The sequence below is a fragment of the Burkholderia sp. KBS0801 genome, assembly GCF_005937855.2.
GTDB classification, from domain to species: domain Bacteria; phylum Pseudomonadota; class Gammaproteobacteria; order Burkholderiales; family Burkholderiaceae; genus Burkholderia; species Burkholderia ambifaria.
Map to the genome: position 1 here is coordinate 1,017,546 of NZ_CP042177.1, position 54,049 is coordinate 1,071,594.

Genomic DNA, 54,049 nt, shown 5'->3' on the forward strand with positions numbered 1-54,049 from the left:
CAGCGGCTGGGAAACCTATGCGCCGCGCCGCGTCGAACCTGCGATGCCGGGCTGATCCCCGCGTGCGGCGCCGACGCGCTGCGGTTGCCGCCGGGTCCGGCCCGGCGGCCAAGTTAGTCAATTACCGGGACGTACCGGAACATCTATGAAAATCACCATCATCGGCACCGGCTATGTCGGTCTTGTCACGGGCTCCTGTCTCGCCGAGATCGGCCACGACGTCTTTTGCCTGGATGTCGATCCGCGCAAGATCGACATCCTGAACAACGGCGGGATGCCGATTCACGAGCCGGGCCTGCTGGACATCATTGCGCGCAACCGCGCGGCAGGACGTCTGCGCTTCTCGACCGACATCGCGGCCAGCGTCGCGCACGGCGAGATCCAGTTCATCGCGGTCGGCACGCCGCCCGACGAGGACGGCTCGGCCGACCTGCAATACGTGCTCGAGGCGGCGCGCAACATCGGCCGTCACATGACGGGATTCAAGGTGATCGTCGACAAGTCGACGGTGCCGGTCGGCACCGCGCAGCGCGTGCGTGCGGTGGTCGACGAGGCGCTCGGCGCCCGCGGGCTCGCGGGCAGCGTCGCGCACCGGTTCTCGGTCGTATCCAATCCTGAATTCCTGAAGGAAGGCGCGGCAGTCGAGGACTTCATGCGCCCGGACCGCATCATCATCGGCGTCGACGACGACGAGACGGGCACGGTGGCGCGCGAGAAGATGAAGAAGCTGTATGCGCCGTTCAACCGCAACCACGAGCGCACGATCTACATGGACGTGCGTTCGGCGGAGTTCGCCAAGTATGCGGCGAATGCGATGCTCGCCACGCGCATCTCGTTCATGAACGAGATGTCGAATCTCGCCGACAAAGTCGGCGCCGACATCGAAGCCGTGCGCCGCGGAATCGGCTCCGATCCGCGCATCGGCTATCACTTCCTGTACGCGGGCGTCGGTTACGGCGGCTCGTGCTTCCCGAAGGACGTGCAGGCGCTGATCCGCACCGCGGGCGAAAACGGTCAGCCGCTGCGTATCCTGGAGGCTGTCGAAGCCGCCAACTCCGCGCAGAAGGATGTGCTGATCGGCAAGATCGAACAGCGCTTCGGCGCGGACCTGACCGGTCGCGAATTCGCGGTCTGGGGCCTCGCGTTCAAGCCGAATACCGACGACATGCGCGAGGCGCCGAGCCGCCGGCTGATCGCCGCACTGCTCGAGCGTGGCGCGACCGTGCGCGCGTACGATCCGGTCGCGATCGACGAAGCGCGCCGTGTGTTCGCGCTCGATCTTGGCGAGGCTGCCGACGCGCTTGCGCGCCTCCATTTCGTCGATACCCAGGACGCAGCCGTGATCGCCGCGGATGCGCTCGTGATCGTCACCGAGTGGAAGGAATTCAGGAGCCCGGATTTCACGCGCCTGAAGGCCGAGCTGAAGGCGCCGGTGATCTTCGACGGGCGCAACCTGTACGAGCCGGACGCGATGGCCGAACTCGGCATCGACTACCATGCGATCGGGCGTCCGCATGTCGCTCCCCAGTCTTCCTCCCGTGGATGAACGCACGATGACTACCCTTCGAGAAGTGGTGCCGGTACCGCGTGCGCAGCTCGCGGGTTCGCGCGTGCTCGTCGTCGGGGACGTGATGCTCGACCGCTACTGGTTCGGCAACGTCGACCGCATTTCGCCGGAAGCGCCGGTGCCCGTCGTGCATGTGCAGCGTCAGGAGGAGCGCCTCGGCGGCGCGGCCAACGTCGCGCGCAACGCCGTGACGCTTGGCGGTCAGGCCGGGCTCCTGTGCGTGGTCGGCTGCGATGAACCGGGCGAGCGGATTGTCGAGTTGCTCGACAGCAGCGGCGTGACGCCTCATCTCGAGCGCGATGCGTCGCTGCCGACGACGATCAAGCTGCGCGTGCTCGCGCGTCAGCAGCAATTGTTGCGGGTCGACTTCGAGGCGATGCCGAAGCACGAGGTGTTGCTCGCGGGGCTCGCGCGTTTCGATGTACTGCTGCCGCAGCACGACGTCGTGCTGATGTCGGATTACGCGAAAGGCGGCCTGACGCACGTGACGACGATGATCGACAAGGCCCGCGCGGCCGGCAAGCCGGTGCTCGTCGATCCGAAGGGCGGCGACTGGGCGCGCTATCGCGGCGCATCGCTGATCACGCCGAACCGCGCCGAGCTGCGCGAAGTCGTCGGTCAGTGGCAATCGGAAGACGACCTGCGCGCGCGCGTCGCCAGGCTGCGTGCGGATCTCGATCTCGACGCGCTGCTGCTCACGCGTTCGGAGGAGGGGATGACGCTTTTTTCCGCAACGGGCGAACTGCATGCCCCGGCGCTTGCGCGCGAGGTGTATGACGTGTCCGGCGCGGGCGATACCGTGATCGCGACGGTCGCGACGATGCTCGGCGCCGGCGTGCCGCTCGTCGATGCCGTCGTGCTCGCGAACCGTGCGGCAGGCATCGTGGTCGGCAAGCTCGGTACGGCCACGGTAGACTACGACGAACTGTTTCACTGAGCGCATTCGGCGGCGCGCCGCACGGATGTCTCGCAATTTTTCAGGCAGAACGATCATGACCGTCATCGTCACCGGCGCAGCCGGTTTTATCGGCGCGAACATCGTCAAGGCGCTCAACGAGCGCGGCGAGTCGCGCATCATCGCGGTCGACAATCTGACGCGCGCGGACAAGTTCCGCAACCTCGTCGATTGCGAGATCGACGACTATCTCGACAAGACGGAATTCGTCGAGCGCTTCACGCGCGGCGATTTCGGCAAGGTACGCGCGGTGTTCCACGAAGGCGCCTGTTCGGACACGATGGAAACCGACGGTCGCTACATGATGGACAACAACTTCCGCTACAGCCGCGCGGTGCTCGATGCGTGCCTCGCGCAGGGCGCGCAGTTCCTGTATGCGTCGTCGGCCGCGATCTACGGCGGCTCGACGCGGTTCGTCGAGGAGCGCGAGGTCGAGGCGCCGCTGAACGTCTACGGCTATTCGAAGTTCCTGTTCGACCAGGTGATCCGCCGCGTGCTGCCGAGCGCGAAGAGCCAGATCGCCGGGTTCCGCTACTTCAACGTGTACGGCCCGCGCGAGACGCACAAGGGCCGCATGGCATCGGTCGCGTTCCACAACTTCAACCAGTTCCGCGCGGAAGGCAAGGTCAAGCTGTTCGGCGAGTACAACGGTTATGCGCCGGGCGAGCAGACGCGCGACTTCGTGTCGGTCGAGGACGTCGCGAAAGTGAACCTGTTCTTCTTCGATCATCCGGAGAAGTCGGGCATCTTCAACCTCGGCACCGGCCGTGCGCAACCGTTCAACGACATCGCATCGACGGTCGTGAACACGTTGCGCGCGCTCGACAACCTGCCGCCGCTGACGCTCGCGCAGCAGGTCGAGCAAGGGCTGATCGAATACGTGGCGTTCCCCGACGCGCTGCGCGGCAAGTACCAGTGCTTCACGCAGGCCGACCAGACGAAGCTGCGTGGTGCCGGCTACGATGCGCCGTTCCTGACCGTGCAGGAAGGCGTCGACCGCTACGTGCGTTGGCTGTCCGGCCAGGTTTAAACGCACGCGCTGCGTCGCTAGACTGGGTCTCACGGTCGGCAGCCGCCGATCGTTTTCATCGGAGATCCAGCACATGATCAAAAAATGGTTTGCCGCGGCCGCGATGCTCGGCGCGATCGCGTCGGCATGGGCGGCCGTTGACGTCAACACCGCGAATGAAGATGCACTCGTCGGCATCAAGGGCATCGGTCCCGCGCGGGCAAAGGCGATTCTCGACGAGCGCGGCGCACACGGCCCGTTCAGGAATGCAGAAGATCTCGCGTCGCGCGTGAAAGGTATGGGCGGCCATACGGTCGAGCGCCTTCAGCAGGAAGGATTGACGATCGGCGCGGCCGCAGCGGTCGCGACGGCCCCGGCCGCGGGCAAGCCCGCCGCGGCGAAACCTGCCGCGGCGCCGGCCCGCACCGCGCAGAAGTAACGCACACCAGACGAAAGGCTCCTTCAGTCGCCGTCTTGCGACGGCTTCCCGCGGCATGCCGCGGGTTTTTTGCGTCATGCCGCATGCGGCAGACCTATTCCATCGTCGCGATGGGGTTGCCGGCGCGCGCCCCCGCGCTGGTTTACAATCGATTGATTGATCGGCCTCGCACTCACGGTATCTCCATGGCTTACAAAACTATCGAAGACACGATCGGCAACACGCCGCTCGTGCAACTGGTCCGCCTGCCGGACGACGAGATTCGCGCACGCAACAACGTGGTGCTCGCCAAACTGGAAGGCAACAATCCGGCGGGGTCCGTGAAGGATCGCCCGGCGCTGTCGATGATCAGCAAGGCCGAGGCGCGCGGTCGCATCAAGCCGGGCGATACGCTGATCGAGGCGACGAGCGGCAACACGGGCATCGCGCTCGCGATGGCCGCGGCGATCCGTGGCTACAAGATGGTGCTGGTCATGCCGGAGGACCTGTCGGTCGAGCGTCGCCAGAGCATGGCCGCTTACGGCGCCGAAATCATCCTGACGCCGGTGAAGGGCGGGATGGAACTGGCGCGCGACCTCGCGGAGCAGATGCAGCGCGAAGGCAAGGGCGTGATCCTCGATCAGTTCGGGAACCCCGACAATCCCATCGCGCACTACGAAGGAACGGGCCCGGAGATCTGGCGCGACACCGAAGGGCGCATCACGCACTTCGTGTCGGCGATGGGCACGACGGGCACGATCATGGGCACGTCGCGCTATCTGAAGGAACAGAATCCGGCGATCGAGATCGTCGGCGCGCAGCCGGAAGAAGGGTCGCGCATTCCGGGCATTCGCAAATGGCCGGAAGCCTACATGCCGACGATCTTCGATCGCAGCCGCGTCGATCGCGTCGAGAGCGTGAGCCAGGCCGCGTCGGAGACGATGGCGCGCCGGCTCGCGGCCGTCGAAGGCATCTTTGCCGGCATTTCGTCGGGCGGCGCGTGCGAAGTCGCGATGCGCATCGCCCGCCAGGTCGAGAATGCGACGATCGTGTTCATCGTCTGCGACCGCGGCGACCGCTATCTGTCGACCGGCGTGTTTCCCGCCTGAGTCTGATCGGCGTCCGCTGCGTCGAACGATAAAAAAACGCCGCATGAGCGGCGTTTTTTCTTTGCGCGGGCCGTGCTTACTGCGCCGGCGCCTCCGTATCTGCGGCCGGCAGCGGCAGCGCGCCGTTCGCTTCCATCTGCGCCTTCACGGCTTCGCCGAGCTGGTACACGGTGAGCGCGTAGAAGAAGCTGCGGTTGTAGCGCGTCAGCACGTAGAAATTCTTCAGGCCGAGCATGTATTCGGTCGCGCGTCCCGGCGACGGCAGGTCGACCACGGTGACCGGCGTGCCGCCTTCGGTGGTGATATTGACCGTCGGCTCGTTGAGGGTCAGGCCGGCACGCAGCAGTTGCGACAGCGCCCAGTGCGGCTCGGGCTGACCGTCCGCGGCTGCCTGCGCGATGCCGAGGCTGCCCGTGTCGGGCGTGATGCGCCAGACCACCGGGCGATCGGTCTCCCAGCCATGCTGCTTCAGGTAGTTCGCGACGCTGCCGATCGCATCGGCAGGACTGCTGCGCAGATCGACGTGGCCGCCGTCGTAGTCGACCGCATACTGGCGGATGCTGCTCGGCAGGAACTGCGGGATGCCGATCGCGCCCGTGTACGAGCCGAGCACGGTGGTCGGGTCGAGCTGGTTGTCGCGAGTCCAGACCAGGAAGTCCTCGAGGTTCTTGCGGAACGTTGCCTGGCGGCTGTCGCGATTCGGCGTGTCCGGATAGTCGAACGTGAGCGTGGTCAGCGTATCGAGCACGCGGAAGTTGCCCATGTAGCGGCCGTAGATCGTTTCGACACCGATGATGCCGACGATCACTTCGGGCGGCACGCCGAATTCCCGGGACGCGCGCTGCAGCGTCGCCTGGTTCGCCTTCCAGAATTTCACGCCCGCGTTGATGCGGATCGGCTCGATGAAGCGCGAACGATAGACGCTCCAGTTCTTCACCGAAGGCGTCGGCGCCGGCTTCACGAGCTTCACGGCGGTGGCCGAGTAGCTGATGCGCGAGAACAGCGCATGCAGGCTCGCGGAATCGAAGCCGTTGCGGCTCACCATCTCGTCGATGAACGCATCGACCTTCGCGTTGTTTGCGTAACGCTGCGGAACGATTTCCTCTTCGAAGGTCTGGCCTTGCGACGGCTGCTGCTGCGATTGCTCCTGCGATTGCTCCTGCGCGACGCGCGTGCCGGAGGACTTCGCAGGCTGCGTCTGCGCGACGGCGGGTGCGGCGGCCAGCGTAGCGGCGACGGCAGCGGCCACGAGCGGAACGCGAACGCGCGACAGTGCGGAGAGAAGGGCGGCAGGCTTGCTGGAATTCATGTCGAAGCGGGCTGACAGGGCGATGGGGTTCGGCGCAGTATACCCGACGCACCCTGCGTGCCGGGGCGATGCAGCGCACCGTTGTGGTAAGTTAGCGGCGAATTCGCGGCAGACGATGGACATCATTGATGGAGACTCGTGGCGCACCTTGCGTCGCGGATGACAGCTTATGGCAACCGCCTTCTATACGCACCCCGATTGCATGCTGCACGAGATGGGGGAATGGCATCCGGAATGCCCGGCCCGATTGTCGGCGATCCAGGATCAGCTGATCGCGAGCCGCATCGACGACCTGATCGTGCACGAAACCGCCCCGTTCGCGAGCGAGGTGGCGCTGGGCCGCGTGCATACGCAGGCCCATATCGACTACATCCGCAGCATGACGCCCGTCGACGGCTACGTCGAGATCGATCCCGACACGCTGATGAACCGCGACACGTGGCGCGCCGCGCTGCGCGCGGCTGGCGCCGCGATCGCGGCGACCGACGCGGTGATCGAAGGCCGCTACGCGAATGCGTTCTGCAGCGTGCGGCCGCCCGGCCATCACGCGGAACCCGCGCGTGCGATGGGCTTCTGCTTCTTCAATAACGTGGCGATCGCCGCGCGGCATGCGCTCGACGTCCACGGTATCGAGCGCGTCGCGATCATCGATTTCGACGTGCACCACGGCAACGGCACTGAAGCCGCGTTCGCGAACGACGAGCGCGTGCTGATGTGCAGCTTCTTCCAGCATCCGCTGTACCCGTTCTCGGGTACCGATCACCAGGCGCCGAACATGGTCAACCTGCCGATGCCGGCACGCAGCAACGGGATGGCGATCCGCGAAGCGGTCGACATGTTCTGGCTGCCGCGTCTCGACGCGTTCAAGCCGCAGATGCTGTTCGTGTCGGCCGGTTTCGATGCGCATCGCGAGGACGACATCGGCAACCTCGGTCTCGTCGAGGCCGATTTCGAATGGCTGACCGCGCAGGTCGTCGACGTCGCGCGCCGGCATGCGCAGGGCCGCATCGTGAGCTGTCTCGAGGGCGGCTACAACCTGTCCGCGCTCGGCCGCAGCGTCGTCGCGCACCTGCGCGTGCTGGCCGGCATTTGACCGGCAGCGGCGCAGCGCGCTTTCAGCGCGCCGGCACGCGCGCGTGAATCCACGCGATCAGCGCATCGATCACGCGATCGCGCTCGAGATCGTTCATCGTCTCGTGGAACCCGCCTTCGTATAGCGTCAGCGTGCGATCGGGCGAGCCGACGTGGGCGCCGAATGCGCGGCTTCCGTCGGGCTCGGTCAGCTTGTCCTCGGTGCCGTGATAGACGAGCACCGGCACGCGCAGCGCACCGCGGCCGCGCTCGATGCGCGCCATCGCGTCGAGGATTTCGGCACCGGTGCGCGCCGGCACCGCGCCATGGTGCACGAGCGGATCGGCACGATTGGCCGCGACGACGGCCGGATCGCGCGACAGCAGCGCCGCATCGATCCTGATTGCGGGGAAGCTCGGCCATGCGCGGCTGATGAAGCGGCTCATCGCGAGCATCCAGCGCGGCACGTCGCGCCCCGGCGCGAGCGCCGGGCTTGACAGCACGAGACCGGCCAGCGCGTGGCCGCGGGCGGGCACGCGTTCGATCGCATACAGCGCCGCGACGGCGCCGCCCATGCTGTGTCCCATCAGGAAGAGCGGCGTATCGCCGCAGGCGGCTTCGGCAACGAGTGCATCCGCATCGTTCAGGTAACCGTCGAAACGCTCGACCCACGCACGTTTGCCGGGCGACTGGCCGTGCCCGCGCAGATCGATCGCCAGCACCTCGATGCCGGCCGCGTTCAGTCTGGCCGCCAGCGCCGCGTAACGGCCCGCGTGCTCGGCGAGGCCGTGCACCAGCGCGAGCGTCGCGCGGGGCGGCACCGTGCCGTCGCCGGCCGGCCAGCGGTACGACGCCAGTTCGAGTCCGTCCGCGGTGCGCAGCCGGCCCATGCGCGGAGCGGGCGGCGACGCCGGCTCCGGTGCTGCGGTGACGGGTGCGGCGGCCGGCGTGGTGGTGGCGTTCATCTGGCGGGTCCCCTGATCGTTGGCATCGGTGTTCCGGATCATAGTCGCCGCATTCCGGAGGCGGCCCAGCAGCGCCCCTCTAATTTCGTCTGGTTATGAAAAGATCGAAATCGATTATTAAGGGGAATGAGGCGTTTGCGGTAAAATCGCCGGCTATTCCAGATGCATCGGCGGCCGACTGGCGGGCCTCGCCAGCCGGCCGCCGTTCTGTTTACATGATCGAATTACGCAATCTGTCTCAGCGTTTCCCCGGGCCGACCGGCTGGGTCGACGCGTTGCACAACGTCAATCTGACGATCCCGCAGGGCGAGGTGTTCGGCATCATCGGCCGAAGCGGCGCCGGCAAGAGCACGCTCGTGCGCACCATCAACCTGCTCACGCGACCGACCGAAGGCAACGTCGTCGTCGGCGGACGCGATCTCACGCTGCTGCCGGCGGGCGCGCTGCGCGAAGCGCGCCGCGAAATCGGCATGATCTTCCAGCACTTCAACCTGCTGTCGTCACGCACGGTGTTCGACAACGTCGCGCTGCCGCTCGAGCTGGCCGGTGCAGGCCGCGCCGACATCGAGGCGGCCGTGCTGCCGCTGCTCGACCTCGTCGGGCTGTCCGCGCAGAAGGACCGCTATCCGGCCCAGATCAGCGGCGGCCAGAAGCAGCGCGTCGGCATCGCCCGCGCGCTCGCGAGCAAGCCGCAGGTGCTGCTGTCGGACGAAGCGACGTCGGCGCTCGACCCCGAGACCACGCGCTCGATCCTCGATCTGCTCAAGCGCATCAACCGCGAACTCGGCCTGACGATCGTGCTGATCACCCACCAGATGGAAGTGATCAAGCAGGTGTGCGATCGCGTGGCGGTGCTCGACGCCGGCCGCGTGGTCGAAGAGGGCCGCGTGATCGACGTGTTCCTGCAGCCGCATCACGAAGTGACGCGCGCGCTGATCGGCGACGTGATCGCGCAGGAGCTGCCGCCGGCGCTGAAGGCACGGGTGGCCGAGCGACTGAAGACGGGCAGCGGGCATTTGCTGCGGCTGGCGTTCACCGGCTCGGGTGTCGACCAGCCGATCCTGTCGGAGACGATCCGCCGGTACGAACTCGATTTCAACATCCTGCACGGCCAGATCGACGAGATCCAGGGTCAGGCGTTCGGGTCGCTCGCGGTGCTCGCGGGCGGCGAACCGGGCAAGGTCGGGCAGGCGCTCGCGTTCCTGCGCGAGCAAGGTGTGGTGGTAGAGGAGCTTTCGTATGTTGAGTGAGATGTTCGATATGTTCGTGCAGTCGTTCTGGGAGACGCTGATCATGGTCGGCATCTCGGGAGCGGTCGGCGCGCTCGTCGGGCTGCCGCTCGGCGTGCTGCTGTACCTGACCGACCGTCAGGGCGTGCTGCAGAACCTCGGCTTGAATCGCGTGCTCGGCGGCATCGTGAACGCGGTGCGCTCGACGCCGTTCATCATCCTGCTCGTCGCGGTCATTCCGCTCACGCGGCTCGTCACGGGGTCGTCGATCGGCACGGCTGCGGCGGTCGTGCCGCTGACGCTCGCGGCCGCGCCGTTCGTCGCGCGGCTGGTCGAGACCGCGCTGCGCGAAGTCGACCGCGGGCTGATCGAGGCCGCGCAATCGATGGGCGCGACGACGTCGCAGATCGTGTTCAAGGTGCTGCTGCCCGAATCGCTGCCGGGCATCGTCGCGGGCCTGACGATCACGTTCGTGTCGCTCGTCGGCTATTCGGCGATGGCCGGTGCGATCGGCGGCGGCGGGCTCGGCGATCTGGGGATCCGCTACGGCTACCAGCGCTATCTGCCGGAAGTGATGTGGACGGTCGTCGCGATCCTGATCGTGTTCGTGCAGATCGTGCAATCGTTCGGCGACTGGCTCGTGCGCCGGCTGAGCCACAAGTAAAACGACATTCATCCATTTGGGGGAGACGATGCAACGACGTTTCATGCTGAAGTTCGCGGCCGCACTCGGCGCGGCCGCGCTGTTCGCGAGCGCACATGCGCAGGCCGAAACCATCAAGGTGGGCGTGACGGGCGGCCCGCACGCGCAGATCATGGACGTGGTGAAGAAGGTCGCGGCCAAGAGCGGCCTCGACATCCGCGTCGTCGAATTCTCCGACTACGTGCAGCCGAACGCGGCGCTCGCGTCGGGCGATCTGGACGCGAACAGCTACCAGCACGATCCGTATCTGCAGGCGCAGGTGAAGGATCGCGGCTACAGGCTGATCAAGGTCGCCGAGACTGTCACGTTCCCGATGGGCATCTATTCGAAGCGCGTGAAGTCGCTGGCCGAGCTCAAGCCCGGCGCGCGCATCGCGGTGCCGAACGACCCTACCAACGGCGGCCGCGCGCTGCTGTTGCTGCAGAAGCAGGGACTCCTGAAGCTGCGCGCGGACGCGGGCCTCAAGGCGACGCCGCTCGACATCGTCGACAACCCGCGCAAGCTGAAGATCGTCGAGCTCGATGCGGCGCAGATTCCGCGCTCGCTGGCCGACGTCGACGCGGCCGCGATCAACACCAACTACGCGATGGAAGCGGGGTTGAAAGCGAAGCAGGACGCGATCGCGATCGAGGGCCCGAACGGCCCGTACGCGAACGTGCTCGCGATCCGTGACGCCGACCGGAGCAAGCCGTGGGTCGCGAAGCTGGTCGCGGCCTACCATTCGACGGAAGTGAAGCAGTTCATCGAACAGAAGTTCGGCGGGGCGGTCATCGCCGCCTGGTAACACGATGTACAGGGCGCGCCCGGCGACGATTAGAGTCGATGATCGAAAACCCGGGCTTTGCGTCCGGGTTTTTTCTCTTTTAAAATAGAACGACCGTTCGCTATTACCGGCGCGCCGAAGAGGAACGTTATCCTCGATAGCCGCGATGGATGGGTCCGCTGGGCCGCGCAGTCACGAGGCCTCGCTATAGAATGGCCTCTGGTCGTATTCGTAACTTTGGAGCGTGTGCATGAAAATCCTGGTGCCAGTGAAAAGAGTGGTCGATTACAACGTGAAGGTCCGCGTGAAGTCGGACAACACGGGCGTCGACATCGCGAACGTGAAGATGTCGATGAACCCGTTCGACGAAATCGCGGTGGAAGAAGCGGTGCGCCTGAAGGAAGCGGGCGTCGCGACCGAAGTGATCGCGGTGTCGGTCGGTGTCGCGCAAGCGCAGGAAACGCTGCGCACGGCGCTGGCGATCGGCGCGGATCGCGCGATCCTGGTGGAATCGAACGACAGCGTCGAGCCGCTGGCCGTCGCGAAGATCCTGAAGGCGCTGGTCGACAAGGAACAGCCGCAACTGGTGATCCTCGGCAAGCAGGCAATCGACGACGATTCGAACCAGACGGGCCAGATGCTGGCCGCGCTGGCAGGTCTGCCGCAAGCGACGTTCGCGTCGAAGGTGACGATCGCCGACGGCAAGGCAACCGTTGCACGTGAAGTCGACGGCGGCGCGGAAACGCTGTCGCTGACGCTGCCGGCGGTGGTCACGACCGACCTGCGCCTGAACGAGCCGCGCTACGTGACGCTGCCGAACATCATGAAGGCGAAGAAGAAGCCGCTGGAAAACGTGAAGCCGGAAGACCTCGGCGTGGACGTGACGCCGCGTCTGAAGACGCTGAAGGTGGCCGAGCCGCCGAAGCGCGCGGCCGGCGTGAAGGTGCCGGACGTGAAGACGCTGGTCGAGAAGCTGAAGACCGAAGCCAAGGTGCTGTAAGAGGGAGCGGAAAGAAATGACGATTCTGGTGATTGCAGAACACGACAACGCGTCGATCAAGGCCGCGACGCTGAACACGGTGGCGGCGGCAGCGAAGATTGGCGGCGACATTCACGTGCTGATCGCGGGCCACAACGCGCAAGGCGCAGCCGATGCGGCAGCGAAGATCGCGGGTGTGTCGAAGGTGCTGCTGGCCGACGCGCCGCAGCTCGAAGCGGGCCTCGCGGAAAACGTCGAAGCGACCGCGCTGAACATCGCGAAGGACTACTCGCACATCCTCGCGCCGGCGACCGCCTACGGCAAGAACATCGCGCCGCGCATCGCCGCGAAGCTGGACGTCGCGCAGATTTCGGACATCACGGCGGTCGATTCGGCCGACACGTTCGAGCGCCCGATCTACGCGGGCAACGCGATCGCGACGGTGCAGTCGAGCGACCCGATCAAGGTCATCACGGTGCGGGCGACGGGTTTCGATCCGGTAGCGGCCGAAGGCGGCAGCGCATCGGTCGAGAAGATCGAAGCGGCGGCAGACGCAGGCAAGTCGCAATTCGTGAGCCGTGAAGTGACGAAGCTGGACCGTCCGGAACTGACGTCGGCAAACATCATCGTGTCGGGCGGCCGCGGTCTGGGCAGCGGCGAGAACTACACGAAGGTGCTGGAGCCGCTGGCCGACAAGCTGTCCGCGGCACTGGGCGCATCGCGTGCCGCGGTCGACGCCGGCTACGTGCCGAACGACTACCAGGTCGGCCAGACCGGCAAGATCGTCGCACCGCAGCTGTACATCGCGGTGGGCATCTCGGGTGCGATCCAGCATCTGGCCGGCATGAAGGATTCGAAGGTGATCGTCGCGATCAACAAGGATCCGGAAGCGCCGATCTTCAGCGTGGCCGACTACGGCCTCGTCGGCGATCTGTTCGCGCTGGTGCCGGAACTCGTGAGCGAACTCGGCTGACGCGGCAAGTCGCTTCGGCGGTAAGCATGCAGCAAGACAAGGGGCGCGATGAGCGCCCCTTTTTTTGGGCGTGCAGACGAGGGCGGGGTGTTCTGCGATACGCCGAGCCGCGATTGCGCAACGCTGGGGGGAGCATGCTCTTGTGTAGGCAGGCGGCCCCGCAGTGTCGATCGTTGGCGGGAAGAGCAACGAACGTGAGCGCGCGCTTCCGCAAGCCCGCTCCTGCGGCGGCAACGCGTTCGCTGCAACGTAAAAGGCGCCCCGCAAGGGGCGCCTTTCGATCGATGCCGGCCGCCTGCGTCGCCGCGGGCTGTTCCGGCTTACGCGTATGCCGGGCGCGTCTGGCCGGCCACGTCCTTCAGGTAGCGATGCACCGACAGGTCGTCGGCCTGAATCGCCGGCTTCTTGCCGGAGATCAGGTCGGCGAGCAACTGGCCCGACCCGCACGACATCGTCCAGCCGAGCGTGCCGTGGCCGGTGTTCAGGAACAGGTTCGAGACCGGCGTGCGGCCGACGATCGGCGTGCCGTCCGGCGTCATCGGGCGCAGGCCCGTCCAGAACGTTGCCTTCGACGTATCGCCGCCGCCAGGGAACAGGTCGTTCACGCACATTTCGAGCGTTTCGCGGCGCGCGGCGCGCAGGTTCTTGTCGAAGCCGACGATCTCGGCCATGCCGCCGACGCGGATGCGCTGGTCGAAACGCGTGATGGCGATCTTGTAGGTTTCGTCGAGCACCGTCGATACGGGGGCCGCCGCATCGTTGACGATCGGCGCGGTGATCGAATAGCCCTTCAGCGGATAGACCGGGATCTTCATCAGGTTCGAGATGAAGCTGGTCGAGTACGAGCCAAGCGCGACGACATACGCATCCGCACGCACCGTCTCGCTGCCGCACTGCACGCCGGCGATCCTGCCGCCCGCGATCGCGAGCGCGTCGATCGGCGTGTTGTAACGGAACTTCACGCCGAGCGATTCCGCGAGCGCTGCGAGGCGCGTCGTGAACAGCTGGCAGTCACCCGTTTCGTCGCCCGGCAGGCGCAGGCCGCCCGTCAGCTTGTGCGACACGGCGGCGAGCGCCGGTTCGGCGTTCTTCAACTCGGCCGGCGACAGCAGTTCGAACGGCACGTTTGCTTCCTGCAGCACCGCTATGTCCTTCGCCGCGCCGTCGAGTTGCTGTTGCGTGCGGAACAGTTGCAGCGTGCCGCCCGTGCGCCCTTCGTACTGGATGCCGGTATCGGCGCGCAGCGCCTGCAGGCAATCGCGACTGTATTCGGCGAGGCGGACCATGCGGCCCTTGTTGACTGCATAGCGATCGGCCGTGCAGTTGCGCAGCATCTGCCACATCCACTGGAGCTGGAAGCGCGTGCCATCGAGGCGGATCGCGAGCGGCGCATGCTTCTCGAACATCCACTTGACGGCCTTCAGCGGCACGCCGGGCGCGGCCCACGGAGCCGCGTAGCCGGGCGAGATCTGGCCTGCGTTCGCGAAGCTCGTTTCAAGCGCCGGGCCGGCCTCGCGGTCGATCACCGTGACTTCATGACCGGCGCGCGCGAGGTAATACGCGCTTGCCACGCCCACCACACCGCTGCCCAGAACGACGACTCGCATAGCTGCTCCAGATCGAAGGGATCAGGTCGAGGCCGGGCGCACCTGCGTCTCCGTGTAACCTCTAGCTGATCTAGTTTTTTGAGCTATGGTATTGTCGAATGTGCAGGTTTTGTTATCGTATTTTTCAGGTTTTCAGAATAAACAAATGAGAACGCAACGCCAGCCAGTACGCTCGCTCGACAAGCTCGACCGCCGCATCCTCAAACTGCTGCAGGACGACGGCCGGATGGCGATGAAGGACCTCGCGGAGCAGGTCGGCCTGACCGTGACGCCGTGCATCGAACGCGTGCGGCGCATGGAGCGCGACGGCGTCATCACCGGCTATCACGCACGCGTCGATCCGGGCCAGCTCGGCGCCGCACTGCTGGTGTTCGTCGAGATCACCCTCGGCCACAAGGGCGGCAACATGTTCGAGCAGTTCCGTCGCGAAGTGATGAAGATCGACGAGGTGCTCGAATGCCATCTCGTGTCCGGCGACTTCGACTACCTGATCAAGGCGCGGATCGGTGAAATGGCCGACTATCGCAAGCTGCTCGGCGACATCCTGCTGCAACTGCCCGGCGCGGTGCAGTCGAAGAGCTATGTCGTGATGGAGGAAATCAAGGAAACGCTGACGATTTCGGTCGGCGAATGACCGCTGCGGCGGCCGGTTGCCGTCGCCGCTGTCGCGCCCCTTATCTCTCCCTTGGCATGCTGCACCCAATACTGTATAAATATACAGTATTGGGTGCAGGCGAATGGGTGAGCGCATGGACGGCCGGTCCGACAACGAATTTCCGATAGCGCCGCCGGCGCCCCGCAAGGGGCGTGGTGCGGTCGACAACCTCCAGGGGCGGTACGAAACGGCGCTGCGCGAAGCGGTCGACGACGGCTGGGCGCACGAATCGGACGACGCCGATCTGCCCGCGCCGCTGCGCACGCAGGTGTTCGAGGAGCGCGCGAAGAGCATCCTGACGCACAACCAGTCGCCGGACATCCCGTTCAGCGTGTCGCTCAATCCGTATCGCGGCTGCGAGCACGGGTGCATCTATTGCTTTGCGCGGCCGACGCACAGCTATCTCGGCCTGTCGCCGGGGCTCGACTTCGAGAGTCGCATCTATGCGAAGGTCAATGCGGCCGAACTGCTCGAGCGCGAGATTTCGCGCAAGCGTTACGTGCCGGAGCCGATCGCGCTCGGCGTCAACACCGACGCATACCAGCCGGTCGAGCGCGACCTGCGCATCACGCGCAGCGTGATCCAGGTGATGCACGACCACGGGCTGCCGTTCGCGGCGATCACGAAATCGTCGCTGATCGAGCGCGATCTCGACCTGCTTGCCCCGATGGCCGAGCGCGGGCAGGTGATGGCGGCGGTCACGATCACGACGCTCGACGCCGATCTCGCGCGCACGCTCGAGCCGCGTGCGGCGACGCCGGCGCGCCGGCTGCGTACGATCCGCGCGTTGCGCGACGCGGGGGTGCCGGTGGGTGTCAGCATTGCACCGATGATCCCGTTCGTCACCGAGCCGGACATGGAGCGCGTGCTGGAAGCCTGCGCGGAAGCAGGCGCGACGCATGCGAGCTATATCGTCCTGCGGCTGCCGTGGGAGGTCGCGCCGCTGTTCAAGAGCTGGCTCGCCGCGCATTTCCCCGATCGCGCGGAGCGCGTGATGAACCGTGTGCGCGACATGCGCGGCGGGAAGGACTACGACTCCGATTTCTCGAAACGGATGAAAGGCGAGGGGATCTGGGCCGACCTGTTGCGGCAGCGTTTCCGTCAGGCCGTGAAGCGGCTCGGGTTGAACGAGCGCAGGAACGGCATTCTGGATCTGTCGCAGTTTCGCGGCGCGCCGGCGGCCACGGTGGCGGCACGGCGCACCGTGGTGGGGGCAACGAGCACGAAGTCGCGCGATGACACGCAGTTGAGCCTGTTCTGACCGGTGTGCGTCGGCGCTTACTGCGAAATCTGCTTTGCCGCTTCGACTTGCGATTCGAAATACGTCTGGAACGACAGCGCAAGCGCGGTCATCAGCAGGAACGCGCCGATCAGCAGCGAGAAGATCACGATGAAGATCACCGTCCAGCCCGACCGGCTGCGCTTGCCCATATCGGCATTGAATTGCGCGTCCCATTTCTCGTCGGGGCGCAGGCCATAGACGAGCGCGGCGAGGAACGCGGCGAGCAGCGAGATCGCACCCGGCACGGCGAGCCACCAGCCGAGGCTGGCGCTGCGCTGGGTCGCGGCGAGCAGCATGAAACCCGGAATCCCGACGATCGTCGCAAGCAGGTGCGCCCAGCCGTACACGTCGCGAAGGCCGTACAGGTAGAAGCGGTGCGCGCCGAGCGAACCGAACAGGAACGCGAGGGCGGCGGTGAGCGTCTTGGAGCGGAAGCGGCGGGACGGTGCGGTGCTGCTGGACATGGGTGGCGGCGGATTATCGTTGGCGTGGCGGCCGGCAGGCCGGCGCGGGGCGCTCGGCCCGGCACGCATTCTACGATGCGCGGTCGGCCACGGTCACCCCTCGGCTGCGTCAAGGTGCCGCATAGGTGACGCGGTAGATGGCGCCTGCATAGTCGTCGCTGACGAGCAGCGAGCCGTCCGGCAGCGGCAGCACGTCGGCAGGGCGTCCCCACACGGTGCCGTCCGCGCGCAACCAGCCGGTGATGAACGGCGTCTGGCGCGCGTGGCTGCCGTCGGCCGACACGACCGCGCGCATCACGCGGTAGCCGACCTTCGTGCTGCGGTTCCACGAACCGTGCTCGGCAATGAACACATTGTTGCGATAGGACGCCGGGAACATCGGCCCCGTATAGAAGCGCATGCCGAGTGCGGCGACGTGCGCGCCGAGTTTCAGCACGGGCGGCACATGGCGGCGGCACGCGTCGGCGCTCCCGAATTCGGGGTCGGGCGTGTCGCCGCCATGACAGTATGGAAAGCCGAAGTCGAGGCCTGAGCGCGGTGCGCGGTTCAGCTCGTCGTCGGGTACGTCGTCGCCCATCAGGTCGCGCCCGTTGTCGGTGAACCACAGCTCGCCCGAGTCCGGGTGCCATGCGAAGCCGACGGTATTGCGCACGCCGCGGGCGAACACCTCGCGGCCGCTGCCGTCGGCGTTCATGCGTGCGATGATCGCGTAGCGGCTGCGATCGGCCAGGCACACGTTGCACGGCGCGCCGGTCGGCACGTAGAGCTTGCCGTCGGGGCCGAACGCGATGAATTTCCAGCCGTGATGATGATCGGTCGGCAGCGCGTCCGTCACGACCGCCGGCGCGGGCGGCCGGGCGAGCCGGTCGTCGATGTGGTCGAGGCGCAGGATGCGCGACACCGCGGAGATATAGAGCGCGCCGTCGCGATACGCGACGCCGACGGGCATGTCGAGGCCCGAAGCGATCATGTAGCGGGCAGTGATCCGGCCCTCGTGCATCGCGAACGCATGCACGCGGCCTTCCCGCGAGCCGACATACAGAATCCCACGCGGCGACCACGCCATTTCGCGGGCGGTCGGCACGGCGTCGGTCAGTATGTCGACGTGGAAGCCGGGCGGCACGACGAGTTCGCCCACCGGCGGCGCGGCGCACGCCGCGGTGGCTGCGAGGCAGATGACGAAACCGGTCAGCAGGCCCGTGAGGCGATGCTGCGCGCGGTACGCCAGGGCGGCGCGAAATAGCGGCATGGCGGCGGGGAGCGTCGTGAACACGACGATTGTAGGCCCGGCGAACACGGCACCTGCGGAATTTTTGCGCGTAAGTGTTTGTTGTGGCTTTGGTTTCCGGCTATAATCGCACGTTTCAGTAGTTTCGAACCCGGTTTCCCCGAAGGATTTCATATGGTTATCATCCGTCTGGCTCGCGGCGGCTCGAAGAAGCGCCCGTTCTACAACATCGTTGCTACCGATTCGCGCAACCGTCGTGACGGCCGCTTCATCGAACGCGTCGGCTTCTACAACCCGGTCGCCACGAAGGGCGAATCGCTGCGTATCGCTCAGGATCGCCTGACGTACTGGCAAGGTGTTGGCGCGCAACTGTCGCCGACCGTCCAGCGTCTCGTGAAGGAAGCGCAAAAGGCGCAACCGGCCGCCTAACATGGCGCGGTGTGCCGGTCGTGCCGGCTGCAAGGAGCATTGATGTCCGGTCACGATTCCGGTAACGCAAAGCGCGGGCGAGCGTCGTTTGGCGCATTCGTCCGCAAGCCGGTCGAGCGCGACGTTGTCGCGAGCGCCGGTGAGGCTGCCGAGCAGGGCAGTCTCGAAGCGGTGCAAGCCTGGCCCGACGATGCTGTCGAGGTCGGGGCAGTGGTCGACGCCTATGGCCTGAAAGGCTGGATCAAGGTGGCGACGCATGCCGACGCCGGTCGCGGCGGCGATGCGCTGCTCGACGCGCGCCGCTGGTGGCTGGAGCGGGGTGGGGAGCGGTTGTCCGCCCGCATCCTGCAGTCGAAAACGCACGGCGACACTGTCGTCGCGCATGCCGCGGGTGTCAGCGACCGCGATGCCGCATTGGCTTTGCGCGGCTTTCGCGTGTTCGTGCGCCGGGAAGATTTCCCGGCATTGGCCGCGGACGAATTCTATTGGGTCGACCTGATCGGTCTCGAGGTCGTCAACGAGCAATCGGTGGCGCTTGGGACAGTGAGCGGGATGATCGACAACGGCGTGCATTCGATCATGCGCGTCGAGTATCCGGCAGTCGGCAAGGATGGTCAGCCGACCACCGACGAACGGCTGATTCCGTTCGTCGGCGTATACGTCAAGACGGTGGATCAGGCGGCACGTCGCATCGTCGTCGACTGGGAAGCCGATTACTAATGAACCAGGTTACGGAGAGCGCGGTGCAGTTCGACGTCGTCACGCTCTTTCCCGAAATGTTTCGCGCGCTGACCGACTGGGGGATCACCAGCCGGGCCGTGAAACAGGAGCGCTTCGGGCTGCGCACCTGGAACCCGCGTGATTTCACGACGGACAACTACCGCACGGTCGACGACCGTCCGTACGGTGGCGGTCCGGGCATGGTGATGCTGGCCAAGCCGCTCGAGGCCGCGATCAACGCTGCGAAAGCAGCGCAGGCGGAGCTGGGCGTCGCGAGCACGCGTGTGGTGATGATGTCGCCGCAAGGTGCGCCGTTCACGCACGAACGTGCGGTGCGGATGGCCCAGGAGCCTGGTGTCATCGTGCTGTGCGGCCGCTACGAGGCGATCGATCAGCGTCTGCTCGACCGTTGTGTAGACGAGGAAATCAGCCTCGGCGATTTCGTTCTGTCCGGTGGCGAACTGCCGGCGATGGCGATGATGGATGCCGTCGTGCGCCTGCTGCCCGGCGTGCTGAACGATGCGCAGTCAGCCGTGCAGGACAGCTTCGTCGACGGGCTGCTCGATTGTCCGCATTACACGCGCCCCGAGGAATACGAGGGAATGCGCGTGCCGGACGTGCTGCTCGGCGGGCATCATGCCGAGATCGAGCGGTGGCGCCGCCAGGAAGCATTGAAGAATACGTTGCGGAAGCGGCCGGATCTGATCGTCCGGGCGCGCCGCGAGAAGTTGTTGAGCCGGGCCGACGAGGCGTGGCTTGCGAACCTCGCACGCGAAGCGAAGAACGCCTCCTGAGGCGGCGTCGCGGGCGGGAAATGGCGGTGCCGTGCATGCGTGCGCGGCACCTGATGTGAATCCATCCTCTGTCGGGGCCAGGCCTGGAAGCAGGCGGGCGCAAACGCCGACACGATGGCTTTAGGAGTCAGTGATGAATCTGATTGCAAAACTTGAGCAGGAAGAGATCGAGCGCGCGCTCGCCGGCAAGACGATCCCCGAATTCGCCCCGGGCGACACGGTGATCGTGAACGTGAACGTGGTTGAAGGTAACCGCAAGCGCGTTCAGGCTTACGAAGGCGTCGTGATCGCGATTCGCAACCGCGGCCTGAACTCGAACTTCATCGTCCGCAAGATTTCGTCGGGCGAAGGCGTCGAGCGTACGTTCCAGACCTACTCGCCGCTGCTGGCGAGCATCGTCGTCAAGCGTCGCGGTGATGTGCGTCGTGCGAAGCTGTACTACCTGCGCGAGCGTTCGGGCAAGTCGGCTCGAATCAAGGAAAAGCTGGTGTCGAAGGATCGCACCGCAGCAGCTTCCCAAGAGTAAGAGCTGTAAGGAAAAAGCACCCTCCCGGGTGCTTTTTTCATTCTGGCGCGACAATATGCTCGATACGTCACGAACCGAGAGTCCCATTGAATCGCCGCCCCATCGTTGATCCCGAAGTGCTGCCGGTCGAAGGCACCGGCGCCGGCCTGCCGTCCATCGATGCACGCCTGCTGACGCCGCCCGGGCTGCGCGAACGCTTCGCGCGCACGCTCGAATGGAACGTCGAGCCCGGCGAGGCTCGGCTGGTGGAAGGCGTCGATCCGCGCAGCGCCGCCGTCCTCATCCCGCTCGTGGTGCGCGAGAGCGGTCTCACAGTGCTGCTGACCCAGCGCGCCGATCACCTGAACGACCATGCTGGGCAGATCAGCTTCCCCGGCGGCCGTCGAGAGTCGTACGATCGCGATGCGACGGCGACCGCGTTGCGCGAGGCGAAGGAAGAAATCGGACTGACGGCCGAACGGGTGGAGATTCTCGGTGCGCTGCCCGACTACCTGACGGGTACCGGCTTCTGCGTGACGCCGATCGTCGGGCTCGTCCATCCGCCGTTCACCGTGCAGGCCGATGCGTTCGAAGTCGCCGAGATTTTCGAGGTGCCGCTCGCGTTCCTGATGAGTCCCGCGAACCACCAGGTGCGCGTGTTCCGCTGGGAAGGCGGCGAGCGTCGTTTTTTTGCGATGCCCTATCCGAATGGAGAATCGGCCGGGCATTACTTCATCTGGGGCGCAACTGCCGGCATGTTGCGCAATCTGTACCGCTTCTTTGCAGCCGGATAACATCCCGCCCGAGCGTGCCCACGCGGCCGGCTCGCGGCCCGTCGCGCCAGCAGCCATCCGTCGCTTACGCTGTGCTATCGTTATGCAAAAAATGACATAACTCGGAAGACGGCGCCACGCATGACTTTCTTTTCGGTTCTCCTCGCTCTCATCATCGAACAGGTCCGCGCGTTGTCGCCAAGCAATCCGGTGTTCGCGCTGTTCCAGTTTCATGCGGAAACCGTCGCGCATGGCCTCGACGCCGGCAAGCAAAAGCATGGCGTGCTCGCATGGCTCGCAGTCGTGCTGCCGTGGGTGCTGATCGTCGCGCTGATCTACTTCCTGCTGTACAAGGTGAGCTTCGTGCTCGCGTTCATCTGGAACGTCGTCGTCGTGTATTTCACGCTCGGCTTCCGCCAGTTCAGCCACTACTTCACCGATATCCATCTCGCGCTCAACAACGACGACGTGCCGCGCGCCCGCGAAATCCTGCATGAATGGACGGGCCTCGACACGGTCGACATGCCGGTCGGTGAAATCGTCCGCCATACGCTGATTCATGCGGTCGTTGCGTCGCATCGCCACGTGTTCGGCGTGTTCTTCTGGTATGTGCTGCCGATCGGTCCGGCAGGCGCCGTGCTGTATCGCATCTCCGAATATCTCGCGCGCAGCTGGTCGACGCCGGGCGACGATCGCACGGCCGCGTTCTCGACGTTCGCGCAGCGGGCGTTCTTCGTGATCGACTGGATTCCGTCGCGGCTGACCGCGCTCGGCTTCGCGATCGTCGGCAACTTCGAGGACGCGATCTATGCGTGGCGCAATCACACGCGGCAATGGCCCGACCCGAACGACGGCGTGCTGCTCGCGGCCGGTAGCGGCGCGCTCGGCGCACGCCTCGCAGGGCCGCTCGCGGAACCGTCGAGCCTCGACGCGCTGGCGGTCGGCGACAGCGGCCCGTTGACGGTCGGTGACGATTGCACGCCGCGCACGCTGCAGTCGGCGGTCGGCCTCGTGTGGCGCGCCGTGATCCTGTGGATGATCCTGTTGTTGATGCTGACGCTGGCGGTCTGGGTATCGTGACGCGCTTGCGCGGCGCCCGATGAAATGACAAGGCCGGCTCGATGCCGGCCTTTTTGCTGTGCGTCGGTCAATCCGGTGATTCCGGTCAGTCGTCGAGCGGATCGCGCACGGCGCCGCATTGCCAGCAGGTGGTGAATTGCGCCTCGAGCGTCTCGCCGCACTGGCGGCAGCGCCATGGCGCGGCGCCGGCCGACGGGCCGTGTGACGCCGCATCGAGCAGCCGCCGCGCGAGCGCATCGTCGCGCTCGTCGTCGAGCCACAGCTCGGGCGCGCATGCGTCGGCGGGCAGGCCGCCGAGCGCACCGGGCGCATAGCAGTTGTGCAGCTCGCAACCGATGCCGGCCACCTGCAGCACGTTCGCCCAATGCTGCGCGGTGGCGAGGTCGGGGGCCTTGAAACGCATCGCGGCTCCTGTCGGTGAAGGCCGGGCCGGCGGCCGTCTGCCCGCCGTATGGTCAGCGGACGATCTGGCTCGCCTCGTGCACGAGCTGCGCGTAGAGCGCATGCCGCGACGGCGCAATGCGGCCGTCGGCCACGGCTTCGAGAATCGCGCAGCCGGGCTCGTGCAGATGATGACAATTATAGAAACGGCAGTCCGCGAGCAGCGGGCGGAATTCCGGAAAGGCGCGCTCGAGGCGCCCCTCCGTCAGGTGGTACAGGCCGAACTCCTGGAAGCCCGGCGAATCGATCAGCGCGCCGCCGCCTTCGAGCGGGTAGAGGCGCGTGAACGTCGTCGTATGGCGGCCGCTGTTGAGCGCGGCCGAGATTTCGCGGGTCGCGGCCTCGGCATCGGGCACGAGCAGGTTCACGAGCGTCGACTTGCCCATCCCGGATTGGCCGAGCAGGATCGTCGAGTGCCCGGCCAGGTGCGGCATCAGCTGCGCGCGCGCATCGTCGGGCGAGCCCTTGACCGACAGTTCGAGCACGTCGTAGCCGAGTGCGCGGTAGGGCGCCAGGCGCTCGCGGGCGACCGGCAGCGCGGCTTCGACGTCGATCTTGTTCAGCACGACGAGCGGCTTCAGTTCGTTCGCTTCGGCCGCGATCAGCGCGCGGCCAAGCAGATCCTCGCTGAAATAGGGCTCGGTCGCGAGCACGATCAGCAACTGGTCGAGGTTGGCCGCGAACAGCTTCGACTTGAACTGGTCGGAGCGGTACAGCAGGTTGCGCCGCTCGCCGATCTCGACGATCACGCCCTGGTCGGCCGATGCCTGTTCGTACACGACACGGTCGCCGACCGCGATCTCGCTTTTCTTGCCGCGCGGGAAGCACTGCAGCATCGGGCTGCCGTCATCGGGCGCGACGATGTAGTGGCGCCCGTGCGCCGCGATCACGCGACCTTCGACACGCTGCGCGCCCGATGCGCGCGGGGCCGGCTTGCGGGAGGTCGGCCGGCTCATGCGTGCTGCATCAGGCGGTCGATCCGCTGCGACGCAGGCGGATGCGAGTAGTAGAAGGCCGTATAGACGGGGTCGGGCGTGAGCGTCGACGCGTTGTCTTCGTAGAGCTTCACGAGCGCGCTGACGAGATCCTGGGCGTCGGTCTGGCTGGCCGCGAACGCGTCGGCCTCGAATTCATGCTTGCGCGACGTGAGGCTGCTGAACGGCGTCGCGAAGAACAGGAACACGGGGATCGCGAGGAAGAACAGCACGAGCGCGGCGCCCGCGTTGCTCGAGTCGAGCGACGGCGCGACGCCGAGCCCCGTGTAGAACCATGTGCGCTGCGCGAGCCAGCCGAGCAGCGCGAGCAGCACGAGGCTCAGCACGAACGACACGAGCATCCGCTTCATCACGTGGCGGCGCTTGAAGTGGCCGAGTTCGTGCGCGAGCACGGCCTCGATTTCCTCGCCGGACAGCCGCGCGAGCAGCGTATCGAAGAACACGATCCGCTTCGATGCGCCGAAGCCCGTGAAATACGCGTTGCCGTGGGCCGAACGGCGGCTGCCGTCCATCACGAACAGGCCCTTCGCGGCAAAGCCGCACCGTTTCATCAGCGACTCGATGCGCGCGCGCAGCGCTTCGTCCTTCAGCGGCTCGAACTTGTTGAAGATCGGCGCGATGAAGGTCGGGTAGATCAGCAGGACGAGCATCTGGAACGCGACCCAGACGATCCAGGTCCACAGCCACCACAGGCCGCCGGCCTGGTTCATCAGCCACAGCACGACGAACAGCAGCGGCAGGCCGAGCACCGCGCCGAGCAGCGTGTTTTTCAGCATGTCGGTGAAGAACAGGCGCTTGGTCATCCGGTTGAAGCCGAACCGCTGTTCGATCCCGAACTGGCGGTAATACTCGAACGGCACGTCGATCACGCTCGTGATCACGAGCACGGCGGCGACGAGCGCGACCTGCTGCCCGTAGCCGCGGCCGAACCAGCCCGTCAGCAGCGTGTCGAGCGCGCCGACGCCGCCGAGCAGCGTGAGGCCGACCAGCACGGCCGCGCTCACGACGATCTCGAACATCGCCAGCCGCGTGCGCTCGACCGTGTAGTCGGCCGCGCGCTGATGGGCGGTCAGCGGAATGGTGGCGCTGAACTGCGCGGGCACGCCGTTGCGGTGCGCGGCGACGAAGCGGATCTGCCGCGACGCGAGCCACAGCTTGGTGACGACCATCGCGAGCACGGCGATCGCGAACAGCAGGGTGAACGAAAAGGGTGACATCGAAGGCGCCAAAGGGTTCTATGCGAGAATTATATGTTCTTGCGGACCGGGCCCGCTCACGCGATGCCGCCCGCCGTCCGCCATTTTCCAGGATGACTCATGACCGATACCGCCGCTTCCGCCAGCCAGCCCGCGCTCGTGCGCAACGAGTTGAACCTCGTCTGGCTCGACATGGAGATGACGGGCCTCGACCCGGATAACGACCGCATCATCGAAATCGCGGTCGTCGTGACCAATTCCACCCTCGACATCGCGGTGGAAGGCCCCGTGTTCGCGATCCACCAGAGCGACGAAACGCTCGCGAAGATGGACGACTGGAACAAGTCGACGCACGGCCGTTCGGGGCTGATCGACCGCGTGCGCGCGTCGACCGTGACCGAGGCGGACGCCGCCGCGCAGCTGCAGGCGTTCCTCGCGCAGTACGTGTCGCCCGGCAAGTCGCCGATGTGCGGCAACTCGATCTGCCAGGATCGCCGTTTCATGGCGCGCTGGATGCCGGAATTCGAGCGGTTCTTCCACTACCGCAACCTGGACGTCAGCACGCTCAAGGAGCTGTGCCGCCGCTGGCAGCCCGCGATCTACAAGGGTTTTCAGAAGCGCGCGATGCACACGGCGCTCGCGGATATCCACGAGTCGATCGACGAGCTGAAGTACTACCGCCAGCATTTCCTGATTCCGGCCGCGTCGGCGCCGGCAGGCGAGTCCGCGCCGGCCGCCTGAGCGGGCCGGCACGCGCCCGGCGCCCGCTACACGCTCAGCGCCGCGCGCTCTTCGGCCGGAACGCCGCGACCACCGCGGCGTCGGTCTCGATGTACGGGCCGCCGATCAGGTCGATGCAGTAGGGCACCGCGGCGAAGATGCCGGGCACGGTCGACTTGCCGTCGGCGTCGCGCAACCCTTCGAGCGTTTCCCGGATCGACTTCGGCTGGCCGGGCAGGTTGATGATCAGCGCCGCGTGGCCGGCCGTCTCGCGGATCACCGCGACCTGCCGCGACAGGATCGCGGTCGGCACGAAATTCAGGCTGATTTGCCGCATCTGTTCGCCGAATCCCGGCATTTCCTTCGTTGCCACGGCCAGCGTGGCTTCCGGCGTCACGTCGCGGCGCGCGGGACCGGTGCCGCCGGTCGTCAGCACCAGGTCGCAGCCGGCGATGTCGACGAGTTCGGTCAGCGTGGCGGAGATCGTCGGCGCGTCGTCCTGGATCAGGCGCGTTTCGGCGCGCCACGGCGACACCAGCGCGCCGGCGAGCCACTCCTGCAGCGCCGGAATGCCCTTGTCCTCGTAGACGCCCGTGCTCGCGCGGTCGCTGATCGACACGAGGCCGACGACGAGCTCGTCCGGGTGGTTACGCTTCGTCGTCATGGTCGTCCCCGGCCTCGTCGGCCGCTTCGTCATCCCCGCCGGGCGTGCCGCTCGCGGTCTTGATCCACTGGAACAGCTCGCGGAAATAGCGCGGCGGCTTGCCTTGCTGGGCTTCCTTGCGCGCGTTGCGGATCAGCGTGCGGCCTTCCTGGATGTCGGCGTCGGGGTGCTGGCGGAGGAATTCGGTCAGCGCGTCGTCGTTGGCGAGCAACTGGTCGCGCGTGCGTTCGATCCAGTGCAGGCGGGCCGTCGCGGCCTTGTTCACGCCGCGCTGCGCGTCGAGCGCGGTGCGCAGCGCGGCCGTCTCGTCGTCGGTCAGCGTGCGCATCACGCGGCCGACGTACTGGAGCTGGCGGCGCTTGCCTTCGTGATCGGTGATCCGGCGCGCTTCGCGGACGGCGTCCGACAGGCTTTCGGGCATCGGCATGCGTTTCAGCGCGTCTTTCGGCAGATCGACGAGCGCCTGGCCGAGCACCTGCAGCTCGTGCATTTCGCGCTTTAGTTGGGATTTGCTGGGGCGATCGTAGCCATTGTCGTCGACTTCGGCGGCATGCTCGATCGGCTGGATTCGGGTTTTGCGTGTCATGGGCGGCATTGTATCGCGGTGCGGACACCCCAAGCTTGTCTGTGCCCGGCGCCGGACCTTGCTATGATCGCGGGATACGTAACATTTTGACCATGCGGGCGCCCGCCCGCCACCGGATACCAAGACGATGGCAGCCAATCTCGACGTACAAGCGCGCTATTTCCCGCACACGCAGGACCAGCTCAAAGAAATTGCCTCGGACATCCTCCGCCATGCGAAGGCGCTCGGCGCGACGGACGCCGCCACCGAAATCTCCGAAGGCGACGGCCTGTCGGTGTCGGTGCGCCGCGGCGAGGTCGAGACGATCGAACACAACCGCGACAAGATGGTCGGCGTGACGGTGTTCATCGGCAAGAAGCGCGGCAACGCGAGCACGTCGGATTTCTCGCCGGCCGCGATCAAGGATACCGTCGCCGCCGCGTACAACATCGCGCGCTTCACGGCAGAGGACGACGCAGCCGGCCTCGCCGAGGCCGAGCTGCTCGAAACCGACCCGCGCGACCTCGACCTTTATCACCCGTGGGCGCTGTCGGCCGACGAGGCCGTCGAGCTCGCGCGCCGCGCGGAAGACGCCGCGTTCGCGGTCAGCCCGCAGATCCGCAACTCGGAAGGTGCGAGCGTGTCGGCGCAGCATTCGCAGTTCGTGCTGGCGACGTCGCGCGGCTTCCTTGCCGGCTATCCGTACTCGCGCCACTACATCGCATGCGCGCCGATCGCGGGCAGCGGTCGCCACATGCAGCGCGACGACTGGTATTCGTCGAAGCGCAGCGCGGTCGATCTCGCGGCGCCGGAAGCCGTCGGGCGCTACGCGGCCGAGCGTGCGCTCGCGCGAATGGGCGCGCGCCGTCTCGATACCCGCAAGGTGCCGGTGCTGTTCGAGGCGCCGCTCGCGGCCGGCCTGCTCGGCGCGTTCGTGCAAGCCGTCAGCGGCGGCGCGCTGTACCGCAAGACGTCGTTCCTCGTCGACAGCCTCGGCAAGCCGGTGTTCGCACCGCACGTCCAGGTGGTCGAGGATCCGCACGTGCCGCGCGCGATGGGCAGCGCGCCGTTCGACGAGGAGGGCGTGCGCACGCGTGCGCGCAGCGTCGTCAAGGACGGTGTCGTCGAAGGCTACTTCCTGTCGACCTATTCGGCACGCAAGCTCGGCACGCAGACGACCGGTAACGCCGGCGGCTCGCACAACCTCGCGCTGCGCAGCTCGGACACGCAGCCGGGCGACGACTTCGACGCGATGCTGAAGAAGCTCGGCACGGGCCTGCTGCTGACCGAGCTGATGGGGCAGGGCGTGAACTACGTGACCGGCGACTATTCGCGCGGTGCGGCAGGGTTCTGGGTCGAGAACGGCGTGATCCAGTATCCGGTCGAGGAAATCACCGTCGCGAGCACGCTGCAGGAGATGTTCCGGCATATCGTCGCGATCGGCGCGGATTCGATCGTGCGCGGGACGAAGGAAACGGGCTCGGTGCTGATCGAGCAGATGACGATCGCCGGGCAGTAAGCGGCGCGGCATCGGCCGCCTAGATACGAAAAAGCCCGACCGGCGCGAGCCGGTCGGGCTTTCTTTTTATCGCGTGCAGCGTGCCGCGTGTCGGTCAGTCGCGCTTGCGCGCGTAGACGACGAACGCATAGCCGAACGTGTTCGGCGCGGCGGCCTGATGCGGTTCGCGCGACACTTTGTGCCAGTGCGCGGGATCGGGCGCGGGGAACGACGCATCGCCGTCGAAGTCCGCGTCGATCTCGGTGACGATCAGCTTGTCGGCGAGCGCGAGGCCTTCCGCATAGAGCTGCGCACCGCCGATCAGGAATGCTTCGGCGGCTCCGTCCCGCGCGGCGAGCGCGAGCGCGTCGGCGAGCGACGTGACGGTGTCGCAGCCGTCGAAGCGGCGCGCTGCGTCGCGCGTGACGACGATGTTGCGGCGGCCCGGCAGCGGCCGGCCGATCGACTCGTGGGTCTTGCGGCCCATCACGATCGGCGCGCCCATCGTCGTGCGCTTGAAGAATGCGAGGTCTTCAGGAAGTTTCCAGGGCAACTGGTTGTCGCGGCCGATGATGCCGTTGCGGGCACGCGCGACGATCAGGGTCAACGTCGTCATGAAGGTCGGGGAAGAGGAGAGCCGGAATGGCGCCGATTCTACCGGAACGGCGGCGCGCGACGGCTTCGTGCGGATGCGCCGGCAGATTCGCCGTGCCGGCGCGTGCGCACTGCGACGATGTGCGGCCTTCGCATCGCGACGTCCTGAATAAAAAGAGTGCCCGCCGGGGGACGGACACAAAAACGGTTCGCGTCGTTACGTCGACGACACCGGGCGCGATCGTGATTGTCTGCCGCGCATCAGTTCAATATGGATTCCTTGGCAAATTGCGAGTATGCGGTATCGCATGCATATCATTGCACCGTGCCGCTGCGGGCATGTCCTGCCATCGCGTGCTGCGCATGGCCGGGCCGCGGCGCAGGGATCGGTATCGGCAGCGGAGACCGCGGAACGATTTCGTCCCACAGCGTCACCGATGCCTTGTCGGCCGAATTCGGTTGCGGCACTGCCACGGGCACGATGCCGAAGCCGTTGTCCCGTTGCATGCTGGATGCACTGCCGACGAGCAGCGCTGCATGTGCGGGCGTCACGCATTCGTCTGCACGTATCGACATGAACGGGAGCGCGCCGGAGAGCGCAAACGTTGTCTGCAGGAAAGAAAGCAAAATGAGTTTGCGCATGGTCGCGTGCTCCCGATCTGTGATGAATTCAGCGAAATGCATGCCATCGCGCCGCAAGCGTTGTCGCGCCTGCGACTCAGGAGCGCGCGTTGTGAATCGCGATCGAAAGTGCCGGAAAATGTTTCAGGCTTGAAACGATGGGGCTTGGGAATACTGCGGATTCAATCGATACGCTTCAAGGATGAAAATCGGCGCGTGTGTCGATGCAGGTACGGTTCGCTGCCCATGTGTTCTGGGCAGATGATTGATGAACGTCGACCGCTGAGCGATTCGGCCGCTCGCCCATTCGCGCTGCAATCCGTTTGTCGTATTCAGCGCCTATAACTCAATAAGCTGTGTTGATCAAAAAATAACTGGACGCGAGATAAGCGCCATCATGCGAGGCTCTGTCGTTGCCGCGCATCGGCATGGCGAATCGAGCGGCTTCGGCTGACCCGGTTCGATCCTTTTGCACGTGACTTCGCACGTGCGGCAATCGTTAGACGGTTGATGAACGGGGTGGGTATATGGGAGCCGAGCAGCGGCATGTGATCTATTTCTCGCGCGAACCGAACGACGCGTTGCGCGGGCATTTCGACGAATGCGGATGGTGCGTCGATCTCGCGGAAAGCGCACGCGACTTGCGGCGTGTCGTGCAGCACGGCGTGGCATCCGCCGGCCTGCTCGATTTCTCGCCGGGTTTCAGGCCCGCGGATCTGCGTGAACTCGAAGCGTGTCTGAGCATCCAGCACATCGGCTGGATCGCGGCGACCCGGCGTGGCCAGTTGCAGGACGCCACGTTGCGCCATCTCATCCGCGACTATTGCTTCGACTACGTGACGATGCCGTACGAGACGTCACGCATCGTCGAAACCGTCGGCCACGCGCACGGCATGATCGCGCTGACCGACCCGGTGGCGTCGCCGGTCGGCGCGGGGCGCACCGAAGGCGAGATGGTCGGCACCTGCGATGCGATGCTCGGACTTTTCAGGACGATCCGGCGCGTCGCGACCACGGATGCGCCGGTGTTCATCTCCGGTGAATCGGGTACCGGCAAGGAGCTGACGGCCGTCGCGATTCACGAGCGCTCGGCGCGTGCGCACGCGCCGTTCGTCGCGATCAACTGCGGTGCGATTCCGTCGACGCTGCTGCAAGCCGAGCTGTTCGGCTACGAGCGCGGCGCGTTTACGGGCGCGAACCAGCGCAAGATCGGCCGCGTCGAGGCCGCGAACGGCGGCACGCTGTTTCTCGACGAAATCGGCGACCTGCCGCTCGAGAGCCAGGCGAGCCTCCTGCGGTTCCTGCAGGAAGGCAAGATCGAGCGGCTCGGCGCGCATGTATCGGTGCCGGTCGACGTGCGCGTGATCTGCGCGACGCATGTGGACATGGAAACGGCGCTGCGCGAAGGGCGGTTCCGCGAGGATCTGTTCCATCGCCTGTGCGTGCTGAAGATCGAGGAGCCGCCGCTACGCGCGCGCGGCAAGGACATCGAGGTGCTCGCCCGCCACATGCTCGAGCGTTTCAAGGGCGATGCGCATCGTCGGCTGCGCGGCTTCTCTCCGGACGCGATCGCCGCGCTGTACGGCTATTCGTGGCCCGGCAACGTGCGCGAGCTGATCAATCGCGTGCGCCGCGCGATCGTGATGTCGGAGGGCCGGATGATTACCGCGGCCGATCTCGAGCTCCATGAATTCGCGATACTGGCGCCCGTCTCGCTTACCGAGGCGCGGGAGGCGGCCGAGCGGCAGGCGATCGAGCAGGCCCTGCTGCGTCATCGCGGCCGTTTTGCCGATGCGGCGCGTGAGCTCGGCGTGTCGCGCGTGACGCTGTACAGGTTGATGTGCGCGCATGGCATGCGCGATCGCGGCGACACGCTGGCAGGGTTTTCGGCACCGGCGCCGGAGGTTCCGCGTCACGCTTGCTAAAATTGGCGGGTGACGGCCGCCCTCGCGGCCGAAGGAACCCGCATGAAACAGTACCTCGACCTCGTTCGCACCATCCTCGACACCGGCACCTGGCAGGAGAACCGCACGGGCATCCGCACCATCAGCATGCCCGGTGCGATGCTGCGGTTCGACCTGCAGCAGGGCTTCCCGGCCGTGACGACCAAGAAGCTGGCGTTCAAGTCCGCGATCGGCGAACTGGTCGGTTTCCTGCGCGCGTCGCGCAGCGCAGCCGAGTTCCGCGCGCTCGGCTGCAAGGTGTGGGATGCGAACGCGAACGACAACGCGCAGTGGCTCGCGAACCCGTACCGCCAGGGCGTCGATGATCTCGGCGACGTGTACGGCGTGCAATGGCGCCAGTGGCCCGGCTACAAGGTGCTCGACGCGGGCGCCGACGCGCAGATCGCCGATGCGACGCGCCGCGGTTTCCGGATCGTCACGCGCTTCGACGAGGACGGTGCGCCGAAGGTGCTGCTGTACAAGGCGATCGATCAGCTGCGCCAGTGTCTCGATACGATCATGGAGAACCCGGCCGACCGCCGCATCCTGTTTCACGCGTGGAATCCGGCCGTACTCGACCAGATCGCGCTGCCCGCGTGCCATCTGCTGTACCAGTTCCTGCCGAACGTCACGAAGCGCGAGATTTCGCTGTGCCTGTACATCCGCAGCAACGATGTCGGCCTCGGCACGCCGTTCAACCTGACGGAAGGCGCCGCGCTGCTGTCGCTCGTCGGCCGGCTGACGGGCTACACGCCGCGCTGGTTCACGTATTTCATCGGGGACGCGCACATCTACGAGAACCAGCTCGACATGCTCCAGCAGCAGCTGACGCGCGAGCCGTACGAGAGCCCGCGGCTCGAGATCGCCGAGCGCGTACCCGATTACGCGAAGACGGGCGTGTATGCACCCGAATGGCTCGAGCAGATCGAGCCTTCCGATTTCTCGCTCGTCGGCTACCGGCACCATGAGCCGCTGACCGCGCCGATGGCGGTCTGAGCACCGGCGGTCGCCGGCGGCGCGGATGATGCGACCCGCGTCAGGCACGATGACGAAGGCCCGAACGGCACCCGCCGCTCGGGCCTTTCTGTTTTATCGGGCGACGGTCACTGATGGCGTCGTTCGTCGTGGCCGCCGGGTGGCGGATTGCTCGCGCGGGGCGCCTCGACGTGGGGCGCCGGTTGCGGCCGTGCCTCCATGTGCGGTGCGGGCATCGACGGCCGGGGTTCGATGCGCGGCGCCGGCATCGATGGTCGCGGCTCCATGTGTGGCGCGGGCATCGACGGCCGCGGCTCCATCCGCGGGGCCTGCGGCTGCGGTCGCGGCATGTCATGCGCCGCGGGCGCGGGCGGCCGGTACTCGTTCACGTGCGGCGGTGCGACTTCGCGGTGCGGAGCCGGTTGCGCAAATTCGGGGCGCGGCTGCGGCGCCGGCGCAGCGCGCTCCGGACGCGGCTGCGCTGGCTGCGCTGGCTGGGCCGGTGTCGGGAAATCGGGGCGCGGATGCGGCTGCGGAATCTGCGCGGTCGTGTCGGGCCGCGGTTGCGGCCGCGCGCGCGGCGCTTCCTGATGGCCGCCGGGTTGCGTTCCGGGCGTGCCGTCCGGATGCGGGACCGCCGCCGCGCTGCGCACGGCCGGCAGCGCATTCGGGCCCGCCGCGTGGAGGGCGCTCGGCGGCGTCGGGCGCTGACGCTCCATCGGCGTGTGCGGCTGCATCCAGACCGGGGCGGGCGCCGCGGCTGCATGCGCGTTGTCGTGCCTGGCAGGCTCGCTGCCGGCCGTCGGCGGGTGCGGGACGCCATTACCCGGGCTCAATGCCTGATGCGGAGCCGAATTGCCCGGCGGTTGTGGCATCGCGCCGTTGGCGAAGCGCGGCGCATTGGGGGCTTGGGCGTTCATCGGTCGCGCGCCATTCGGCACGACCGGCGTCGGCGCGCCCGGCCGTGCAGCCTGTGTGAGCGCAGGCTGGCCGTCGCGCGGCGCGTGCGCCGGTTGCACGACGGGGCCGTGCGGATTCACGAGCTGCACGTTGCGCATCGCCCACGCACCGGCTTTCGGATTGCCCGGAATACGGACCGGGCGAGCCGTATAGTCGGCCGGCACGCTGGTTCTCGCGATCGGCGCGCCCGCGCCCGGCACGTGTGCGCCCTGCCGGGCGAGATGGACGGCCGCCTGATCGCGATACGCGGCCGGCACCGCCGGATTGCGCGTCGCGACGAACGGGTGCTGTCCGACTGCCGCCGGCGGCCGGTAGCTGGCCGTGCGCAATCCGCCGTTCAAGCTTTGGCGTACCGGCGCAATGCCGGGCGTGCCAGGCATCACGTGCGCGTTGTGCCACTGCCGCGGATCGACGTGCTGCGAGAAGTGCGCGACCGGCTGGCCGTGCACGAATGCGGACGCCGGCACGGCCGTGATCGCGTGCGGCGCGCGGAAGTTCACGTACGTCTTGTTGATGTTGGTGATGTTGGTGATGTTCGTCACGTTCACGGTCTTGTTCACCGTGACGTTGTTCACCACGATATTCCGGTTCACGCGTTCGTAGTAATGCGGGCTCCAGCCGCCCCAGCCGGGATGCCACGCTTCGCCCGGGCCGAGGGCGAACCATGCGCAGCCGGCCGCGGCGACGCCGCCGACCGTCAGCGCGACGCTCCAGTCGGGACCGCTGCCGCCGCCCACGAACGCGACCAGCGCCGGTGCATAGGCGGGCGGCTGGCTGACGGCCACCGGGCCGGGCACCCACGCCCAGCTGTCGTCCACATGGGCCCAGCGGCCGTAGTGGTACGGTGCGAAGCCCCATGGTGCATCGTCGACCCAGGTCCAGCCCCACGGCGCCTGCCAGATCCAGTGACCGTCGTGATACGGCGCCCAGTCGGCCGGCGTGTCGTTCGGCACCCAGACCGCACCGTAGTTCGGGGTCTCGCGCCACGTCCCGTTCGCGTCGAGATCCTGGTAGCCGGGAATGTCGCGCGACACGTAGCGGGCCGATACCGAGCGCTGCTCGGCCGCATCGCGGCTGGCGGCCCACTGGTCGAGCGCGTCGGGAGCCGGCGCGGCCGATTGCTGCGCGACCTGCAGGTCGGTGCCTGTGAACACGATCTGCTGGCCGGGCGACAGCGGATATTGCCCGTTGCTGCCGTACACGGTCGCGCTGCCGCTGCGCACGGTGACCGTCGTGCTCGCGCCGTTCGGTGCGACATCGACGCGATAGTCGCCGGGGCCCGTGAGGCCGAGCGCGAGATTGGGCGTATCGATTTCGTACGACCCGCCGGGCGGCAGATCGCGCACGTGCGTCGAGACGGTGCCGAGGCCGACCTTCAGTTGCGTCGTGGTGTCGTCGAGGTTCAGCACCGACAGGCTCGTCGATTCGCCGAGTCGCACCGCGGTCGAGCCGATGTGCAGCTCGGAGCGCGCGCCGGCGTCGTTCCACAGCTGGTCGCCCGTCGTCAGCGGCCGGTTCACGGCGGCGTATGACCATGTATCGCTGCCGGCCGGCTCCGTCGTCACGGCGCCCGACATGTAGTTGAGCCGGGCGACGCGGCCCGGCGGATCGCCGCCTGGTTGCCGGGCGGCGGCCGCGTACGGCGCGGCCTGTGTCGCTTGCGCGAATGCGCAAGGCAGGGTCGCCAGCGCGGCGAACGCGAGCAGGGTGCAGCGGGCGGTTCGCTTGAGCGTGAACAGGGGAGCCATGTTGAGCGTCTTCGTCGTTATTGCGGCGCGGCGATTCGTGCCGTCGAGTTCACGATATCCGCTCGGCCTGTTTCAGTGCTCGGTGTTTTGTAAGTCGAATGGCACACGATGTAACAAAACCTGTCCGTCGCGCGCCGTTGTCGTCCCGTCGCAATCCGCGTGTCAAGCGGACGTAAGCCAGTCGTCGAAAACCTGCCGTCCGGGCACGGTGACGCGCAGCACGCGCGGCCGCGCAGTGCGTTCGATCCAGCCGTGCGCGCAGAAGCTGTCGAGCAGTGCCGCGCCCAGCGCGCCGCCGAGATGCGCGCGCCGCTCGCTCCAGTCGAGGCAGCCGCATGCGAAGCGGCGCCGGCGTGTACGCTGCTGCGCGACGTCGATGCCCCAGCGCGCGAGGGCTTGCGTGCCGAGCTCGGTGGTCTCGATCGCATCGCCGTCCGCGTGCAGCCAGCCGCGCGCGGTGAGGCCGTCGAAGATGCGGACCGCGAGTTCGCCGGCCATGTGGTCGTAGCAGGTGCGCGCGTAGCGCAGCTCGGCCGGCACCGTGCGCGCCGGCGGCGGCACGGGACGGTTCGGCGCGGCCGCCCGGGCCACGTTCGCGAGCGCCTCGAGCGACGCCGCGATGTCGGCCGACGCGAGCCGGTAATAGCGGTGCCGGCCGCGCACGTCGAGCGCAAGCAGGCCGCCTTCGGTCAGGCGCGCGAGGTGCGCGCTCGCCGCGGACGGCGACAGCCCCGCGATCATCGTCAGTTCGCCGGCCGGCCGCGCGCTGCCGTCCATCAGCACCCATAGCATCGCGGCGCGTCCCGGATCGGCGAGCAGTGCGCCGATCCGGCTCAGGCCCGGAAAGTGGTGGTCGTCTTGATCGGTCATCGTCGTGTCTCGTCAGGCGCAATGACAGCAGTGTAGGCGCTGCGCACATTCGATGTTTCGCGTTCGGATGAAATGTCGGATGCGGCGGGGCGCAGCCGCGGTCGCCGGCCGCGCACGCGTAGAATGGCCGGACGCGGCGGCAGTGGGCCGCCGGATGCGACACGATGCAACGATGAAGACGATTTTCTGCCTGTTGGCGGCCGCGTTAGTATGCGCGGCCTGTGCGCAGGGCGGCGCGGGCGCCGCCGGCGAGCGGGGCGGCAGCCTCGAGATGTACGGGACGATCGATCAGGGAATCACGGTGCGCCGCTGACGGGCGCCGTTTTCCTGTTCCGATGCCGGGTCGACGCGCGGGTGCGCGTGCGGTCGCGAACAAGCGGCGGCCCCAGCCACGGGTTGCCGCGGTGCAACGTATAATGCGCCGATTGCAGTACCCCGCCGCCTGGAGCTACCACGATGTCCCCACAGTCCCCCGTACCGGCCGCCCTGGACCGCACCGAAACCGTATTCCGCTTCCTCGCCGAGCCGTCGTCCGTGAACTTTGGCGGCAAGGTGCACGGCGGCGCGCTGATGAAGTGGATCGACGAGGTCGCGTATGCGTGCGCGGCAGTCTGGTCGAGCCGCTATTGCGTGACGGTCAGCGTCGGCAACATCCGCTTCCAGCGTCCGATCCTCGTCGGCAACCTGGTCGAGCTGAAGGCGCGCGTCGTCGCGACGGGCCGCACCAGCATGCACATCCATGTGTCCGTGCATGCCGGCGATCCGAAGGGAGGCGTGCTGCGTCAGACGACCGACTGTCTCGTCGTATTCGTCGCGGTCGACGAGAACGGCAACCCGGTGCCGGTGCCACCGTTCGTGCCCGAGACCGACGAGCAGAAAGTGCTCGCGAAATATGCGGCCGACGTGCGCGCCGCGCTCGACAAGATCGTCGAGATGAAACCCGAGGAAGTGGCGAAGGGCACCGTCTGACGGCACCGGGCGCCGCGTTCGCGCCGCGCCCGTCGCGTTACACCGTGATCACCGCGATCCGATCATCTCTTCGGGCCGCACCCACGCATCGAATTCCGCCTCGGTCAGGTAGCCGAGCGCGAGCGCGGCGGCCTTCAGCGTCGTGCCTTCCTTGTGCGCCTTCTTCGCGATCTGCGCGGCCTTGTCGTAGCCGATGTGCGGATTGAGCGCCGTCACGAGCATCAGCGATTCGTTCAGCAGCAGGTCGATGCGCGCGCGGTTCGGCTCGATGCCCGCCGCGCAATGGTCGTTGAAGCTTTGCGCGCCGTCGGCGAGCAGCCGCACCGACTGCAGCACGTTGTGCGCGATCATCGGCCGGAACACGTTCAGCTCGAAGTTGCCGCTGGCGCCGCCGACGTTCACGGCGACGTCGTTGCCGAACACCTGGCAGCACAGCATCGTCACGGCTTCCGACTGCGTCGGATTCACCTTGCCCGGCATGATCGAGCTGCCCGGCTCGTTTTCCGGAATCGACAGTTCGCCGAGGCCGCAGCGCGGCCCGCTCGCGAGCCAGCGGACGTCGTTGGCAATCTTCATCAGGCCGGCCGCGACCGTCTTCAGCGCGCCGTGCGCGAACACCAGTGCGTCGGCGGCCGCCATCACCTCGAACTTGCTCGGCGCGGTCACGAACGGCAGCTTCGTCAGCCGGCCGATCTCGTCGGCGACACGCACCGCGAACTCCGGATGCGCGTTCAGCCCGGTGCCGACCGCGGTGCCGCCGAGCGCGAGCTCGTACAGATGCGGCAGCGCCGACTCGACGTGTCGGACGCCCTGGTCGAGTTGCGCGACATAACCGGAAAATTCCTGCCCCAGCGTGAGCGGCGTCGCGTCCTGCAGATGCGTGCGGCCGATCTTCACGATGTCGGCGAAGGCCTTCGACTTCGCGTCGAGCGTCGCGCGCAGCGTGCGCAGCGCGGGCAGCAGATGGTTGACGATCGCGTACGCGGCCGCGACGTGCATCGCGGTCGGGAACACGTCGTTCGACGACTGGCCGCGGTTCACGTCGTCGTTCGGATGGACCTTGCGCGCTTCGCCGCGCTCGCCGCCGAGCAGCTCGCTCGCCCGGTTCGCGATCACCTCGTTGAGGTTCATGTTGGTCTGCGTGCCGGAGCCCGTCTGCCACACGGCGAGCGGGAATTCGCGCGGGTGCTTGCCGGCGATGATCTCGTCGGCCGCGTCGATGATCGCGCGCGCCTTGTCGTCGGCCAGCACGCCGAGCGACTGGTTCACGGCGGCCGCTGCGCGCTTGACGATCGCGAGCGCGTGGATCAGCTCGGGCGACTGCTTCTCGGTCGAGATCCGGAAATTCTGCAGCGAGCGCTCGGTCTGCGCGCCCCAGAGCCGGTCGGCCGGCACGGCGATCTCGCCGAATGTGTCGCGTTCCATCCGAACTGCTTCGTTCATGATGCACTCCTCTTGGGAAGGGGAAAGGCCGCGCGTCGCGCGGCGTCGGGCGTATCGTGAGGCAGGCGCGCCGCTGGCGCGGCGTCTTGGGTCTTCAGCCGACAAGCATAGCGCCGGCCGCGAATTTGCGTCGTGTCGCGCCGTGCTGTATCGCGTTCAGCGCGCCGACGCGATGAGCGACGCGGTCTTCATGTGAAAGCGACAGGCCATCAGCACGGCGACGCTGGCGAGGCCGGCCGCGAGCCCCCACCACAGGCCGCGTGCGCCGAGGCCCGCGTGGAACGCCAGCCAGTAACCGGTCGGGAAGCCGATGCCCCAGTAGCCGAGGGTCGCCGCGAGCATCGGGATGCGCGTATCCCGCAGCCCGCGCAGCGCGCCCGACGCGACCGTCTGCATCCCGTCCACGATCTGGAACACCGCGGCGATGCCGAGCAGCGACGCGGCAAGCGACACGGTCGCCGCGTTGGCCGGGTCGTCGAGGTGCAGGTACAGGCCGACGATCGCATGGGGCGCGACGATCAGCACGAGCCCCGACAGCGACATGAATGCGACGCCGAGGCCGAGCGCGACGAAGCCCGCGTGCCGCGCGGCGACCGGCTCGCCGGCGCCGACCCAGTAGCCGACCCGTACGTTCGCGGCCTGCCCGATCGCGAGCGGCACCATGAACGCCAGCGATGCGACGTTCAGCGCGATCTGGTGCGCGGCGAGCGACGTCGCGCCGAGCACGCCGACGGTCAGGCCCGTCGCGAGAAACAGCGTCGATTCGACCCCATACGTGATCGCCACCGGCCAGCCGATGCCGATCAGCTCGCCCATCATGGGCAGTTTCGGGCGGGCGGCCGTCACGAAATGGCGGAACCGCTCGCGGCCGTGCAGCAGCCAGATCAGCGCGAGCGCGGTGAGCCAGATCGTGATGGTCGTCGCGACCGCGGAGCCGAGGAAGCCGAGCCGCGGCAAGCCGAATGCACCGTGGATCAGCCCGTAGTTCAGCACGGCGTTGACGCCGACACCGCCGATCGACACCCACAGCAGCCGCCGCGCGGCGCCGATCGCGGGAAGGAAGGCGCGCATCAGCCCGACGCCGATCAGGCTGCCGAGCGCCGCGAACCGCAGGATGCCGGTGTATTCGCCGACGTGATGCGCGAGCGTCGGGGGCTCGTGGAACATCAGCAGGATCGGCTCCGACAACGACAGCGCGACGATCGCCGGAATCGCGAGCAGCAACGACAGTACGAAGCCGGTCCAGTAGATGTGCGGCACGCGGTGTTCCGCCTGCGCGCCGCGCGCATGCGCGACGCTCACGCTGACCGATGACAGCACGCCCTGCAGCACCGTCACGATGACGAAGAAGTAGTTCGCGCCGAGGCCGCCCGCCGCGAGCGAATCGGGCCCGAGCGAGCCGAGCAGCACCGTGTCGGTGACGCTCATCGCCATCTGCGAGAGCTGTGCGATCGCGAGCGGCGCGGCGAGGCGCGCGGTATCGGCGGCATGACTGGACAGGGATGGCGGCGCGGCGGCCGTCCGCGTGAGACCGGAATGCGACATGGAATGGGCGCTCGCGCGGGTGCGGGCCCGCGCTGTCTGTATTTATTTTGAGAGACAGCTAGCTTACGGCTTTATTCGAACGGTGTCGAACGCGCGCGCCGATGGCCATGTCACGGTCAGGGGAACGGCTATGCGTCGTGCACCGCGATCCGCGTATCGCCGAACAGCACGACCTGGCCCGCGCGGATCTTGCAGGTCTTGCGCAGCTCGACCACGCCGTCGACTTTCACCGCGCCGGACGCGACGAACATCTTCGCGGTGCCGCCGCTGTCGGCGAGACCGGTGATCTTGAGCAGGTTGTGCAGTTCGACGTATTCGCCGGTCAGCGTGAAATCCAGATTGGGCATGACGAAGGAAGCGCGCGATGCGCGGGAGGAATCGCTCCGCATCATACGGCACCGCGGCCCGGCGCGCGAGCGCGGACGTCCAGGCCCGTTCGTACGGGTTGGCGTGCAGTTGTTAAGGACTGTGAGCGATTCGTCAGCAAATGAAACGGTGGGTAACAGTCTGAGAGATTCGAGAACCGGCCGGGCGGCGCGCGGGTCTTCTGTCGTACCTGCTGCGTGTTGCAGTAGGGGACGCGACGGAGCGTATCGATGTGCTCCGCGCCCACAACTTCTCGAGGAGGATAGCCATGTCCAAGATTCGTACGATGCTGATCGGTGCCGCGCTGACGGCGTTCGCAACTTCGGCCGCATTCGCGCAGACGGGCGTCGCAACGCAGGGTACCGCAGGCGCCGGCGTGCAGACGCAGACCCCGGCAGCAGGGGCCGGCGCCGGCGCGGGCATGCAGGGTAGTGCCGGCATGAATGCGTCGGGCAGCGCCGTGGGTGGCGCGACCGATGCGGTCGGTGCGGCAGCCGACGGTGCGAAGGATACGGCGGCGTCGTCGGTCCATTCGACCAAGAAGCACGCGAAGCATGCGACGAAGTCGGCCAAGCACCAGGCCCGCTCGACGAAGTCGAAGGTCGGCGACGAGGCGGTCGAAGGCGGTGCGTCGACGGGTGTGCAGGGCGGTGCATCGGCCGCGGGCGGCACGCAGTAAGCGGCGCCCGCCCGTCACGATGTTCGCCCCGGACGGCGCATCGTGACGGCGATCGAATGGCGGCCCGGTTCGCTTCGCGCGAACCGGGCCGTTCTTCATTCGTGCGGGCCGACCGTCATGGCCGGCGCTGTTCCGGCCCCGGCCCGTGCGCCGGTCGTGCGGCGGACGGTGCGAACACGCCGCGCAGCCACGCGGCGAGCCGCGCGAATACGTCGTACGGTTCCTCGATGAAGATCTCGGGCTTCAGGAGCCGCAGGTATTCCATGATCTGCTGCGCTTCCTGTTTCTGGAACGAACCATGCGCGAGCCCGAGCCGCAGCAGGCCGCGCAATTCGCCGAGCTTGTCGCGCGCGGCGCTGCCGACGCTCATCTCGCATGCGAGCTTGGCCTCGTAGATGCGCTGGCGCAGCGATTCCGCGAGCCGCCACGCGGGCGTCTGCATCATTTCCTCGAGCGCCTGGATGTCGTGCACCGCGCTCTTGATCTGCGCGGCGAGCGGATCGATCAGCGACGCGTCGCCCTGCGCTTCGGCGACGATCGCCTTGGCCCAGTCGCGGCACGCCTTCGCGAGCTCGTCGGGGGTCCATTCGGCGCGCGACGCGAAGCCGAAGCCGAATTCGCCGGCCTGCCGCATCAGGATCGCGACGACGTCCGGGAATTCCTTGTCGAGCGTGCGCTTCGCCCACGCGTACTGGCCGCCTTCGAGCATCCGCTGTACGGCATGCTCGGTCAGCGGCACCATGTTGTCGAGCAGCTTGGCGCGCAGGAAATCCTCGAACGACGGCGTCGCGAACTGCGGGTCGAGTTTCAGCGATACGCGTACGAACGCGTCGTAGTCCTTGCGCAAGGACGCAAGCGTGTCGTCCTTGAGGGAAAGGGTGATCTGGCCCATGAATCGTCTCGATGGCGGCCCGCGCGTGTCGGCGCCCGGCGTCGTGCACCGGTACGGGCGCAGCGTCGACGGACCGTTCGCGCCGAGGCTGTGGCGGGTCTTCATCCCCTATATCGGCGCGCCGGACGAAAACTTGAGCGCGGCCGGCGACGTCCGCTCAGGCCGGCAGCCAGTGCGGCATCACGATCCCTTGCCAGAAGAAGAACACCGCGAGCCCGACGGCGATCGTTACGAGCGGCCGGCGCGTCGTCGCCGACACCAGCACCGCGGCGAGTGCGCCGACGAGCTGCGGATTGCGCCACGTCAGCTCGGCCGTGCCGCCGTGCGGAGAGACGGTCATCGGCACGATGATCGCGGTCAGCACGGTGACGGGCACGAAGCCGAGCGCGGTCCGCACGAGCGGCGGGAAGGTCAGCCGCTCGCCGAACAGGAACAACGTGGTCCGGATCGCATAGGTGATCGCGGCCATCCCGAGGATCAGCAGCGCATAGCTCACGATGCGGCCTCCGTGCGTGAACCGGTGCGCGAGCGCTCGTGCCTTACCGTGAGCGCGACACCGACCGCGACGCCGGCGGCGACCGCGCCCAGTAACCCGAGCTTGTACGGCCAGCCCTGCCAGAAGTAGGCGAGCGTGCCGGCTGTGGCTGCGGCCGCGAAATAGCGCAGCTTGCCGAGCTGCGGGACGACGATCGCGATGAAGGTCGCCGCCATCGCGAAATCGAGGCCGAGTGACTGGAGGCCGGGGAAGGCCGCGCCGAAGCCAATGCCCGCGAGCGTCCAGACCTGCCAGTTCAGGTACATCGCGAGGCCCGAACCGAAGAAGTAGTGGGGGCCGATCGCACCGGGCGGGAAGTGCCGGTAGTGCGAGTAGGCGACCGCGAACACTTCGTCGGTCAGCAGCGCGCCGAGCGTCGCGCGCCAGCGCAGCGGCAGGTGTGCGACGTACGGCGCGAGCGTGGCGCTGTACAGCAGGTGACGCAGGTTCACGATCAGCGTCGTCGCGAGCACGACGACGAAGCTCGCACTGCCGGCGATCAGGCCGAGTGCGATGAACTGCGCGGAGCCCGCGAACACCGCGAGCGACATCAGCGTGCCGTGCCAGGCGGCCAGCGGCCCGCCGGCGACGAGCGTGCCGAAGATCACGCCGAACGGCGCCGCGCCGATCATCATCGGGATTGTGTCGCGCGCGCCGTCGAGCCATTCGTTGAACGGACGGCGCGGCGGGGGCGACGGTGTGGATGAGGGATTCAAGGGACGCTTCTCCATGACGGGGAGGATAGCGGGCCGATGCCGTGGCGGCTTGTATGTTCTTGCGCCCGCGGGGGCCGGCGGCGCAATCCGCGTGCCGGTGGCCGCGGGTGGTCGATGCAGGGGGAGCGTGGGCGCGTCAGCGCGCCTGCCAGCGTCCGGGCGGTACGCCGAACATCCGTTTGAAATGTCGCGTGAAGTGACTCTGGTCGACGAAGCCGCTGGCCGCGGCGACCTCCGCAATCGATACGCCCGCGCGCAACGGCGCGAGCGCACGCTGCAGCCGCAACTGATTGCGCCACGCATGCGGCGGCATGCCGGTCGTGCGGGTGAACAGGCGCGCCGCGTGAAATGGCGACAGGCCGGCGGCCTGCGCGACGTCGCCGAGCGTGACCGGGCACGTGAGATCGGCGGCGAGCCGTTCGCGCATCACCTCGACGCGCGGCTCGTCGGCCGCGAGCGCCGCAGGCTGCAGCCGCGCGTCGGCATGGCGCGCGATCAGGGTCGACAGCGCATCGAGCATCGCCGTTTCTGCGGCGAGGGGATCGTAGAGGCGCGGTGCACCCGCTGCCGGAGCATCATCGGCCGGCCGGTCGTGCGGGTGAGCGGACGGTATGCGTTCGCTGCCGGCCTCCATCATCCGGTGGGCCAGCGCGAGCCGCGCCGCGAGATCGGGGTCGCGGATCACGTCGGACGGGAACCACGGCGCATCCTGCGGCCGACCGGCGATCGTGCTGGCGAGCGCGCGAATGTAGTCGACCGGCACGTAGCTCACGCGATAGCACCAGCCTTCGTCGGTCGCGCGCGAGCCCGTGTGCACTTCGCCGGGATTGATTACGGGCACGGTGCCGGTTTCGGCGACATGGCCGCTGCCGCGACACGTGTAGCGCTCCGCACCCTCGAGGATCACGGGAATCGTGTAGGCGTCGTGCCAGTGCGGCGCGAACGCGTGGTTGCGATAGGTGGCCGTCAGCAAATCCGCATCCGGCAGCAGCGGCGTGCGCCAGTAGCGTGCGGCGTCGGGAAGGCGGGTGGCGGACATGATCGGGCGCGGAGCGGTCGAATGGGTAAGTGTAGCGCTCGCGCACCCCGCAGGCGCGGGCTTACTTGACCGGAATCGTCGTGCCGGCCGGCATCGGCACCGCGGTCACGGCGTTCTTCGGGCTGCCGCTGACGATGCGATCGCTGTAGGTCAGGTAGACGAGCGTGTTGCGCTTCTTGTCGACGACGCGCACGACATGCAGCGTCTTGAAGATGAACGACATCCGCTCGCTGAACACGTCGGTCTGCTGCTTGAGCGGCTCCTTGAAGCTGAGCGGGCCGACTTGCCGGCACGCGATCGACGCTTCGCTCGGATCCTCCGCGACGCCGAGCGAGCCCTTGATCCCGCCGGTGCGCGCCCGCGACACATAGCAGGTGACGCCGGCCACGAGCGGATCGTCGTACGCTTCGACGACCACGCGGTCGGAGCCCGTCACGCGGAAATGGGTGTTGACGCTGCCGACTTCCTCCGCGTGCGCGAGCGGCGCGGCGGCAAAGACGGAGAGGACGAGGGCGAACGGCAAGGCGGAAAGGAGGCGGTGCTTCATCGACGGAACCGGATGCGAATGCGGGATAAAGACTCTAGCATGCGCGGCGGTGACCGACGGGCGCCGGAAAAACAAAAGGCCCGTCGAATGACGGGCCTTTCGCTGTCTGGCTCCCCGACCTGGGCTCGAACCAGGGACCTACGGATTAACAGTCCGGCGCTCTACCGACTGAGCTATCGGGGAATAAATCGGTACATCTGCTTGGTTTGTTTCCAACAAGAAACCCGCGCACATTCAACGGGCCTTTGCTTTTTTGGCTCCCCGACCTGGGCTCGAACCAGGGACCTACGGATTAACAGTCCGGCGCTCTACCGACTGAGCTATCGGGGAACAAACAACAACAGCAGAGAAACGAGATTGTATGGAGCGTTGGCTAACCTGTCAATACCTTTGAGCGGCGGGGCGCAAAAAATATTGCGCGGCGCCGCTGCGCGATCAGCGCTCGAGCAGGTGCAGCTTTTCCTGCACGTCCTTCCACTCGTCCGCGTCGGCCGGTGCCGGCTTGGTCTTCGTGATCGACGGCCAGTTCTTCGCCAGCTCGGCGTTCAGCTCGGTGAACTGCTGCTGGTCGCCCGGAACGTCTTCTTCGGCATAGATCGCATTGGTCGGGCACTCGGCCACGCACACGGCGCAGTCGATGCACTCGTCCGGATCGATGGCGAGAAAGTTGGGACCTTCACGGAAGCAATCCACCGGGCACACATCCACGCAGTCCGTGTATTTGCACTTGATGCAGCCTTCGGTCACAACGTGAGTCATTAAAACGCTCCTGCTTGGCGGTATATGGGGTGGCGTTTGCGCCAAAAGCGGCATTGTAACTGAAGCGCAAAACCCGCATGACGTGGTCGGCTTTCCGGCTTATATCGTTTCGTGATTAGTTTATGGGGCCGACCGGGGCTGCCGCGCGTGCGGCAATGGCGGCCCGGCCGGAGCGGGCAGGCGCGCTTTCACGATGGTCCGGCCCGCATTCGGGTAACATGGCCGACAGACCGGGCGGCGCGCGGTGTGCCGGACCCTGTCTCGATATTGGCGGTGCCGCAATCATGATCATCACTTCGCTGCTCGACACGGATCTCTACAAGTTCACGATGATGCAGGTCGTCCTGCATCACTTTCCCGCCGCAAATGTCGAGTACCGGTTCCGGTGCCGCACGCCCGGCGTCGATCTCGTCCCGTACATCGACGAGATCCGCGACGAGGTGCGCGGCCTCTGTTCGCTGCGCTTCACCGACATCGAACTCGACTACCTGCGGCGGATGCGCTTCATCAAGAGCGATTTCGTCGACTTCCTCGCGCTGTTCCATTTGAACGAGAAGTACATCTCGATCACGCCTTCGCCGAAGGGCAACGGCGAGATCGACATCGTGATCGAGGGGCCGTGGCTGCACACGATCCTGTTCGAGATCCCGGTGCTCGCGATCGTCAACGAAGTCTATTTCCGCAACACGCAGCGCGAGCCCGACTATCGCGAAGGCCGCGAGCGGCTGCGCGAGAAGATCAAGCTGCTCGGCGCGAAGCCCGAGTTCGCCGACTGCAAGATCGCCGACTACGGCACGCGCCGGCGCTTCTCGAAGGTGTGGCACGAGGAGGTCGCGCTGACGCTGCGCGACGGGCTCGGGCCGCAGTTCGCGGGCACGAGCAACGTGTTCTACGCGATGAAGCACGAGCTGACGCCGCTCGGCACGATGGCGCACGAATACCTGCAGGCATGCCAGGCGCTCGGCCCGCGGCTGCGCGATTCGCAGACTTACGGTTTCGAGATGTGGGCGAAGGAGTATCGCGGCGACCTCGGGATCGCGCTGTCGGACGTCTACGGAATGGATGCGTTCCTGAACGACTTCGACATGTACTTCTGCAAGCTGTTCGACGGCGCGCGCCACGATTCGGGCGATCCGTTCGAGTGGGGCGAGCGCATGCTGCGCCACTACGAGGCGAACCGCTGCGACCCGCGCACCAAGGTGCTCGTGTTCTCGGATGCGCTCGACATCCCGAAGGTCATGCAGCTGTACGAACGGTTCCGCAACCGCTGCAAGCTCGCGTTCGGCGTCGGCACCAATCTCACGAACGATCTCGGCTACGTGCCGCTGCAGATCGTGATCAAGATGGTCCGCTGCAACGGCCAGCCGGTCGCGAAGCTGTCGGATTCGCCGGGCAAGAGCATGTGCGACGACCGCGCGTATCTCGCGTACCTGCGCCAGGTGTTCGGCATCGCGCAGCCGGTCGACGACGACGCATCGCAGTAGGCGTCGGCCGTCCGGCCAGGTGCGTCGCGGCGAGGGCGGCCGGTATAATCCGACGGTATCGCACGCTCATGTCACGAGGACCGTTCATGGACACTTCCGCTGCCCGTCGCCAGATCCTCGCACGCATTCGCGCGGCGCAAGGACGCGCGCCCGAACCCGATGCAGCGGAGCGCGACGGCGTCGCCGACTATCTCGCTCGTCATCCCGAGGGGCCGCGCCCGCCGATGCCGGCCGACCTCGTCGCCGCATTCGTCGATGAAGCGGCGCGCCTGTCGACGACGGTCGACGAAGTCGCGACGCTGGCCGATGCGCCCGCCGCCGCCGCCCGCTATCTTGCCGCTCACGGCCTGCCGATGCAGGCCGTCGCATGGCGCACGCTCGCCGAGCTCGACTGGGCCGGCGCGGGCCTGTCGGTCGAATGCCGCAAGCCGCGCGAGGGCGACCTCGTCGGCCTGACCGGTTGCTTTTGCGCCACCGCCGAAACGGGTTCGCTGGTGCTGCTGTCCGGTCCCGACACCTACGCGTCGGCCGGGCTGCTGCCGGAGACGCACATCGCGATCGTGCCGGCGTCGCGGATCGTCGCGGGCCACGAAGACGCCTTCGCGCTGATTCGCGCGGAGCGCGGCGAATTGCCGCGCGCGGTCAATTTCGTATCGGGCCCGTCGCGCACGGGCGATATCGAGCAGACCATCGTGCTGGGCGCGCACGGCCCGTACCGCGTTCACGCGATCGTCGTGCGCGGCGCATGACGCGCGCGCCGGCTTCATCCTCACTCGACTCATTCGCACAAGGAAGTTCTGCATGAAACGACATGCCGCCTGGGCGGGCATGGCGTCGGGAGCCGCGCTTGGCGCCGTTCCCGCGCTCGCATCGGCCGCCACGCTCGACGGTGCCACGCTGTCCGCACTATGGGGTATCCCGTTCGCCGGGATCCTGCTGTCCATCGCGGTGTTCCCGCTCGTCGCGCCGGTGTTCTGGCATCACCATTTCGGCAAGATCGCCGCGGCATGGGCCATTGCGTTCCTGGCGCCGTTCGCGGTCGCATTCGGCGCGGGCACGGCGTTCGGTACGCTCGTGCACGCGCTGCTCGAGGAATACATCCCGTTCATCGTGCTGCTGACCGCGCTCTATACGGTCGCCGGCGGCATCTGCGTCAACGGCAACCTGCACGGCACGCCGAAGCTGAACACCGCGATCCTCGCGCTCGGCACGCTGCTCGCGAGCGTGATGGGCACGACCGGCGCCGCGATGCTGCTGATCCGCCCGCTGCTGCGCGCGAACGACAACCGCAAGCATGTCGTGCACGTCGTGATCTTCTTCATCTTTCTCGTCGCGAACGCGGGCGGCTCGCTGTCGCCGCTCGGCGATCCGCCGCTGTTCCTCGGCTTCCTGAACGGCGTGAGCTTCTTCTGGACGACCACGCATCTGGCGCTGCCGATGCTGTTCATCTGCGCGGTGCTGCTGACGCTGTTCTTCGGGCTCGATACGTACTTCTACCGGAAGGGCGGCGAGGAGCGGCCGGCCGCGCTCGACCCGACACCCGACGGCGCCGCGCTGTCGATCGACGGCAAGGTCAACTTCGTGCTGCTCGCGGCCGTGATCGGCCTCGTGCTGATGAGCGGGATCTGGAAGCCGGGCATCACGTTCGACGTGTGGGGCACGCACGTCGCGCTGCAGAATCTCGTGCGCGACGTCGCGCTCGTCGTCGTGGCACTCGCGTCGCTCGCGTTGACGCCGCGCTCGGCGCGCGAAGGCAATGCATTCAACTGGGCGCCGATCGAGGAGGTCGCGAAGCTGTTCGCCGGAATCTTCGTGACGATCGCGCCGGTGATCGTGATCCTGCGCGCGGGTGCGCAGGGCGCGTTCGCGCAGATCGTCCATCTCGTCACGGGCCCCGACGGCAAGCCGGTCGACGCGATGTACTTCTGGGCGACCGGCCTGCTGTCGTCGTTCCTCGACAACGCGCCGACCTATCTCGTGTTCTTCAACCTCGCGGGCGGCGACGCGCAAGCGCTGATGACGGCGGGCGCGACGACACTCGCCGCGATTTCCGCGGGGGCGGTGTTCATGGGCGCGAACAGCTACATCGGCAACGCGCCGAACTTCATGGTGAAGGCGATCGCGGAGTCGCGCGGCGTGAGGATGCCGAGCTTCTTCGCGTATCTCGGCTGGGCGCTCGTGATATTGGTACCGGTATTCCTGCTGACGTCGTGGCTCTTCTTCCCGGCGTAGGCTGATTATTTTCAACCAAGCGCGGCCGGAACGCGGCGCACGATGCGCCGCGTTCCGGCCGCGGCATGCGGAGATGGCGATGCAGAAGATCCTGGTCGCACGTCCGATCTTTCCGGACGTGATCGAACGGCTCGAGCAGTATTTCGAAGTCGACTGGAACAACGGCGACGCGCTCGCCCCCGATGCGCTTGCCGCGCGTCTCGCCGACAAGGACGGCGCGCTCACCGCGGGCGATCCGATCGGTGCGGCCGCGCTGGCGGCGGCGCCGCGCCTGCGCGTCGTGTCGAACATGGCGGTCGGCTACAACAACTTCGACATGGCCGTGTTCAACGCGGCGAACGTGCTCGGCACCAACACGCCCGACGTGCTGAACGAGTCGACCGCGGATTTCGGCTGGGCGCTGATGATGGCGGCCGCGCGACGGATCGCCGAATCCGAGCACTGGCTGCGCGCCGGGCACTGGCGGAAGTGGGCGTACGACGGTTTCCTCGGCAGCGACATTTACGGCTCGACGCTGGGCGTCATCGGCATGGGGCGCATCGGCCAGGCACTCGCACGCCGCGCGCGCGGCTTCGGGATGCAGGTGATCTATCACAACCGGTCGCGGGTCGCACCGGAGATCGAGGCCGAGCTGAACGCCGAATACGTGGCGAAGGACGCGCTGCTCGCGCGCGCCGATCACGTCGTGCTGGTGCTGCCGTACACGAAGGAGAACCATCACACGATCGGCGCGGCCGAGCTCGCGAAGATGAAGCCGACCGCGACGCTGACCAACATCGCGCGCGGCGGCATCGTCGACGACGCGGCACTGGCTGCCGCGCTGCGCGACGGGACGATCGCCGCGGCCGGCCTCGACGTGTACGAAGGCGAGCCGAACGTCCATCCGGCGCTGCTCGAGGTGCCGAACGTCGTGCTGACGCCGCACATCGCGAGCGCGACCGAGAAGACGCGCCGCGCGATGGCCAACCTCGCGGCCGACAACCTGATCGCCGCACTGGGCGTCGGGCCGCGCGCGGGGCAGCCGCCGAATCCGATCAACCCTGACGTGATCGGGAAGCCGCGCGCATGACGACGATGTTGTTGCTGGCGGCGGTCGTCGTGCTGGCCGTCGCGCTCGCGGTGGCGATCGTCGCGCTCGTGCGCGGCGGCCGCCACGACGATGCGGCCGTGCTCGGCGACCAGATCGAGGACGCCGCGCACGCGCAGGCGCTCGCGGTCGAACGGCTCGAACGCGAGCTGCGCGGCGAGATCGTCGAGAACGCGCGCGGCTCGCGCACCGAGCTGACCGGCAGTTTCTCGCAGCTTCAGCAGACGCTCGCGACCCAGTTGACGAGCATCGCGACCGTGCAGAACAACCAGATCGACGGTTTCGCGCAACAGCTCGGCAAGCTCGTCGCCGGCAACGCGCAGCAGTTCGACGCGATGCGCGAGAGCGTGCAGCGTCAGGCGCAGCAGGCGCGCGAGGAGCAGACGGTCGCGCTGCGGCTGTTCGGCGACACGCTGAACAGGCAGCTCACGCAACTTACCGAGGCCAACGATCGCCGGATCGGCGAAGTGCGCGCGACGCTCGAGCAGCGGCTGAAGGAAATCGAGACGAACAACGCGGCGAAGCTCGAGGAGATGCGCCGCACCGTCGACGAGAAGCTGCATGCGACGCTCGAACACCGGCTCGGCGAATCGTTCAAGCTCGTGTCGGACCGGCTCGAGCAGGTGCACCGCGGGCTCGGCGAGATGCAGACGCTCGCGGCCGGCGTCGGCGACCTGAAGAAGGTGCTGACCAACGTGAAGACACGCGGCACCTGGGGCGAGGTGCAGCTCGAGGCATTGCTCGAGCAGATGCTCACGCCCGACCAGTACGCGAAGAACGTCGCGACGGTGCCGAGGAGCAGCGAACGCGTCGAGTTCGCGATCCGGCTGCCGGGCCGCGCCGCCGGGACAGGCGACGCGCCGCCGGTGTGGCTGCCGATCGACGCGAAGTTTCCGCGCGAGGACTACGAGCGGCTGATCGATGCGCAGGAACGTGCCGATTCGGTGGCGGTCGAGGAAGCGGCCCGTGCGCTCGAGGCGCGCGTGCGGATGGAGGCGAGGACGATCGCCGAGAAGTACGTCGCACCGCCGCATACGACCGATTTCGCGCTGCTGTTCCTGCCGACCGAAGGGCTCTTTGCGGAGATCCTGCGTCGCCCCGGGCTGACCGATATGCTGCAGCGCGACTATCGCGTGACGGTGGCCGGGCCGACCACGCTGACCGCCTTGCTGAACAGCTTGCAGATGGGCTTTCGCACGCTCGCGATCGAGCAGCGCTCGAGCGAAGTGTGGCAGGTGCTCGGCGCGGTAAAGACCGAGTTCGGCAAGTTCGGCGATGTGCTTGCGCGCACGAAGGCACAGCTCGAAACGGTCACGCGCTCGATCGAGGCGGCCGAGCAGCGCACGCGCGTGATGAACCGCAAGCTGAAGCAGGTCGAGGCGTTACCGGGCGATACGGCGGCCGGGCTGCTGGGTGCGGAAGTTGCGGACGGCGCAGACGGCGCCGATGCGGACGAGGCATGACGCATGACGTGTGCGGCCGCAACCGGCTGAAACGGAAAACGGGCGCCGCGGCGCCCGTTTTTTTGCAGCGGCGGCCGGCATGGCCGGCCCGCGTTCAGCGTGCGGCGAGCGCGTCGAGTGCGTCGCCGGTTACACGCACGATGCGCCACTCCGGCAGCACGGTCGCGCCCATCTTCTCGTAGAAATCGATCGCCGGCTGGTTCCAGTCGAGCACCGACCATTCGAAGCGCGCGCAGCGGCGTTCGACGGCGAGTGCCGCGAGGTGCTGCAGCATCGCGGTGCCGAGACCCGTGCCGCGCTGCGACGGCTGCACGTACAGATCCTCGAGATACAGCCCGCGACGGCCGAGGAACGTCGAATAGTTGTGGAAGAACAGCGCATACGCGACGATCGCGCCGTCGCGCTCGGCTACCAGCGCTTCGGCGGCGGGGCGCGCACCGAACAGTGCGTCGGCCAGATCGGCGTCGCTCGCGACGAACAGGTGCGTGAGTTTCTCGAACTCGGCCAGCTCGCGCATCAGCGCCAGGATCGCGCCGACGTCGCGCGCTTCGGCCGCGCGGATCAGCGGCGTGCCGCTCACGCTTCCTCCGGCGGATCGGACAGCACGATCTCGATGCCGCCGAAGCGCGAGGCGACCCAGTTGTAGGCGTGGCAGGCGATCCACAGCAGCACGAAACCGAGGATCGCGTTCAGCAGCAGCGCGCTCAGGATCGTGCTGAGTTCCACCATCCCGTAGCGGATGTACGCGACCAGGATGCCGAGCAGCACGATCGGCACGCTGAATGTCAGATAGACGAGGATCAGCGCCTTTGCGGTCTGCCCCGCGGCGATCGACGAGATTTGTTTCTTCATGTGCGGATTGCCCCCGTAGAGATATATCGATTGGAATTCAGATCAGGCCGTCGAGCGGCAGGATGTCGACCGGGGCGCCCGCGTCGACTGTCGCGCAATCGTGGCCCAGGACGATGAAACAGTTGGCGGCCGCGAGACCGCTCAACGATGCGGAGCTCTGCGAACCGGCCGGCGCGACGTGCCACTGGCCGTCGGCGGCACGCGTCGCGATGGCGCGCAGATATTCGGTGCGGCCCGGACGCTTTTTCAATGCCAGCGTGCAGAGCGCCGTATACGTGGCCGGCGGCGGCGTGTGCGCGCCGGCCAGCGTCAGCAGCGCGGGGCGCACGATCGCGTAGAACGTCACGGCGGATGCGACCGGGTTGCCGGGCAGCCCGAAGAACAGCACGGGGCCGTCGTCGCCGACCGCACCCGAAAGCGTGCCGCACGCGAGCGGCCGGCCGGGCCGCAGCGCGAGGCTGGCGAAGGTCACGTCGCCGAGCCGCGCCATCACGTCGCGCGTGAAATCGGCTTCGCCGGCCGATACGCCACCCGACGTGATCACCGCGTCGGCCCGTGCGTCGGCGGTATCGCGCAGCGCGCGTTCGAGCGCGGCCGGATCGTCGCGGACGATCCCGAGATCGAGCGCGTCGATGTGCAGCCTTTCGAGCATCGCGACCAGCATCGCGCGGTTGCTGTCGTACAGCGAGCCGCGGCCGAGCGGCTCGCCCGGTTCGCGCAGTTCGTCGCCGGTCGAGAACACGGCGACGCGCACGCGGCGGCGCACCGTCACTTCGCGCAACCCGAACGATGCGAGCAGGCCGAGATCGGACGGGCGCAGGATGCGGCCGGCGGCGAGCGCGCAGGCGCCGCGCGCAAGATCCTCGCCGGCCCGGCGGCAGTTTGCGCCGCGTGCGGCGTCGTGTGCGGCGAAGCGGATCACATCGCCGTCGACGCGCACGCGTTCCTGCGGAATGACCGTGTCGCATCCGGCCGGCATCGGCGCGCCGGTCATGATGCGAACGCATGTGCCGGCCGCCACGGATCCGTCGAACGGATGGCCGGCGAACGCCGAGCCGGCGACC

At 67.2% G+C, this 54,049-nt stretch carries 58 protein-coding genes and 2 tRNA genes (2 of these 60 only partly in view); 32 read left to right on the plus strand and 28 right to left on the minus strand.

Translation table 11 applies throughout. From position 1 onward, the window contains the following. From lapB to cysM, 6 genes are all read left to right on the plus strand, one after another. Nucleotides 1-55: the 3' portion of a lipopolysaccharide assembly protein LapB gene (lapB, locus tag FFI87_RS04985; protein WP_138848088.1), read on the plus strand. Its footprint begins 1,118 nt before the window's first position; only the last 55 of its 1,173 coding nucleotides appear in the window; its start codon lies beyond the left edge, outside the window; its stop codon occupies nt 53-55. Nucleotides 56-145: 90 nt separating this feature from the next. Then, a complete protein-coding gene (locus FFI87_RS04990; RefSeq protein ID WP_012363348.1) occupies nt 146-1,546 on the plus strand; it encodes a UDP-glucose dehydrogenase family protein in 1,401 nt (466 codons plus the stop codon). Nucleotides 1,547-1,553: 7 nt separating this feature from the next. Continuing rightward, the gene (rfaE1, locus tag FFI87_RS04995; RefSeq protein ID WP_012363349.1) at nt 1,554-2,504 is read left to right on the plus strand and encodes a D-glycero-beta-D-manno-heptose-7-phosphate kinase; all 951 of its coding nucleotides are present in this window, start codon (nt 1,554-1,556) and stop codon (nt 2,502-2,504) included. 55 nt (nt 2,505-2,559) lie between these two features. Further along, nucleotides 2,560-3,552 carry an ADP-glyceromanno-heptose 6-epimerase gene (gene rfaD / locus FFI87_RS05000; RefSeq protein WP_012363350.1) on the plus strand — a complete coding sequence of 331 codons (993 nt, stop codon included), beginning with the start codon at nt 2,560-2,562 and terminating at the stop codon, nt 3,550-3,552. Between the two features lie 73 nt (nt 3,553-3,625). Further along, entirely contained in the window at nt 3,626-3,970 is a 345-nt protein-coding gene (locus FFI87_RS05005; RefSeq protein ID WP_138848086.1) for a ComEA family DNA-binding protein, read from the plus strand. A gap of 185 nt (nt 3,971-4,155) precedes the next feature. After that, nucleotides 4,156-5,058, plus strand: a complete 903-nt coding sequence (gene cysM, locus FFI87_RS05010; RefSeq protein WP_012363352.1) for a cysteine synthase CysM — start codon at nt 4,156-4,158, stop codon at nt 5,056-5,058. A 76-nt stretch (nt 5,059-5,134) separates the two neighbouring features. Here the strand turns inward: cysM and mltB are convergent, their stop codons facing one another. Then, nucleotides 5,135-6,493 (minus strand): lytic murein transglycosylase B, encoded by a 1,359-nt coding sequence (mltB, locus tag FFI87_RS05015; protein WP_138848085.1) that lies wholly within the window; start codon nt 6,491-6,493, stop codon nt 5,135-5,137. A gap of 43 nt (nt 6,494-6,536) precedes the next feature. On the opposite strand from mltB, the gene FFI87_RS05020 reads away from it, so the two are divergent. Continuing rightward, entirely contained in the window at nt 6,537-7,460 is a 924-nt protein-coding gene (locus tag FFI87_RS05020; protein ID WP_012363354.1) for a histone deacetylase family protein, read from the plus strand. 22 nt (nt 7,461-7,482) lie between these two features. Here FFI87_RS05020 and FFI87_RS05025 read toward each other — a convergent pair whose 3' ends face one another. Further along, complete coding sequence (locus FFI87_RS05025; protein ID WP_138848084.1) at nt 7,483-8,403, minus strand: alpha/beta hydrolase; 921 nt, start codon at nt 8,401-8,403, stop codon at nt 7,483-7,485. A gap of 215 nt (nt 8,404-8,618) precedes the next feature. Between FFI87_RS05025 and FFI87_RS05030 the strand changes: the two genes are divergently transcribed. The 5 genes from FFI87_RS05030 (at nt 8,619) to FFI87_RS05050 (ending at nt 13,050) form a co-directional block, all read left to right on the plus strand. Beyond that, the gene (locus FFI87_RS05030; RefSeq protein WP_105833416.1) at nt 8,619-9,653 is read left to right on the plus strand and encodes a methionine ABC transporter ATP-binding protein; all 1,035 of its coding nucleotides are present in this window, start codon (nt 8,619-8,621) and stop codon (nt 9,651-9,653) included. Further along, complete coding sequence (locus FFI87_RS05035; RefSeq protein ID WP_011656289.1) at nt 9,643-10,296, plus strand: methionine ABC transporter permease; 654 nt, start codon at nt 9,643-9,645, stop codon at nt 10,294-10,296. Before FFI87_RS05030 ends, FFI87_RS05035 begins: the two co-directional genes overlap by 11 nt. 28 nt (nt 10,297-10,324) lie before the next feature. Further along, complete coding sequence (locus FFI87_RS05040; RefSeq protein WP_138848083.1) at nt 10,325-11,119, plus strand: MetQ/NlpA family ABC transporter substrate-binding protein; 795 nt, start codon at nt 10,325-10,327, stop codon at nt 11,117-11,119. A 229-nt stretch (nt 11,120-11,348) separates the two neighbouring features. Then, complete coding sequence (locus tag FFI87_RS05045; protein WP_011656291.1) at nt 11,349-12,098, plus strand: electron transfer flavoprotein subunit beta/FixA family protein; 750 nt, start codon at nt 11,349-11,351, stop codon at nt 12,096-12,098. A 16-nt stretch (nt 12,099-12,114) separates the two neighbouring features. Beyond that, nucleotides 12,115-13,050, plus strand: coding sequence for an electron transfer flavoprotein subunit alpha/FixB family protein (locus FFI87_RS05050; protein WP_012363358.1), 936 nt, complete (start codon nt 12,115-12,117; stop codon nt 13,048-13,050). A 320-nt stretch (nt 13,051-13,370) separates the two neighbouring features. Here FFI87_RS05050 and FFI87_RS05055 read toward each other — a convergent pair whose 3' ends face one another. Further along, on the minus strand, nt 13,371-14,657 hold the full coding sequence (locus tag FFI87_RS05055) for a D-amino acid dehydrogenase (protein WP_012363359.1): 1,287 nt from the start codon (nt 14,655-14,657) through the stop codon (nt 13,371-13,373). A gap of 145 nt (nt 14,658-14,802) precedes the next feature. On the opposite strand from FFI87_RS05055, the gene FFI87_RS05060 reads away from it, so the two are divergent. Together FFI87_RS05060 and FFI87_RS05065 are read left to right on the plus strand one after the other, a co-directional pair. After that, nucleotides 14,803-15,291: an Lrp/AsnC ligand binding domain-containing protein gene (locus FFI87_RS05060; protein WP_006762687.1), complete on the plus strand. Its 489-nt coding sequence runs from the start codon at nt 14,803-14,805 to the stop codon at nt 15,289-15,291. A gap of 103 nt (nt 15,292-15,394) precedes the next feature. After that, complete coding sequence (locus FFI87_RS05065; RefSeq protein WP_138848082.1) at nt 15,395-16,573, plus strand: PA0069 family radical SAM protein; 1,179 nt, start codon at nt 15,395-15,397, stop codon at nt 16,571-16,573. A 17-nt stretch (nt 16,574-16,590) separates the two neighbouring features. On the opposite strand, the gene FFI87_RS05070 is transcribed toward FFI87_RS05065, so the two are convergent. Both FFI87_RS05070 and FFI87_RS05075 read right to left on the minus strand, forming a co-directional pair. After that, complete coding sequence (locus FFI87_RS05070; protein WP_138848081.1) at nt 16,591-17,058, minus strand: NINE protein; 468 nt, start codon at nt 17,056-17,058, stop codon at nt 16,591-16,593. Between the two features lie 109 nt (nt 17,059-17,167). After that, on the minus strand, nt 17,168-18,307 hold the full coding sequence (locus FFI87_RS05075) for a PQQ-dependent sugar dehydrogenase (protein ID WP_138848080.1): 1,140 nt from the start codon (nt 18,305-18,307) through the stop codon (nt 17,168-17,170). 153 nt (nt 18,308-18,460) lie between these two features. On the opposite strand from FFI87_RS05075, the gene rpsP reads away from it, so the two are divergent. The 6 genes from rpsP to FFI87_RS05105 all read left to right on the plus strand — a co-directional run bounded on the left by rpsP (nt 18,461) and on the right by FFI87_RS05105 (nt 22,587). Continuing rightward, the gene (gene rpsP / locus FFI87_RS05080; protein WP_006476550.1) at nt 18,461-18,715 is read left to right on the plus strand and encodes a 30S ribosomal protein S16; all 255 of its coding nucleotides are present in this window, start codon (nt 18,461-18,463) and stop codon (nt 18,713-18,715) included. A 42-nt stretch (nt 18,716-18,757) separates the two neighbouring features. After that, nucleotides 18,758-19,435, plus strand: coding sequence for a ribosome maturation factor RimM (gene rimM / locus FFI87_RS05085; protein WP_006753172.1), 678 nt, complete (start codon nt 18,758-18,760; stop codon nt 19,433-19,435). Further along, the gene (gene trmD, locus FFI87_RS05090; protein WP_012363364.1) at nt 19,435-20,229 is read left to right on the plus strand and encodes a tRNA (guanosine(37)-N1)-methyltransferase TrmD; all 795 of its coding nucleotides are present in this window, start codon (nt 19,435-19,437) and stop codon (nt 20,227-20,229) included. The genes rimM and trmD overlap by 1 nt, the downstream gene beginning before the upstream one ends. A 133-nt stretch (nt 20,230-20,362) precedes the next feature. Further along, on the plus strand, nt 20,363-20,755 hold the full coding sequence (gene rplS / locus FFI87_RS05095; protein WP_011883860.1) for a 50S ribosomal protein L19: 393 nt from the start codon (nt 20,363-20,365) through the stop codon (nt 20,753-20,755). A gap of 86 nt (nt 20,756-20,841) precedes the next feature. Then, entirely contained in the window at nt 20,842-21,528 is a 687-nt protein-coding gene (locus FFI87_RS05100; RefSeq protein ID WP_012363365.1) for a CoA pyrophosphatase, read from the plus strand. A gap of 120 nt (nt 21,529-21,648) precedes the next feature. Continuing rightward, a complete protein-coding gene (locus FFI87_RS05105; protein ID WP_011656300.1) occupies nt 21,649-22,587 on the plus strand; it encodes a CobD/CbiB family protein in 939 nt (312 codons plus the stop codon). 85 nt (nt 22,588-22,672) lie between these two features. On the opposite strand, the gene FFI87_RS05110 is transcribed toward FFI87_RS05105, so the two are convergent. The 3 genes from FFI87_RS05110 to FFI87_RS05120 are packed head-to-tail and all read right to left on the minus strand — an operon-like array spanning nt 22,673 to nt 25,240. Then, a complete protein-coding gene (locus FFI87_RS05110; protein WP_012363366.1) occupies nt 22,673-22,990 on the minus strand; it encodes a hypothetical protein in 318 nt (105 codons plus the stop codon). Between the two features lie 52 nt (nt 22,991-23,042). Continuing rightward, a complete protein-coding gene (gene rsgA / locus FFI87_RS05115; RefSeq protein ID WP_138848079.1) occupies nt 23,043-23,984 on the minus strand; it encodes a ribosome small subunit-dependent GTPase A in 942 nt (313 codons plus the stop codon). Next, nucleotides 23,981-25,240, minus strand: coding sequence for a M48 family metallopeptidase (locus FFI87_RS05120; protein ID WP_012363368.1), 1,260 nt, complete (start codon nt 25,238-25,240; stop codon nt 23,981-23,983). The genes rsgA and FFI87_RS05120 overlap by 4 nt, the downstream gene beginning before the upstream one ends. Before the next feature lie 99 nt (nt 25,241-25,339). Between FFI87_RS05120 and orn the strand changes: the two genes are divergently transcribed. After that, nucleotides 25,340-25,960: an oligoribonuclease gene (orn, locus tag FFI87_RS05125; protein WP_011656304.1), complete on the plus strand. Its 621-nt coding sequence runs from the start codon at nt 25,340-25,342 to the stop codon at nt 25,958-25,960. 34 nt (nt 25,961-25,994) lie between these two features. On the opposite strand, the gene mog is transcribed toward orn, so the two are convergent. Both mog and yjgA read right to left on the minus strand, forming a co-directional pair. After that, entirely contained in the window at nt 25,995-26,603 is a 609-nt protein-coding gene (gene mog, locus FFI87_RS05130; protein ID WP_138848078.1) for a molybdopterin adenylyltransferase, read from the minus strand. Next, nucleotides 26,587-27,189: a ribosome biogenesis factor YjgA gene (gene yjgA / locus FFI87_RS05135; RefSeq protein WP_012363370.1), complete on the minus strand. Its 603-nt coding sequence runs from the start codon at nt 27,187-27,189 to the stop codon at nt 26,587-26,589. Before yjgA ends, mog begins: the two co-directional genes overlap by 17 nt. A 127-nt stretch (nt 27,190-27,316) precedes the next feature. Between yjgA and pmbA the strand changes: the two genes are divergently transcribed. Further along, nucleotides 27,317-28,687: a metalloprotease PmbA gene (pmbA, locus tag FFI87_RS05140; RefSeq protein WP_011656307.1), complete on the plus strand. Its 1,371-nt coding sequence runs from the start codon at nt 27,317-27,319 to the stop codon at nt 28,685-28,687. Nucleotides 28,688-28,781: 94 nt separating this feature from the next. On the opposite strand, the gene FFI87_RS05145 is transcribed toward pmbA, so the two are convergent. Both FFI87_RS05145 and FFI87_RS05150 read right to left on the minus strand, forming a co-directional pair. Beyond that, nucleotides 28,782-29,282: a dihydrofolate reductase gene (locus FFI87_RS05145; RefSeq protein WP_138848077.1), complete on the minus strand. Its 501-nt coding sequence runs from the start codon at nt 29,280-29,282 to the stop codon at nt 28,782-28,784. A 293-nt stretch (nt 29,283-29,575) separates the two neighbouring features. After that, nucleotides 29,576-29,944, minus strand: coding sequence for a hypothetical protein (locus tag FFI87_RS05150; RefSeq protein ID WP_409995107.1), 369 nt, complete (start codon nt 29,942-29,944; stop codon nt 29,576-29,578). Nucleotides 29,945-30,408: 464 nt separating this feature from the next. Between FFI87_RS05150 and FFI87_RS05160 the strand changes: the two genes are divergently transcribed. Further along, nucleotides 30,409-31,806: a sigma-54 dependent transcriptional regulator gene (locus FFI87_RS05160; protein WP_012363373.1), complete on the plus strand. Its 1,398-nt coding sequence runs from the start codon at nt 30,409-30,411 to the stop codon at nt 31,804-31,806. Between the two features lie 42 nt (nt 31,807-31,848). Continuing rightward, nucleotides 31,849-32,820, plus strand: a complete 972-nt coding sequence (locus tag FFI87_RS05165) for a thymidylate synthase (protein WP_138848076.1) — start codon at nt 31,849-31,851, stop codon at nt 32,818-32,820. Between the two features lie 107 nt (nt 32,821-32,927). Here FFI87_RS05165 and FFI87_RS05170 read toward each other — a convergent pair whose 3' ends face one another. Next, nucleotides 32,928-35,507 carry a DUF6600 domain-containing protein gene (locus FFI87_RS05170; protein WP_138848075.1) on the minus strand — a complete coding sequence of 860 codons (2,580 nt, stop codon included), beginning with the start codon at nt 35,505-35,507 and terminating at the stop codon, nt 32,928-32,930. Nucleotides 35,508-35,669: 162 nt separating this feature from the next. Then, complete coding sequence (locus FFI87_RS05175; RefSeq protein ID WP_011656313.1) at nt 35,670-36,377, minus strand: ArsR/SmtB family transcription factor; 708 nt, start codon at nt 36,375-36,377, stop codon at nt 35,670-35,672. Between the two features lie 172 nt (nt 36,378-36,549). Between FFI87_RS05175 and FFI87_RS34420 the strand changes: the two genes are divergently transcribed. Then, nucleotides 36,550-36,690 (plus strand): hypothetical protein, encoded by a 141-nt coding sequence (locus FFI87_RS34420; RefSeq protein WP_006753078.1) that lies wholly within the window; start codon nt 36,550-36,552, stop codon nt 36,688-36,690. Between the two features lie 143 nt (nt 36,691-36,833). Continuing rightward, complete coding sequence (locus tag FFI87_RS05180; RefSeq protein WP_006753077.1) at nt 36,834-37,346, plus strand: acyl-CoA thioesterase; 513 nt, start codon at nt 36,834-36,836, stop codon at nt 37,344-37,346. 48 nt (nt 37,347-37,394) lie between these two features. Here FFI87_RS05180 and fumC read toward each other — a convergent pair whose 3' ends face one another. The 3 genes from fumC to FFI87_RS05195 all read right to left on the minus strand — a co-directional run bounded on the left by fumC (nt 37,395) and on the right by FFI87_RS05195 (nt 40,681). Continuing rightward, nucleotides 37,395-38,789: a class II fumarate hydratase gene (gene fumC / locus FFI87_RS05185; protein WP_138848074.1), complete on the minus strand. Its 1,395-nt coding sequence runs from the start codon at nt 38,787-38,789 to the stop codon at nt 37,395-37,397. 156 nt (nt 38,790-38,945) lie between these two features. Next, on the minus strand, nt 38,946-40,334 hold the full coding sequence (gene norM / locus FFI87_RS05190) for a multidrug efflux MATE transporter NorM (protein ID WP_011656317.1): 1,389 nt from the start codon (nt 40,332-40,334) through the stop codon (nt 38,946-38,948). 128 nt (nt 40,335-40,462) lie between these two features. Continuing rightward, the gene (locus FFI87_RS05195) at nt 40,463-40,681 is read right to left on the minus strand and encodes an RNA-binding S4 domain-containing protein (protein ID WP_006753074.1); all 219 of its coding nucleotides are present in this window, start codon (nt 40,679-40,681) and stop codon (nt 40,463-40,465) included. A gap of 287 nt (nt 40,682-40,968) precedes the next feature. Here FFI87_RS05195 and FFI87_RS05200 point away from each other — a divergent pair, with 287 nt between their 5' ends. Beyond that, complete coding sequence (locus FFI87_RS05200; RefSeq protein ID WP_012363380.1) at nt 40,969-41,379, plus strand: hypothetical protein; 411 nt, start codon at nt 40,969-40,971, stop codon at nt 41,377-41,379. A 115-nt stretch (nt 41,380-41,494) separates the two neighbouring features. On the opposite strand, the gene FFI87_RS05205 is transcribed toward FFI87_RS05200, so the two are convergent. From FFI87_RS05205 to fdxA, 8 genes are all read right to left on the minus strand, one after another. Further along, nucleotides 41,495-42,271: a DUF4088 family protein gene (locus FFI87_RS05205; protein ID WP_138848502.1), complete on the minus strand. Its 777-nt coding sequence runs from the start codon at nt 42,269-42,271 to the stop codon at nt 41,495-41,497. Between the two features lie 157 nt (nt 42,272-42,428). Further along, nucleotides 42,429-42,767, minus strand: coding sequence for an AzlD domain-containing protein (locus FFI87_RS05210; RefSeq protein ID WP_012363382.1), 339 nt, complete (start codon nt 42,765-42,767; stop codon nt 42,429-42,431). Further along, the gene (locus FFI87_RS05215) at nt 42,764-43,537 is read right to left on the minus strand and encodes an AzlC family ABC transporter permease (protein WP_138848073.1); all 774 of its coding nucleotides are present in this window, start codon (nt 43,535-43,537) and stop codon (nt 42,764-42,766) included. Before FFI87_RS05215 ends, FFI87_RS05210 begins: the two co-directional genes overlap by 4 nt. Before the next feature lie 121 nt (nt 43,538-43,658). Further along, nucleotides 43,659-44,561, minus strand: coding sequence for an AraC family transcriptional regulator (locus tag FFI87_RS05220; protein ID WP_138848072.1), 903 nt, complete (start codon nt 44,559-44,561; stop codon nt 43,659-43,661). Between the two features lie 61 nt (nt 44,562-44,622). Next, complete coding sequence (locus FFI87_RS05225; RefSeq protein ID WP_138848071.1) at nt 44,623-45,108, minus strand: CreA family protein; 486 nt, start codon at nt 45,106-45,108, stop codon at nt 44,623-44,625. 107 nt (nt 45,109-45,215) lie between these two features. Then, nucleotides 45,216-45,291, minus strand: a tRNA-Asn gene (locus tag FFI87_RS05230). Nucleotides 45,292-45,362: 71 nt separating this feature from the next. Beyond that, a tRNA-Asn gene (locus tag FFI87_RS05235) sits at nt 45,363-45,438 on the minus strand. Between the two features lie 105 nt (nt 45,439-45,543). After that, on the minus strand, nt 45,544-45,867 hold the full coding sequence (fdxA, locus tag FFI87_RS05240; protein ID WP_006753067.1) for a ferredoxin FdxA: 324 nt from the start codon (nt 45,865-45,867) through the stop codon (nt 45,544-45,546). 284 nt (nt 45,868-46,151) lie between these two features. Between fdxA and pncB the strand changes: the two genes are divergently transcribed. The 5 genes from pncB to FFI87_RS05270 all read left to right on the plus strand — a co-directional run bounded on the left by pncB (nt 46,152) and on the right by FFI87_RS05270 (nt 52,133). Continuing rightward, the gene (pncB, locus tag FFI87_RS05250; RefSeq protein WP_012363386.1) at nt 46,152-47,351 is read left to right on the plus strand and encodes a nicotinate phosphoribosyltransferase; all 1,200 of its coding nucleotides are present in this window, start codon (nt 46,152-46,154) and stop codon (nt 47,349-47,351) included. Between the two features lie 86 nt (nt 47,352-47,437). Next, nucleotides 47,438-48,100 (plus strand): lactate utilization protein C, encoded by a 663-nt coding sequence (locus FFI87_RS05255; RefSeq protein ID WP_012363387.1) that lies wholly within the window; start codon nt 47,438-47,440, stop codon nt 48,098-48,100. Between the two features lie 52 nt (nt 48,101-48,152). Then, on the plus strand, nt 48,153-49,583 hold the full coding sequence (locus tag FFI87_RS05260) for a sodium:proton antiporter (protein WP_138848070.1): 1,431 nt from the start codon (nt 48,153-48,155) through the stop codon (nt 49,581-49,583). 79 nt (nt 49,584-49,662) lie between these two features. After that, nucleotides 49,663-50,652, plus strand: coding sequence for a 2-hydroxyacid dehydrogenase (locus tag FFI87_RS05265; protein WP_138848069.1), 990 nt, complete (start codon nt 49,663-49,665; stop codon nt 50,650-50,652). Further along, nucleotides 50,649-52,133 carry a DNA recombination protein RmuC gene (locus tag FFI87_RS05270; RefSeq protein ID WP_138848068.1) on the plus strand — a complete coding sequence of 495 codons (1,485 nt, stop codon included), beginning with the start codon at nt 50,649-50,651 and terminating at the stop codon, nt 52,131-52,133. Before FFI87_RS05265 ends, FFI87_RS05270 begins: the two co-directional genes overlap by 4 nt. A gap of 94 nt (nt 52,134-52,227) precedes the next feature. Here the strand turns inward: FFI87_RS05270 and FFI87_RS05275 are convergent, their stop codons facing one another. The 3 genes in view from FFI87_RS05275 to glp are tightly spaced (at most 37 nt apart) and all read right to left on the minus strand, a layout consistent with a single transcriptional unit that may run on beyond the window. Next, nucleotides 52,228-52,713 carry a GNAT family N-acetyltransferase gene (locus FFI87_RS05275; RefSeq protein WP_138848067.1) on the minus strand — a complete coding sequence of 162 codons (486 nt, stop codon included), beginning with the start codon at nt 52,711-52,713 and terminating at the stop codon, nt 52,228-52,230. Beyond that, nucleotides 52,710-52,985: a hypothetical protein gene (locus FFI87_RS05280; protein WP_006476519.1), complete on the minus strand. Its 276-nt coding sequence runs from the start codon at nt 52,983-52,985 to the stop codon at nt 52,710-52,712. The genes FFI87_RS05275 and FFI87_RS05280 overlap by 4 nt, the downstream gene beginning before the upstream one ends. 37 nt (nt 52,986-53,022) lie before the next feature. Then, nucleotides 53,023-54,049 carry the 3' portion of a gephyrin-like molybdotransferase Glp gene (gene glp / locus FFI87_RS05285; RefSeq protein WP_138848066.1) on the minus strand. It continues 269 nt past the right edge of the window, so 1,027 of the gene's 1,296 nt are visible here — the last part of the coding sequence; the start codon falls outside the window, past its right edge; its stop codon occupies nt 53,023-53,025.

What these genes read in the sequence shown, in the direction of transcription:
- FFI87_RS05105 (WP_011656300.1), top strand. Translation starts at nt 21,649, where the DNA reads ATGACTTTCTTTTCGGTTCTCCTCGCTCTCATCATCGAACAGGTCCGC.
- FFI87_RS05165 (WP_138848076.1), top strand. Translation starts at nt 31,849, where the DNA reads ATGAAACAGTACCTCGACCTCGTTCGCACCATCCTCGACACCGGCACC.
- rplS (WP_011883860.1), top strand. Translation starts at nt 20,363, where the DNA reads ATGAATCTGATTGCAAAACTTGAGCAGGAAGAGATCGAGCGCGCGCTC.
- FFI87_RS05065 (WP_138848082.1), top strand. Translation starts at nt 15,395, where the DNA reads ATGGGTGAGCGCATGGACGGCCGGTCCGACAACGAATTTCCGATAGCG.
- mog (WP_138848078.1), bottom strand. Translation starts at nt 26,603, where the DNA reads ATGACGACGAAGCGTAACCACCCGGACGAGCTCGTCGTCGGCCTCGTG.
- rfaE1 (WP_012363349.1), top strand. Translation starts at nt 1,554, where the DNA reads ATGACTACCCTTCGAGAAGTGGTGCCGGTACCGCGTGCGCAGCTCGCG.
- FFI87_RS05025 (WP_138848084.1), bottom strand. Translation starts at nt 8,403, where the DNA reads ATGAACGCCACCACCACGCCGGCCGCCGCACCCGTCACCGCAGCACCG.
- FFI87_RS05175 (WP_011656313.1), bottom strand. Translation starts at nt 36,377, where the DNA reads ATGACCGATCAAGACGACCACCACTTTCCGGGCCTGAGCCGGATCGGC.
- FFI87_RS05260 (WP_138848070.1), top strand. Translation starts at nt 48,153, where the DNA reads ATGAAACGACATGCCGCCTGGGCGGGCATGGCGTCGGGAGCCGCGCTT.
- FFI87_RS05215 (WP_138848073.1), bottom strand. Translation starts at nt 43,537, where the DNA reads ATGGAGAAGCGTCCCTTGAATCCCTCATCCACACCGTCGCCCCCGCCG.
- cysM (WP_012363352.1), top strand. Translation starts at nt 4,156, where the DNA reads ATGGCTTACAAAACTATCGAAGACACGATCGGCAACACGCCGCTCGTG.
- rfaD (WP_012363350.1), top strand. Translation starts at nt 2,560, where the DNA reads ATGACCGTCATCGTCACCGGCGCAGCCGGTTTTATCGGCGCGAACATC.
- FFI87_RS05265 (WP_138848069.1), top strand. Translation starts at nt 49,663, where the DNA reads ATGCAGAAGATCCTGGTCGCACGTCCGATCTTTCCGGACGTGATCGAA.
- mltB (WP_138848085.1), bottom strand. Translation starts at nt 6,493, where the DNA reads ATGATGTCCATCGTCTGCCGCGAATTCGCCGCTAACTTACCACAACGG.
- FFI87_RS05255 (WP_012363387.1), top strand. Translation starts at nt 47,438, where the DNA reads ATGGACACTTCCGCTGCCCGTCGCCAGATCCTCGCACGCATTCGCGCG.
- pmbA (WP_011656307.1), top strand. Translation starts at nt 27,317, where the DNA reads ATGGCAGCCAATCTCGACGTACAAGCGCGCTATTTCCCGCACACGCAG.
- FFI87_RS05020 (WP_012363354.1), top strand. Translation starts at nt 6,537, where the DNA reads ATGGCAACCGCCTTCTATACGCACCCCGATTGCATGCTGCACGAGATG.
- orn (WP_011656304.1), top strand. Translation starts at nt 25,340, where the DNA reads ATGACCGATACCGCCGCTTCCGCCAGCCAGCCCGCGCTCGTGCGCAAC.
- FFI87_RS05280 (WP_006476519.1), bottom strand. Translation starts at nt 52,985, where the DNA reads ATGAAGAAACAAATCTCGTCGATCGCCGCGGGGCAGACCGCAAAGGCG.
- rimM (WP_006753172.1), top strand. Translation starts at nt 18,758, where the DNA reads ATGTCCGGTCACGATTCCGGTAACGCAAAGCGCGGGCGAGCGTCGTTT.
- FFI87_RS05220 (WP_138848072.1), bottom strand. Translation starts at nt 44,561, where the DNA reads ATGTCCGCCACCCGCCTTCCCGACGCCGCACGCTACTGGCGCACGCCG.
- FFI87_RS05060 (WP_006762687.1), top strand. Translation starts at nt 14,803, where the DNA reads ATGAGAACGCAACGCCAGCCAGTACGCTCGCTCGACAAGCTCGACCGC.
- FFI87_RS05055 (WP_012363359.1), bottom strand. Translation starts at nt 14,657, where the DNA reads ATGCGAGTCGTCGTTCTGGGCAGCGGTGTGGTGGGCGTGGCAAGCGCG.
- FFI87_RS05170 (WP_138848075.1), bottom strand. Translation starts at nt 35,507, where the DNA reads ATGGCTCCCCTGTTCACGCTCAAGCGAACCGCCCGCTGCACCCTGCTC.
- FFI87_RS05040 (WP_138848083.1), top strand. Translation starts at nt 10,325, where the DNA reads ATGCAACGACGTTTCATGCTGAAGTTCGCGGCCGCACTCGGCGCGGCC.
- FFI87_RS05110 (WP_012363366.1), bottom strand. Translation starts at nt 22,990, where the DNA reads ATGCGTTTCAAGGCCCCCGACCTCGCCACCGCGCAGCATTGGGCGAAC.
- yjgA (WP_012363370.1), bottom strand. Translation starts at nt 27,189, where the DNA reads ATGACACGCAAAACCCGAATCCAGCCGATCGAGCATGCCGCCGAAGTC.
- FFI87_RS05035 (WP_011656289.1), top strand. Translation starts at nt 9,643, where the DNA reads ATGTTGAGTGAGATGTTCGATATGTTCGTGCAGTCGTTCTGGGAGACG.
- FFI87_RS05050 (WP_012363358.1), top strand. Translation starts at nt 12,115, where the DNA reads ATGACGATTCTGGTGATTGCAGAACACGACAACGCGTCGATCAAGGCC.
- FFI87_RS05160 (WP_012363373.1), top strand. Translation starts at nt 30,409, where the DNA reads ATGGGAGCCGAGCAGCGGCATGTGATCTATTTCTCGCGCGAACCGAAC.
- FFI87_RS05045 (WP_011656291.1), top strand. Translation starts at nt 11,349, where the DNA reads ATGAAAATCCTGGTGCCAGTGAAAAGAGTGGTCGATTACAACGTGAAG.
- FFI87_RS34420 (WP_006753078.1), top strand. Translation starts at nt 36,550, where the DNA reads ATGAAGACGATTTTCTGCCTGTTGGCGGCCGCGTTAGTATGCGCGGCC.
- FFI87_RS05225 (WP_138848071.1), bottom strand. Translation starts at nt 45,108, where the DNA reads ATGAAGCACCGCCTCCTTTCCGCCTTGCCGTTCGCCCTCGTCCTCTCC.
- FFI87_RS05270 (WP_138848068.1), top strand. Translation starts at nt 50,649, where the DNA reads ATGACGACGATGTTGTTGCTGGCGGCGGTCGTCGTGCTGGCCGTCGCG.
- FFI87_RS05005 (WP_138848086.1), top strand. Translation starts at nt 3,626, where the DNA reads ATGATCAAAAAATGGTTTGCCGCGGCCGCGATGCTCGGCGCGATCGCG.
- FFI87_RS05145 (WP_138848077.1), bottom strand. Translation starts at nt 29,282, where the DNA reads ATGACGACGTTGACCCTGATCGTCGCGCGTGCCCGCAACGGCATCATC.
- FFI87_RS05180 (WP_006753077.1), top strand. Translation starts at nt 36,834, where the DNA reads ATGTCCCCACAGTCCCCCGTACCGGCCGCCCTGGACCGCACCGAAACC.
- fumC (WP_138848074.1), bottom strand. Translation starts at nt 38,789, where the DNA reads ATGAACGAAGCAGTTCGGATGGAACGCGACACATTCGGCGAGATCGCC.
- trmD (WP_012363364.1), top strand. Translation starts at nt 19,435, where the DNA reads ATGAACCAGGTTACGGAGAGCGCGGTGCAGTTCGACGTCGTCACGCTC.
- fdxA (WP_006753067.1), bottom strand. Translation starts at nt 45,867, where the DNA reads ATGACTCACGTTGTGACCGAAGGCTGCATCAAGTGCAAATACACGGAC.
- rpsP (WP_006476550.1), top strand. Translation starts at nt 18,461, where the DNA reads ATGGTTATCATCCGTCTGGCTCGCGGCGGCTCGAAGAAGCGCCCGTTC.
- FFI87_RS05195 (WP_006753074.1), bottom strand. Translation starts at nt 40,681, where the DNA reads ATGCCCAATCTGGATTTCACGCTGACCGGCGAATACGTCGAACTGCAC.
- FFI87_RS05200 (WP_012363380.1), top strand. Translation starts at nt 40,969, where the DNA reads ATGTCCAAGATTCGTACGATGCTGATCGGTGCCGCGCTGACGGCGTTC.
- rsgA (WP_138848079.1), bottom strand. Translation starts at nt 23,984, where the DNA reads ATGAGCCGGCCGACCTCCCGCAAGCCGGCCCCGCGCGCATCGGGCGCG.
- norM (WP_011656317.1), bottom strand. Translation starts at nt 40,334, where the DNA reads ATGTCGCATTCCGGTCTCACGCGGACGGCCGCCGCGCCGCCATCCCTG.
- FFI87_RS05150 (WP_409995107.1), bottom strand. Translation starts at nt 29,944, where the DNA reads ATGCATTTCGCTGAATTCATCACAGATCGGGAGCACGCGACCATGCGC.
- pncB (WP_012363386.1), top strand. Translation starts at nt 46,152, where the DNA reads ATGATCATCACTTCGCTGCTCGACACGGATCTCTACAAGTTCACGATG.
- FFI87_RS05070 (WP_138848081.1), bottom strand. Translation starts at nt 17,058, where the DNA reads ATGTCCAGCAGCACCGCACCGTCCCGCCGCTTCCGCTCCAAGACGCTC.
- FFI87_RS05075 (WP_138848080.1), bottom strand. Translation starts at nt 18,307, where the DNA reads ATGCCGCTATTTCGCGCCGCCCTGGCGTACCGCGCGCAGCATCGCCTC.
- FFI87_RS05030 (WP_105833416.1), top strand. Translation starts at nt 8,619, where the DNA reads ATGATCGAATTACGCAATCTGTCTCAGCGTTTCCCCGGGCCGACCGGC.
- FFI87_RS05205 (WP_138848502.1), bottom strand. Translation starts at nt 42,271, where the DNA reads ATGGGCCAGATCACCCTTTCCCTCAAGGACGACACGCTTGCGTCCTTG.
- FFI87_RS04990 (WP_012363348.1), top strand. Translation starts at nt 146, where the DNA reads ATGAAAATCACCATCATCGGCACCGGCTATGTCGGTCTTGTCACGGGC.
- FFI87_RS05120 (WP_012363368.1), bottom strand. Translation starts at nt 25,240, where the DNA reads ATGTCACCCTTTTCGTTCACCCTGCTGTTCGCGATCGCCGTGCTCGCG.